Consider the following 57671-nt stretch of genomic DNA (forward strand, 5'->3'; position numbering starts at 1 on the left):
GCAACTGGTCGCTCTGGTCCGAGCCGGCGCCCGCTTCGAGAACGGCACACTCGTCGAACGACCCGACGAACACGCACCACCCACCGCAGCATAAAGATCTTCATCCACAGGTCTTGACTATTGCTCCGAACCGAGTCCGGAAAGCGCACGGTCGTGGTGGGCGTCGACGGGTCGCTGGCCGCACGCACCGCCGCTCTGTGGGCCGCCGACGAAGCGTCGAGCCGTGAGTGTGAACTGCTGCTCGTGCACGTGGTGCGGGGACCGCTGCCGGAGTTCGTCTTCACCCCGATGTCCACACCGTTGCCCGAGGCCGCGAGCGAGCAGGCGGTGCGTTCACACGCCGAGAACGAACTGACCGATCTCGCCGCCGAGTGCGGTCGATCGGCTCCAGGCCTCGGCATCACCACTCGCCTCGAGCACGGCCATCCCTCGGACGTGCTGGGAGAGATCGGCCGTGACGCCGACATACTGGTCGTCGGTTCGTCCGGCCGGTCCGGCCTGTCCCGCGCACTGCTCGGCTCCACCGCCGCCGACCTCGCCGGCAACCACGAACGCCCGGTTGTCGTTGTCCGAGAGGCGAAAGCGGCCGACGGCCGTGTCGTGGTGGGCGTCGACGGGTCCGAAACCAGCGCGGCCGCGATCGACTTCGCCTTCGAGTTCGCGCGGCGCCGTGATCGCGAACTGCTCGCCGTGCACGCTTGGGCGGACATGCCGATCGAGGCGCTCGCTCCGGTACGGCACTGGGACTACAACTGGAACCAGGTGCGCGCGGAGTCCGAAGCGGTGATCGCCCGATGCCTGGCCGGGCACCAGCAGAACCATCCGGACGTCCGCGTGGAGCGGCACGTGTCCTTCCACAGCCCGGCACAGGCGCTGCTCGACGTCGCCGACGACGCGGCGCTCCTGGTCGTCGGCAGCCACGGCCGCGGCGCTGTGCGGCGGGCACTGCTCGGGTCGGTCAGCCACGCCGTGCTCTACCACGCTCCGTGCCCGGTGGCCGTTGTGCACCGGGACAGCTGAGGTGACGAACAGAGCAGGCTCTCGGCCACGAGCGCGGCTTGTTCGTCGTTGAGCCGCGGATCGCACAACGACGTGTAATGCCGGTCAGCGCGGACTGGTCGGGAACACGCGAGCCGCCATTCGAACAACGAAGGGCCGCGACGGACCAGACCGTCCATCCGCACGCTGTCATCAGGGAAAACCGTGACCCGTGAACACGCCGTGTTCATCCGGATCCACGCCATGTATTACAAGCTCATCCACCAACACAACGAGCGATCAATCGGCACACATTCTTTCCAGCACGGACTCGCCGCTTGGGCCCATTCCAATGATACTTGCACAGCATTCATCCACAATGGATTAACTTATTTCCAGGGCCTGATACTCCGCCCACTGATGTGTGTTCGACGTGAGGTTAGGGCTCACAACATCGTGTGAACCCACCTGCGCGCACGTCCGTATAAATCCAAGTAAGCGTTTTCCGTCGCGCGAGGTGATCACCGGATGCGTGCCACGCACACGACTTATCCAACGCCCGGAGAAGAACCCGGCGTCGTCATCAGCACACACCGGGTGACACCGGGCAGGATGGCGAGTTTCTCGACGTCAGTAAAGGGATTGCTCGGTGCGGCGTCCAGATCACAGGGGTATCTCGACGGGAGAATGGAGAAAGCATCCGGCGATTCACCGAGGTCGTCGCGCACTCCGGCGGCGTCACCGTGGTCACCGCCGATGGCGCGACCTGGCCGGGAAGCCACGTCGTCGGAGCCGACGGCGCCAGGTCGACCGTGCGCAAGCGGACGGGCGCCTCGCTGGAAGGCTCTGCCGCGGAAGGGTTCCACGTGGTCGTCGACGTCGCCGACGAACCCGGCGGCACACCGAGCCTGGAGCGCGTGATGCACTACGCGCATCCCGGCGCGGACGGACGTGGTGTGCTCGTCGTGCCTTACGCGAACGGCTTCCAGGTCGACGTGCAGAGCCGGGCCGGGGACGATCCGGACGTCATCGCCTCCCGGCGGGAGGTGCGGCGGTGGTTGCCCGCGTTGATCGGGCCGACGCCGTCCGAACGCATCACGGCGATCTCGGTCTACCGCTTCCTGCAGCTGATCGCCGACGACTTCACCGATCCCCACCGCCGGGTCCTGCTCGTGGGAGAGGCCGCTCATCTGTTCCCGCCCTTCGGCGCACGCGGCATGAACAGCGGCTTCGCCGACGCACGGGCGGCGGCGGACGCCATCGCGACCGGCCGGCGCTCCCCCGCGGCGAACGCGGACGCCGTCGCCGCCTTCGCCACCGCGAGACGAGCCGCCGCCGAGGTCAACAGCGCCGCCGCCGGCGCGGCCCTGCGGCACCTGCGGCCCACCGGCGCGGTGGCCCGGTTGCGGCGCAGGACGGCGGGACTTCTCGCGCCCGTGGTGCCGCGATTCGGCGAGTGGCTGGAACACGCCCCCTACGGCCCGAGGACTGTCATGAGCGGAACGGGGAACTGAATGGCGACCGAGGACACTCCGCTGCTGGTGGCCGATTCCTGGCTGGTGCTGGACGGGTCGGTGCTGGCACTTGACCGGCACGTCAGCAGGTTCACCCGATCGTGCCTGGAAACGGGTCTCGCCGCGCCGGAGGAGCTGGACAGGTTCTGGCGCGAGGCGATCTCCGCCCTGCCCCGCACGGGCGCGTGGTTCCCGCGCGCGGAACTGGCGGGCGACCCGCCGTCGTTGCGGCTGCGGATCCGCCCGGCACCCCCGCGTGGCGAGCACGTGCGGGTGTGGGTGCCGGACGCGCCCGATCCGCGGCGCAGTCCGGCGCGCAAGGGTCCGGACCTCGAGGCGCTGGGCAGGCTTCGAGCTGAAGCGGAGCTGCACGGTGCGCAGGAAGCGCTGCTGCGGACAGCGGACGGCATCGTGGTCGAAGCGGCGAGCTCGTCGGTGCTGTGGTGGGAGGACGGCGTGCTGTGTTCGCCGCCGTCGGAGATCCCGGCGCTGCCGGGAACGACCGCCGCGCTGGTGCGGGACCTGGCCACGGCCCAGGGGATCCGGACGGCGCGGCGTCGTCGTCGTGTCGAGGAGCTGACCGGCAGGGAGGTGTGGCTGCTCAACGCGCTGCACGGCATCCGCCTGGTGACCGGCTGGGCCGGCTGCGACGCCACCCCTGGCAGCGACGGGCACTTCGCGCGGTGGCGGGAGCGGGTCGAACGGCTGCGCCTGCCGCTGAACCCGCCCTCCGCCACGCGGCCGCGTCAGTTCGAGGTCGTCCGCGGCTGAGGCGCCGGGGGAACCATGCGGGTGCTGATCGCGATGCGGTTGTAGGCGTTGATGACGGTGCTGACCCAGATGAGGGCGGCGACCCCTTCCTCGTCGTACTCGGTGGCGGCGGCCCGGTACACCTCGTCGGGTACCCGGCCGTCGTGCACGAGGGTGATCGCCTCGGCCAGCGCGAGAGCCGCCTTCTCCCGCGCGTCGAACAGCGGGGACTCCGCCCAGGTGCGCAGCGCGTCGAGGCGCCCCAGTGACTCGCCGGCGGCCCTCGCGTCCTTGGCGTGCAGGTCGATGCAGAACTCGCAGCCGTTGATCTGCGAGACGCGCAGACGAAGCAGCTCCAGCAGCAGGACGGGCAGCCCCGCCCGAGCCGCGGCGTCCGAAGCCGCGACGTGGAGCGCCCGCATCGCGGCGGACACGTCCGGGGTGGCGGCCTTCAGGTTCACCCTGGGCTCACTCGCTATGGTCGACATATCTCGACCATAGCGCAAGTTTCTCAATTTTTTCGTTACACCACAACAGGATTAGCCGCAGGGTCTACTGTGGACGTTGCGGGTCGAGGGCTGCGTTCACACCGGGCCACCGGCCCGAGCCCGGCATGCAACGGCGCCCCGCCGAACTCGACCCGAGAGGCGCTGTCGCACCTCTACCGACAATGATTACCATGTTCCTCACATTCCGCCGCGCTGAGCGGCCGAGGAGGAGGACATGTGGCCCACCTGTTGATGATCGAGAGCTGGGTCGGTGCGATGAGCTCGCTGCTGCCCAGGGCGATCAACGAGTCAGGGCACCGCTTCACCTTTCTGACCCGCGACCTGCACCACTACCTGCGCGCCGCCCCTGCCCATCCCCATCCGCTGCTGGCCGCCGACAACGTGCTCACCGCGGACACCAACGACGTGGCCACCCTGCTCGACCACGTCGAGCGGCTGCACGCGGTGCTGCGCTTCGACGGCGTGATCTCCTCCTGCGACTACTACCTCCCGACGGTCGCGAGGGTCGCCGCCCACCTCGGCCTGCCCGGTCCCGACCCGCACGCCGTCGAACGGGCCTGTCGCAAGGACCTCACCCGCACGGCGCTGCGCGACGCGGGTGTGCCCGGTCCCCGTTTCGCCCTCGCCGACGACTGGCCCGCGCTCGCCAAGGCCGCCGCGGAACTGGGCTACCCGCTGGTGGTCAAGCCGGTCGACCTGTGCGCCGGGATGCACGTGCGCAAGGTGGCCGGCGAGCCGGAACTACGTGAGGCGTTCGCCGCGCTGGAGGCGTTCCCTGTCAACGCGCGCAACCAGCCCAGGGTCCGGACCGTGCTGCTGGAGGAGCTGCTCACCGGGCCGGAGGTGAGCGTCGAGACCGTCACGACGGACGGTGCGACGCAGGTCGTCGGCGTGACCGACAAGAGCATCGCGGGCGACCCGTGGTTCGTCGAGAGCGGGCACATGTTCCCCGCAGACCTGCCCACCGACGAGGCCGCCGCGGTCGCCGTCGCCGCGATCGAGGCGCTGGGCCTGGACCACGGCGTCGCGCACACGGAGGTGAAGCTGACCCCGGACGGCCCGAAGCTCGTCGAGGTCAACCCCCGCCCGGCAGGCAACCAGATCACCGAGCTGGTGCGTCGCGTCACCGGCATCGACCTGCCGTCGGCGTACGCGCAGCTGGCCGTGGGCGGACGACCGGAACTGCGGCCGGCGGACACCGGTGTGCGCAGTGCCGCGATCTGCTTCCTGCTGCCTCCGCGCTCCGGCCTGGTGGCCGCTGTCCACGGCACCGAGACGCTCGGCACCGCGCCGGACGTGGTGGAGTGGAAGGTCAAGGGGGCCGGCCATCGTGCGGGCGATCCGACCAGCAACAACAGCTACCTCGGCCACGTCGTGGTGACGGATCCCGCCGGTCTTGGCGCGCGTGCGCGGGCCGAGCGGCTCGTCGGCGGTCTGTCCGTCGACTACGCCGAGGAGTCCGAGTGACCCTCACCGACCTCGTCGAACTCGTCCGCGGCGCGGCGCTGGGGCCCTCCCCCGCGCTGTGCTCCGTGAGCGTCGGGTTCGTCACCAGGCAAGGCGCCCGGCACGCCACGCGAGGGCAGTCCTACCGCAACACCGTGGTCAGTCTGCGCGTGGAGGAGGCGGTCGGCTCCTGCGCGGTGGAGGACATCGCCGACGACGAGGTGCACGGCTGTGTCGGCGCGACGGTGCTCGACCTGCTCGACCACCCGAACCCGGCCATCCGCACCGCCGCGCTGGACGCGTACCTGGCGCACGTCCGCCCGCATCACCTGTCCGCCACCAAATCCATCACCATCGGCCCCGGCAGCTCCCTGGCCAAGTCCATGGCTCGCGCGGAGGCCGTGGTGGACCTGCTGGATCCCGCGCCGGGCGACCGGGTGCTGGTCGTCGGTGTGGTCAACTCGCTGCTGCACCACCTGCGCGAGCGGGGCGCGACCTACGTGCCGTGCGACCTCAAGGGCGGCCGGACGGAGTGGGACGAGCCGATCACGACCGACGCCGGGAGCGCGCTCGACGAGTGCGACCTCGTCCTGGCCTCCGGGATGACCGTCGGCAACGGCACCTTCGAGCCGCTGCTCCGCCACGCCGCCGACGCGGGCAAGCCGGTCGTGCTGTTCGCGCAGACGGCGGGCGCGGTCCTGCCGTGGTTCATCGGGCACGGGGTGCGGGCCGTCTCGGCCGAGCCGTACCCGTTCTTCTGGCTCGACGGCGGTCCGACGACGATCCACCACTACACGGAGCGCCCGTCGTGCTGATCCCGCGCCAGAACCGGCACCTGCTCGGGCTCCTCGGCCAGAGCCCGGTCGCCCGCATCGACACGCCGCTTCCCCACCCGCACAACGGTTTCTGGGCCAAGCTGGAGTGCCTGAGCGCCGGCGGCATGAAAGCGCGGCCGGCCGTGTCCATGCTGCGTGCCGCCAGGGAACGCGGCGACCTCCGTCCCGGCGCGGTGGTCGTGGAGTCGACCAGCGGCACGCTGGGTCTGGGTCTCGCGTTCGCCGGTCAGGTCTTCGGCCACCCGGTCGTGCTGGTGGCCGACAGCGAGCTGGAGCCGTCGATGCGCGCACTGCTGCGCGCGCACGGTGCCCGGCTGGAGGTGGTGGACCAGCCGCACCCGGTGGGCGGCTGGCAGCAGGCCCGCCTCGACCGGCTCCAGGCGGTGCTGCGCGAGCTGCCCGGCGCCTACTGGCCCGACCAGTACAACAACCCCGACAACCCCAAGGGGTACGTGGGGCTCGCCAAGGAGATGGTCGAGCAGCTCGACCGGGTCGACGTGCTCGTGTGCAGCGTGGGCACCGGCGGGCACAGCGCGGGCATCGTGCGGGAGCTGCGCCGTTACTGGCCGGGAGTGCGGCTGGTCGGCGTGGACACCGTCGGCTCCACGATCTTCGGTCAGCCCGCGCGAGCCAGGGTCATGCGCGGGCTGGGCAGCAGCATCCACCCGCGCAACGTCGCCTACGCCGAGTTCGACGAGGTGCACTGGCTCGGCCCGGTCGAGGTGGTGGAGGCGTGCCGCAGGCTCGCGAGAGACGCCTTCGTCACCGGCGGCTGGAGCACCGGCGCCGTCGCACTCGTCGCGGCGTGGGCGGCTCGGGTCGAACCCGGCGCGGTGGTGGCGGCCATCTTCCCCGACGGCCCGCACCGGTACCTCGGCACGATCTTCGACGACGACTTCTGCCACGCCCGCGGCCTCTTCGGCCGTGCGGCCGACCGGCCGGTGGAGATCGGTGACCCGCACAGCGTCGAGGCGACGGGCTGGACGCGGTGCCGGTCGGTCGTCGCGCCTCAAGCGGCGGCGGTGTTCGCGTGAAGGTCGATTGGGAGGTCTACGGCCTCGAACTGGACACGCCACTGCAGATCTCCAGGTCGGTGATGTCGCGGCGAGATGCCGTGCGGGTCGTCGTGGAGCACGACGGGCAGCGTGGGCACGGGGAGGTGGTGACCAGCACCTACTACCGGCTCGACGTGGAGGCGATCACGTCCCTGCTGGACCGGCTGCGACCGGTTCTCGCCGCCGCGGACTCACCGGAGACCGCGCTCGACGCGCTGCACGCGGACCCGATCGCGGCGGGAGTGCGGGCGGCCGTGGACGCGGCGCTGCACGACCTGCTCGGCCTGGGCCGGCGCCTGCCGGTGCACGCCCTCGCTGGCCTGCCGGACTGGCACGACACCCCGACCGCCTACACCATCGGGATCACCACACCGGACGACGCGGCGATCAGGGCCGCGGCACTGGCCGGGCGCGGGTTCTCCGTGCTCAAGGTCAAGGCGGGCGCCGATCCGGATCAGGACGTCGCCACCGCGGCCGCTGTCCGTGCCGCCGCGCCGGACGCCCGGATCGTGCTCGACCCCAACGGTGGCTGGAGTCCCGGCGAGGCCGTGCGGGTGATCGACCGGATCACCGCCGCGGATGTCGTGCTCGCCGCGGTGGAACAGCCGATCCCGCCCGGTGATCCGGACGGGCTGGCATGGGTTCGGGAACGGTGCCCGGCGCCGCTGGTCGCCGACGAGGACGCCGCCACGGTCGACGACGTGCGCAGGCTGGCGGGCGCGGTGGACGGCGTCAACGTCAAGCTCGCCAAGTGCGGTGGGCTGAGGCCGGCGCTGGAGATCGTCTCGGCGGCGCGTGATGGCGGGCTGGACGTGATGCTCGGGTGCTTGGTGGCCAGTTCGCTCGGGATCGCTCCGGCGGTTCACCTTGCCGGGCATGCCAGGTGGGTGGATCTGGACGGGCATCTGTTGCTGGCCCACGACCCTTGGGCGGGTATCGGGGGTGAGGACGGCGTTCTGCGGCTGTCCGGCGAGCCCGGGCTCGGAGTGGTGCGCCGATGAACCGCCGCCCTCTGGAAGTGGTGCGGCCATGAACCGGTTCGCCCTGCCGGTCCGGCTGCTGCTGGTCAACCAGTTCGCCGTGAACACCGGCTTCTACCTCCTCATCCCCTACCTCGCCACGCACCTGGGCGCCCTCGGCATGTCCGCCGCGGTGATCGGTGTGGTGCTCGGCGTGCGGACCCTGAGCCAGCAGGGCCTGTTCCTGGTGGGCGGCACGGTGTCGGACCGGCTGGGCCCGCGGGCAGCCATCCTCGCGGGCTGCGGTCTGCGGGCGGTGGGGTTCGGGCTGTTCGCGATCGGCGACTCGCTCGCGGTGGTGCTGGCCGCTTCGGTGCTCAGCGGGCTGGCCGGGGCGCTGTTCAACCCGGCGGTTCGGGCGTACATCGCGTTGGAGGCGGGTGCGGCGCGCACGGAGGCGTTCGCGCGGTTCAACGTTTACGCGCAGGCGGGTGCGTTGTTCGGGCCGGTGCTAGGCAGTGTGTTGCTGTTGTGGGACTTCCGGGTCTCGGCGGTGGTGGCGGCGGGGATCTTCGCGGTGCTGACCGTCGCGCAGGCCGTGGTGCTGCCCGCGCGGCCGGCCGCTCGCCGGGGTGGGTCGGTGCTGGGTGACTGGCGCGAGTGCCTGGCGAACCGGCGGTTCGTGGCGTTCACCTGTGTGTTGAGCGGGATGTTCGTGCTGCAGAACCAGCTCTACCTGCTGCTGCCGATCCAGGCGCAGCAAGCCACCGGGTCGGCCGGCGTGGTGGCCGTGCTGTTCGTCGTCTCCACGGTTGCCACGCTGCTGTTCCAGGTGCGCATCACCCGCCTGCTCTCGAAACGGGCGCGGGGGCCGGTGATCGCGGCAGGGATGGCCGTCATGGGTGCGGGGTTCGCGGTGCCGGCGTTGTGGCCGGGGCTCGTGGCGGTGCTGGTCGCCACGCTCGCGCTCGCGGTCGGGGTGATGATCGCGCATCCGCTGGTCTACGACCTCATTCCCTCGTTCGGCCCGGACAGCTTGGCGGGCACGCACTTCGGGGTGTTCTACCTCGGTTCCGGGCTGGCCGCCGCGCTGGGCAACACCGCGATCGGCTGGGTCAGCGGGTTCGGCCACAGGCTCGCGTCGTTGCTGTGCCTCGCGATCGGGCTCGTCTGCGCCGCGGGCGTGGCCTGGCTGCACCGCCGCGGGGCACTCACACCGGCACAACCACAGGGGGTCGTCCGATGAACCTGCTCACCGACAACCCGGAGCTGTACGAGCACCAGTTCCCCGATCCGGAGCACGTCGCGGCACGGTTCGTGCACGACGTGGTGACCCGGTTCGGGGGCGGGCGGGAGCTGCTCGACGTCGGGTGCGGCACCGGCCGGGACGCGGGGTGGTTGTCGCGCAACGGTTATCGCGTCGCCGGGATCGACAGCTCGGAGAACATGCTGGCGCACGTGCGCGCGCACCACCCGGCGGTCGACGTGACGCTGGCCGACATGCGCGACTTCGGGCTGGGGCGTCGCTTCGACGTCGTCACCTGCCTGGACAGCGCGATGCTGTACTGCCACACCAACGCCGACATCGAGGCCTTCCTGAGCCGGTGCCGCACGCACCTCGAGCCCGGTGGGTTGTTCGTCGCGGAGATGCGCAACGGCGCGTTCTTCCTCGGCAACACCGAACTGCTCGACGGCGTGCGCACCCGCTCGGTGACCTGGCGGGGCACCGACTACACCTCGCACACCGAGCTGTGGATCGACCACGCCGCCCAGTTGTTGCGCCGCCGCCGGACGTGGGAGTGGGCCGGCCGCGCCGAGCCGCTCGTGCAGCGGTCGGCCTGGCGGCTGCTGTTCCCCCAGGAGCTGCGTCATCTGCTCGACCTCGCCGGGTTCGAGGTCCTGGCCCTGTTCGACTCCCCCGGCCCGCGCACCGATCAGCCGTGGTCCGCCGACGCCCCGCTGAGCGGCGCGCTGTCCGGAGACCGCCTCCACGTCGTGGCCCGCCTCCGCCGAGACGGGCAACCCCGAAAGGAACCAGCATGTCCCTGAACCGCCGCGGTTTCCTCGGCCTCACCTCCGGCCTGACGGTCGCCACCCTCGCCGGGTGCGGCAGCGGTGCCGCTCCTGCCTCCACGCCCCGCGCCGGCGGCAGGCTGCGCGCCGCCTTCGCGGGTGGCGGTGCCAAGGAGGTCCTTGACCCGCACCTCGCCAACCTTTTCGTCGAAGCCGCCCGGTCCAAGGCGATGTTCGACAAGCTCGCGGACCTCGGCGACGACGTGTCGCCGCGGCCACGCCTGGCGGAGAAGTGGGAGCCGAGCGCGGACCTGACCCGCTGGCGGATCACCCTGCGCAAGGCGGTGTTCCACGACGGCAGACCGGTGCGCGCCCAGGACGTGCTCGCCAGCTACGCGCGCATCCTCGACCCGAACCGGGCGTTCCGCGCCAAGTCGAGCCTCACGCTGATCGACCTGCCGAACAGCCGTGCCGTGGACGACCGCACCGTGGAGTTCGCGCTGAAGCGGCCGTTCGTCGAGTTCCCCAACGCCCTCGCGGCGTTCGGCGCGTACATCGTGCCCGAGGGCGCCGAGGACTTCACCAAACCCGTCGGGTCGGGGGCGTTCAGCTTCGTGTCGTTCGAGCCGGGCAGGTCCGTGCTGCTCAAGCGCAACCCCGAGTACTGGGAGGGCGCGCCGCTGCTGGACGAGCTGGAGTTCGTGATCGCCAACGAGGAGTCGGCGCGCACCAACGCCTTGCTGGGCGGCCAGGTCGAGTACGCGCACGACCTGACCCCGACCACGGCGCGCAGTCACGCGTCCGGCGACCGGATAACGATCCACCGCTCGCCCAACAGCGCCGTGCAGGCGTTCGCGATGAAGCTGGACCGGGCACCGTTCGACAACCGGGACCTGCGCGAGGCGCTGTTCCTGCTCGCCGACCGCCCGCAGCTGGTGGAGTCGGTGCTCGCGGGCAACGGCCAGGTCGGCAACGACCTGTTCGGCAAGGGCTACCAGCACTACGCCGACGAGATCGGCCAGCGGCAGCGCGACCTGGACAAGGCGAAGTTCCTCATCCGCAAGGCGGGCGCCGAGGGCATGGTGGTCAAGCTCGACACCTCCACGGCAGCGGCGGGGATGGTCGAGGCCGCCACCGTGTTCGCCGACCAGGCCAAGGGTTCCGGCCTCACCATCGAGGTCGCCGTGGGCAACAAGGACAGCTACTGGGCCGACACGCTCAAGAACGGCTCGCTGTCGAGCTTCCGCTCCGGTGCCATGCCCATCGAGACCCACATCGCGCAACGCCTGCTCACCGGCTCCGGCACCAACGTGACCAAGTGGACCCGGCCGGAGTTCGACGCGCTCTACGAGAAGGCGGTGTCCACTTCGGACGAAGCCGTGCGCACCGAGACGTACCGGGAGATGCAACGGGTGCTGCACGCCGAGGGCGGCTACCTGATGTGGGGCTTCGCCGACTGGATCGTGGGCACGACGCCGAAGGTCGGCGGGATCTCCACCGCACCCGCCAACACGCTCGACTGGGCCCGCTTCGACAAGGTGTGGATCGGGTGAACCTCGCCTCCTACACGGCCCGGCGCGCCGCGCTCGGGCTGGTGCAGGTGCTCGCCGTGGTCACCCTCGTGTTCCTCCTGGTGCAGGCTCTGCCGGGAGACGCGGCGGTGGCCCTGGCGGGCGACAACCCCGACCCCGCGCGCATCGCGCAGATCCGTGCGGCCATGGGACTCGACCGCCCGGTGCTCGAACGGTTCGTGGAGTGGCTGGCCGGGTTGCCACGGCTGGACTTCGGTGTGTCGCTGGTGTCGGGCCGGCCGGTCTCCGAGTTCCTGTTCGGCGCGATCGGCCCGACCGCGGTGCTGGCGACCCTGACCCTGGTGCTGCTGCTGCCGATCTCGGTCATGGCCGGCGTGCTGGCCGCACTGCGCGAGGGCAGCCTGCTGGACCGGGCGCTGACCTCGGTCAGCGTGGCGCTGCACTCGATTCCCGAGTTCGCGCTGGCCGTCGTGCTGATCGCGGTGTTCGGCGTGCAGCTGGCGTGGCTGCCGCCGACAGCGGTCGGCGCGGACCTGCTCTCGCAGCCCGCCGTGCTGGTGCTGCCGCTGGTGGTGCTGCTGGCCAGGCCGATCTGCTCGATCAGCCGCCTGGTGCGCGCGGGCATGGTGGACGCGCTCGCGTCGGACTACGTGCGCCACGCCCGCCGCCTCGGCCTCGGCGAGACGCGGATCCGGTTCGCCCACGCGCTGCCGAACGCGCTCGCGCCGGCCGTGCAGCAGGTCGCGCGCACCACGGACTGGTTGCTGGGCGGCGTGATCGTCGTCGAGGCGGTGTTCGTGATCCCCGGCCTGGGGACCGTGCTGGTGGATGCCGTGGCCGGCCGAGATCTGCCGGTGGTCCAGGGCCTGGCGGTGGTGTTCGCGGTGAGCACGGTGGCCGTGAACCTGGTGGCGGACCTGGTGGCGTTCCGCCTGGCGCCGCGCACGGAGGTGGTCGCGTGAAACGGGCGGGCATCGGCGGGCTGCTGATCGTGGTGCCGCTGGCACTGGCGTTGCTGGGCCCGCTGTTCGTACCGGAGCAGCAGACCCGCAGCGCGCCGTTCATGCCGCAGGGGTTGCTGGGCACCGACTTCGTGGGCCGCGACGCCTGGCACCAGGTGCTCGCGGGCGGCCAGACGGTCGTGCTGGTGGCGTTGCTCGCCACCGCCTTGCCCTACGTGGCCGGTGTGCCCTACGGCGTCGTCGCCGCGACCACCCGGCTGCGGCTCGTGGACGAGGTGCTGATGAGGCCGCTCGACGTGCTGCTGGCGGTGCCGTCGTTGCTGGTGCTGATCCTCGTGGCCGCCATCTCAGGGCCGGGGCTCCTGGTGCTCGTCGGCGTGGTCACGCTCGTCAACTTCCCCGACGTCGCACGCCTTTCGCGTGCGGCGGCTCTCGAGATCGCCGGAAGGCCCGCGTTGGAAGCGATGCGCATGCAGGGCGAGTCGTGGTGGCAGACCTCGATCGTCTACACGGGACGGTCGATGCTCCGCACGCTCGCAGCCGACCTCGGTGTCCGGCTCACCGCCGCGCTCTACCTGGTCGCGTCCGCCAGCTTCCTCGGTGTCGGTGTCCCGCCCGACGCCGCGGACTGGGCCGTGATGGTGGACCGCAACCGGGGCGGGCTGTTCCTGCAGCCGTTGACCGTGGTCGTGCCCGCACTGCTGATCGTCGCGCTGTCCGTCGGTGTGAACCTCGTGTTCGACCGCGCCCTGCGGCAGGTGCGCACGTGACCCCCGTCGTGCACGTCGAGGACCTGCGTGCCGAGGCGGGCGGCCGGGTGCTGCTCGACGGCGTCAGCTTCGCCCTGTCCGCGGGCAGAGTCCTCGCGCTGGTCGGTGCCTCCGGCAGCGGCAAGACCACCACCGGTCTCGCCCTGCTCGGCGAACACGCTCCCGGAGTGACCGTCAGTGGGCGCCTGGAGGTGCACGGGCGCGTCGGGTTCGTGCCCCAGCAGCCGGCGTCCGCGCTCAACCCCGTGCGCAGGCTGGGTGCGGTGTTCCGCGAGATCGCGGCACTGCACGACGGTGATCCCGACGAGCTGGTGCGGGTGGCTCTGCAGCGGGCGCGGGTGCCGGCCGACCTGCTGCGCCGCTTTCCGCACCAGCTCTCCGGAGGCCAGCAGCAGCGGGTCGTGCTCGCCCAGGCGCTGGTCGGCGCCCCGGCGGTGCTCGTGGCCGACGAACCCACGACGGGGCAGGACGCCCTCACCCGTGCCGAGGTCGTGGACGAGCTCGCCGCCGTCGTCGCGCAGGGTGTCGCACTCGTGCTGCTGACGCACGACGTGGAGGTGGTGCGTGCGCTCGCCGACGAGATCGTGGTGCTGCGCGCAGGACGCGTCGTCGAAGCCGGACCCGCGGACGAGCTGCTGACCAATCCTCGCGAGAGCTACACGCGCGCGCTGCTCGACGCCGTGCCGCCGATGTCCATCGACGTACCAGAACGGGCGCCACGGCTGCGGGTCCGCGGCCTGACCGCCCGGTACCGCAACGCCACCGTGCTGCACGACGTGGACCTGGAGATCGGTGAACGCGTGGCGGTCGTCGGCCGCTCCGGCAGCGGCAAGACCACTCTCGGCCGGTGCCTGGCCGGCCTGCACCAGCAGGTCACCGGCGAGGTGCTGCTCCACGACCGACCGCTGGCCCGGTCGCTGCGCCGGCGGTCGCGCACCGCCCTCGCCGCGGTGCAGTACGTGTTCCAGGACGCGCGCGGATCGTTCGACGAGCACCGCGCCGTGCTGGACCAGGTCGCCAGGACGGCCGTGCGGCTGCGGGGCGTGCGCCCCGCCGACGCTCGTGCGGCAGCGCTCGCGGCTTTGGCCCGTGTCGGTCTGGACGAGGACATGGTGCGACGCCTGCCGCGCGGCCTGTCCGGCGGTGAGCTCCAACGAGCGGCACTCGTGCGCGCTCTGCTCGCCGAACCCGAGGTGCTCGTGTGCGACGAGATCACCTCGGGCCTGGACGCGGTGACCCGCGCCGGGTTGCTCGACCTGCTCGCGAGCGTGCCGTGCGCGCTCGTGCTGATCAGCCACGACCTCGACGTCGTGGCGCGGCTGGCCGACCGGGTAGTCGTACTCCACGAGGGACGCGTCGTCCTGCACGGTCCGGTCGAGACGACCTTGGACGGCGCGAAGGAAAGGATGAAGTGAACACGCACCACCAGGCAGCGGGACGCCACGAGGTCCGGTTGGCGACGCACGCCGACCTGCCGGGAGCCCGCAGCGTCATGCTGGACACCTTCTACCACGAGTTCGGCCACGGCTACCGCCCCCAGTGGCACGGCGACGTGATCGACCTGGCCGCCACGTACCTGGACACTCCCAGGCACGCGCTGTTCGTCGCGGTCGACGGCGACGAGGTCGTCGGCACCACGGCCGTGCGGGCGCAGGGTCCCGCCAGCCCGCCCCACCCGGCGTGGCTCGCCGAGCGCTACTCCGGTGACCGGACCGCACAGCTGTTCCGCGTGTACGTCCGGCCGGAGCACAGGCGCAGGGGGCTGGCCAGGGCACTGGTCGACGCCGCGGTCCGGTTCGTCGCGGAAACCCCCGGCTACGAACAGATCTACCTGCACACCGACACCCGCACGCCCGGCGCCGAGGCGTTCTGGCGCTCGGTCGCGGTCGAGGTGTGCGACGCCAGGGACGGCGACCCCGACCGCCACCAGACGGTGCATTTCGAGATCCCCCTCCCGGTCCTCGCGGGCTCAGGTGACGTGACGCGGTGAGCCACCGGGCCGGCGGGTGCTCGAACCGCCGGCCCCGGCCCGCCGCGGAGCACTGATGGTGATCACCCGTTGAGAGGGTGACGGAACGACTCCGCCGGGGTGGAATGAACCGGCGTGAAAGGCCGACGGAGGTGTGGCATGCGAACACGGCTCGTGGTGTCGTTGCTGGGGCTCGTGCTCTTCGCCGGTGGTGCGCCGGCACTGGCCGCCACTCCGGGTGTCCCCGGTGACCAGCCGTTGCCCGGCTACACCGTCCACAACCCGCCGCTGAAGCCGGAGATCGTCGACGGACAGCCGACGAGGGTGTTGCAGGGCATCCACCGGCACTCCGCGTACATCGTCGAGGTGCCCGCGAAGTGGAACGGCCGTCTGGCCATGTGGGCACACGGCTACCGCGGCACCGGCACAGTGCTCACCGTGGACCCGCCTGCCTACGGCCTGCGTGCCCGGATGCTCGGCCAGGGCTATGCGTGGGCCGCGTCCTCCTACTACAGCAACGGTTACGACGTTCGCGCCGGCGTCCTGGCCACACACGATCTGGCGAAGCACTTCGGCACGCTGGTCGCCAAGCCGAAGCAGGTCCTCATCGCGGGAGTGTCCATGGGCGGCCACGTCATCGGCCGCTCGCTGGAGCAGTACCCCGGCTTCTACGACGGCGCGCTGCCGATGTGCGGCGTGCTCGGTGATCACGAGCTGTTCGACTTCTTCCTCGACTACCAGTTGACGGCGCAGGCACTCGCCGGGATTCGCGCCTACCCGGTGCCCGCCGACTACCTCACCACCGTGGTACCGCAGATCCAGGAGAAGCTGGGGCTGACCACGCTCGTTCCCGGCGGCCCCGACACCGTGACGGACCGGGGCGCCCAGTTCCGCTCGGTGGTCGTCGAACGCAGCGGCGGACCGCGTCCCGGTGCGGCGCCCGCTTTCGCGTTCTGGAAGGACTTCCTGTTCAGCCTCGCCACGCCGCCGGACGAGGACGCCCCGCTCTCGCGTGATCCCGGCCGGTTGGCGACCAACCTCGGCACCCGTTACCAGCCGAACTCGCCGGTCGACCTCAACCGCGAGGTGCAGCGGGTGGCGCCGCGCGACTGGCGGTCGCGGCTCTCCCCCACGCTCACCGAGGTGCCGAGGATCGCGGGCAAGCCGAGAACCCCGGTGCTTTCCCTGCACGGTCTCGGCGACCTGTTCGTGCCGTTCTCGATGGAACAGGACTACCGGGCCGACGTCGTCCGCAACGGCCAGTCGAAGTGGTTGGTGCAGCGAGCGATCCGCACGGTGGACCACTGCGAGTTCTCGGCGGCGGAGGTGGGCACCGCGTGGAACGACCTCGTGACGTGGACCAGCCGCGGCACGAAGCCGGCCGGTGACGTGATCGGTGACCGCGACACGGTGGCCGCGCCCGCGTTCGGCTGCCGGTTCTCCGATCGCGCCGCCTACGACGGTCCCGGCACCCGCAAACTCTTCTCGCCCTGTCCCTGACAGGACGAGAAGAGTCCGCTGCCGCTGATCAGCGTTGCAGTGTCAGCAGACCCGGCCGGTACGGCAGGAGTCCGTAGTCGCCGCCCGAGTTGGGATCACGTCCCTGGTACAGCAGTTGCAGGTTGCAGGGGTCGATGGTCTTGGTCTGGTCGGGGTTGCTGCGGATCAGGTCGCCGTGGCTGATGTCGTTGGTCCAGGTGGCGCCGCTGTTGGCCTTGCCGGCGAACGGGTTGCTCTCGGTGGCGGCCTGCGGGGTCCACGAACCGCTCAGGCTGCTGGACGTGAACGAGCGGAAGAAGCGCCCGTTGCGGCCCATCGCCTCGACGATCATGAGGTACTGGTTCTGGCCCTGGACCTTGTAGACCTCGACGCCTTCGAACAGGTTGGCCTGCGTGTCGCTCATGATCTCGGTCCAGGCCGAGCCGAAGCTGCCGGGGAAGTTCCCGATCGGCATGGTGGACCGGTAGATCTTGCCGTTGTCACCGGCGAAGAACAGGTACATGTTCTGGTCGTCACCGATGAGCGTCTGGTCGATGGGGCCCGTTCCGGAGTTCGGGATGCGCCCGGTGAAGAGCGTCTGTGCCGCCGACCAGCCGTTGGCGTTGGTGGGGTCGTTCGACGTCCGGTAGCTGAACGAGGTCGGGCCCCACTGGTAGGCGAGCACCCAGATGTTCTTCGGTGCGAAGTAGAACAGCGTGGACGCGACCGCGCCGGGGTTCATCGCGTTCTGGCCGGCCGTGGCCATGTCGGACCAGTTCGTGAAGGGCGTGAAGTTCATCGAGCCCCAGGTCGTGCCCCTGTCGTGCGTCGTCGCGTAGACCACGTGCTTGCCGTTGTGCATGACGTGGGTGAAGTCCTTGAGCGAGACCCAGCCCTGCTTCGGTTGCGCCAGCGGGCCCGTCGACGACCAGCGGTACGTCGAGGGCAGCGAACACGTGCCGGGCGGGGTGGTCGTCGTCGTGGTGGGGCCCGTCCCGCCGACGCGGACGAGCTGCCACTGCTGGTTGGCGCCGCCCCAGTCGCTGTACTGGACGACGTTGCCGCCGTCGGCGGTGGAGGCGCCCTGGACCTCGACGGCCTTGTTGCTGTTGCGGTTGATCAGGCGCACGTGGCCGCCGTCGGAGTCCGCGAGGCGGAACTGCTGGTTGGTGCCGTTGGCGTCAGACCACTGGACGATGCTCGCGCCATTTGCGGTGGAGAAGTTGTAGACGTCGAGGACCTTGCCCGACAGCCGTGACTTCAGCCGGTAGTAGCCGCCACCGGAGTCGACGAACTGCCACTGCTGCTGGTTGCCGTCGTTGCGGGTCCACTGGGTGATGCGCGCACCGTCGTTCGTGGCGAGGTTGTAGACGTCCAGGGCTTTGCCGCTGTTGCGGTTGACCAACACGTACCAGGCGTTGGTGTCGACGGTCGCCGCCGACACCGGGGCCGCGCTGAACGCTGTCACCAGCCCGCCGAGCAGCACGGCGACGGCAGCGGCGATACCGGCCGTACGACGTCTACGGGTTCGTTGGACGGCGGTAGGCGGATGATGGCCCGATCCGGCCATGGGTGTGCTCCTCTTCGTTGAGGTGGGAAATCGGAGCGACCTATTGCGCACCCTTTTGAACAATGAGGGGAACCGAAGACGGGCGCGCGCAGTCAGATGCCACCGTCGCGGGTGCCGGTCGCATCCATCAAAACTTTGAAGGACGATCTCCCTGCGGTCAAGATGCCGCGAAAATGTTTGGACTGCTAAAAGGGAAGAGAATTCTTTAGCACCGGCGAGTGTCGCGACGAGCATGGTCAGACGGCCGTCCACCGTTTCTTCACGTCACCGAACGAATCAACTATGACGCAGATGCCGGCAACGCGCTTCGGGTTTCACGAGTTCCTTCCGAGCGCGGCTTCGCGGAACTCCCTCGGCGAGACGCCGGACTCGGCGCGGAACAGCTTGCCGAAGTGGCTCGCCTCCGCGAATCCCCACTGAGCCGCGACGCTCGGCACCGGGCGGTGGGCCACGCCGGGATCCGCCAGTGCCCGGCGGATGCGGTCCAGACGCCGCCGGCGGATGTACCCGCACACCGTCTCGCCGTGGCGCTGGAACAGCTTGTGCAGGTACCGGACAGAAATGTGGTGCGCCGCGGCGATCGCTTCCGGTCTGAGGTCGCCGGCGAGGTGGCTCTCGATGTGGTCGTGCACCCGCGTGTGCAGGCCATCCGGCTTCGCGTCGCACGGCGCCGCCGTGCGGAGCACGGTCCGCAGCAGCCCGCTCACGTGCTCGCCCAGTTCCCGGCCTGTCGCCGGGTCCAGGCGCGGTGCCTGGCGGGCGAACTCCGCGAGCGTCGCGGCCAGGATTCGCGTCGCAGGCGCACAGGTGACCTGCCGGTCGAAGGCGGCGAGCCTCGCCGGCAGGCCGGGGATGCCCAACACGACGTACCGGTACGGCCGCCGACCGCCAGCCGGAAGGGCCGGGAACCGGTGTACAGCAGGCACTCCCCCGGTCCGGCACTGGTGCCGCGGCCGTCCTGCTCCAGCCGGGCCTCGCCGCCGAGCAGGACGGCGACCACGAGGCTGTCGGCTGCCGCCAGCCGCCACGGACGCACCTGCACGTCCTGGTCGCCGACGATCTCGCACGCGCTCAGCGCGCCGAACCGGTACCGGTCAGACACCTGATCCGCACGAGCCGCGGGCGATGAGCGTGGGCTGGAAGACGATCCTGGCCGGGACCGCCGGCTCCTCGACGACGAGCTCCGCAGCCCTGCGCCCCATCTCGTACGCGGGCTGGGCGACCACGCTGATGCCGAGCGTGCTCGCCCACGGGAAGTCGTCCATGGTGAGGAACCCGATGTCGTCGGGCATTTTCAGGCCCCGAGCGGTCAGTGCCGTGTGGACGGACACGGTCAGACGGCCTGTCGTGCACACGACGGTGTCGTTGCGGTGCAGCAGTGAGCCGACGGCGGCATCGACCTCGTCCTCGTTCTCCACGAGGACTTCCTCGGGTTCCGGCAGGCCACGCTCGACGAGTCCGTGCCGCAGTCCTGTCACGCGCTTGACCTGCGTCGGCCGATTTCGTCCGCTCACGACTCCCACTCGTGACCGGCCGCAGTCCGCCAGATGCGCGGCCATCAACTCACCAGCCGCGACGTCGTCAAGACTGACCGAGTGCAGGCCTGGCGGGTTGCGCGCGACGATCACGCACGGCGTGCCGTTCTCCGCCATTCGCCGTGCCTGGCTGTCCGCGGTCTCGTCGGCGGTGATGATCAGGCCGCGCACCCGTTGCTGGTCCATCGCCCGCACCTGGGCGGCTTCCCGGTCGGCGCGGCGGTAGGTGTTGGCCAGCATGACCGGGCTGTCGCTGGCTGCGGCGACCTCGTCGATGCCCCGGATGAGGTCCAGGTAGAACGGGCTGCTCAGGTCCCGGATGATCACGCCGATGGTGCTCGACCGCCCGGCGAAGATGCTCCTGGTCAACGCGTTCGGGCTGTAGCCGAGACTCTCGGCGGCCTCCCACACCCTGGCGGCCGTCGACTCGGCGACGAGACCGCCGTTCAGCACGCGGGAGACCGTTGCCGTCGACACTCCCGCGTGTGCGGCGACGTCACCGATCGTGACTCGCTTCATCCGCGACCAGCCTGCCTTCCCGCACGACGATCCTGCCGCCGATCATGACGGTCCCGACATTCTCCAGCGCCGCCGGGTCGGTCACCACCAGGTCGGCGATCGCGCCCGGCACGATCCGGCCACGCCGGGGCGCCAGCCCGGGGAACGTGTCGGCGACGGTGGACGTGGCCATCGCGATCGCGGCGGGCAGGCCGACCACGCCCGCCCTGGTGGCCCGGTCGATCGCCAGCAGGATCGGGTCGTGGTGGCCTGCCGCGTAGTCGGTTGAGATGGTGTCCACCAGCCCGGCCTCGAACATGGCGTAGAGCAGCGGGATCATGTCCGGCCGCCGACCACGGAAACTGTCCAAAATGGACACGTCGATCACCGCTCCGCGCTCCTTCAGCCGCTCCGCGTGGCCCACGGCCTCCCGCGTGGTGAAGCTGGGGTGGTTGGAGTGCCCGGCGATCAGCCGCACGTCCGTCCTGGCGATGGCGGCAACCTGCGTCATCGATGCGGCCGCGTTGTGCACGAGCACCGGAACGTCCAGCTGCCGGGCCTGGTCAGCCGCTTCCGCCAAGCCGCGCAGCGCGACGTCGAACGCAGGCAGCACCACGCCCGACACGATCTCGCGCGCCTCGTCGACCGACAGCAGCCCGGTCAGGCCGGCGCCCGCCAACGCCTCCTCGACGGCGGCACGGTCGAACGCCGACGTCCTGATGTGCCTGCCCAGCACCGCGACCTTCAGCTCGTTCGCCTGCAACGCCGTCACCGTCACGCCGGTGCGCCGCGCGATCTGCTCGGGGATGTACAGATAGCTCGCCCCGCCACCGCCGAGCATGTGCCCCGCGCCGATCTCGCCCAGCGCGACCGCGCCTTCGGCCACCGCCTGACGCGCGGTGAACGCCCGGTGCACGTCGGTCAGCCCGCCGCCGTCGGCGATGGTCGCTGCCTCCAGGCACGCGGGTGTGTTGCAGGAGGCCGCCTTCACGTTGACCGGATGCGCTTCGTCGGTCGCGGCAACGGCTTCCGCGGTGATGAACCCGTCGACGCAGAGCACCGTGGTCGTGCCCTCCAGCAGATGCCGGTCGAGGTTCGCGTTCACCTGCTCGCGAGGCAGCGGTTCGTGGCCACTGGGGAACAGCGGGCCGTACGCGGTGCCGTGCGTGTGGTTGTTGATCAGCCCGGGGATCACCAGCATCCCTTTTGCGTCAACGACTTCCGCCGACGGGTACGCTCTGTTCCCCGGCTCGACGATCTCCCGGACCGTGTCGCCCTCGACGACGACGTCGACCCCGCGCCGCGGTTCGGTACCCCGGCCGTCGACCAGGTCGCAGCCACGCACGACGATCGTCATCGCGACTCCTCGAACCGCTCGAAGCGGAACGGCGCCAGCGCGTCCTCGCGATCCTCACCGACCACCTCGTCGGCGACGAGCTCGCCCGCGTGCAGACACAACGTCACCCCGCTGTGCGACACGGCGAAGAAGTAGTTGCGCACGTCCGCGACCCGTCCGAGCACGGGCAGCCCGTCGCCGGGAATCGGCCGCTCCCCCGTGCGCACGCTCTCGACGGTCGCGGCCCGAATTCCCGGGTAGAGCGAGGCGGCGTCGCGCACCAGCTTGTCCACCGCCTCCTGCCCACCCCGGTCGACCTCGCTGGAGTGCAGGAGGATCCGGCCGCCGCCCTCCGGTCGCAAGTGGACGTCCGGGGCGTGCACGACCCGCGACAGCGGTACCGCGACAGGCGAGGTGTACACGAGCACGCAGGGCAGGTTGCGCATCGGCAGCGCGAGTCCTGCCATCGCCGCCGCCCCGGCCGCCTGGGGGCCCGCAGAGTTCACGACCGCGTCCGCGGCGAGCACCCGCCCGGACTCCAGCCGCACGGCTCGAACCACGTCACCGCTGATGTCGAGCCCTGCCACGGCGTCGCCGGCCACCACATCGATGCTTCTCGACAGCAGATGTGCGATCAACCGCCGCGGCTCCACCCACGCCTCGCCGGGAAAGTACGCGGTCCCGCCGGGAGGAAGCCGGTCCGGATCGATGCCCGGTTCCAGGTCCAGCGTCTCGGCCGGGGTCAGCCACTTGGCCTCGTAGCCGAGCGCGAGGAGAGCGTCGACCTTCGCCCGCAACGCCGCCTCGTCACCGCCCCATTCGATGCCACCTCCAGCGAAGTACCAGTCGCCGAGCGGGAACTCGGCCGCGAGCCGCTGGTGCGCCGCCATTCCCGCGACGTTGAGCTGGTGGTAGACGAGCGGTTGCTTGTTGCGCGAGTTGACCCACGAGAACGTCGCTCCGGACGTCCCCGAACCCGGCGCACCGGCGTCGACGACCGTGACCGTCGCGCCACGACGAACCAGTGCCGCCCCCACCGCGGCGCCGTAGACACCAGCACCCACCACGACGACTCGCATCTCGGCCTCCCGTGCTGTAACTAGTTTCATGTAACTAGTTACACGGTAGCCTCGGCAGTTGGCGAGGGTCAATGCGGCCGAGCGAGATGCCTGGTCGGGCGGGGCTGCGTCAAATCACCCGATTGGGCTCAAACATCGTAGTTCTGCGAACCGCAACCACATTGGCATGGACCATTCGTATGCCAAGTGCGCAGGCCACGAGGATGCGCCGCGCAACGAGGACGTGAAGTACCGAAATTCATTGCTCCATTCGACAAACCCCCGCAGGACAGGAAGGGGTTGCGCACACGGCTAGGCTTGGCAACCTCAATTGATCCTGGATTCACCACCCTTTCCGGGTTGCATGACAAAGAACATCGGAGTCTCCGGGGACCTCCGTATTTCGGTACATCAAGAATGTGCACAGGAAGCGTGCAGACAAGATGACTGAGACCGGTGGCAGACCGTTGCACGACAATTACGGCCCGGAGGCCCGCAACGCCGTTGAACGCGAGGCCCAGCTGCCGACGACCGGCTGGGAACGCGAGGTCGCACGCGGCCTGGAGCTCGGACTCCCCGGCGCGGACTCCATTGTGGACAGGCGCATCCCGACGTTCTCACGCGGAGAGCTGCCGCACTTCGCGGGCATCAACACCTTTCTGAAGGCGCCGTTCGTGGAGGACGTCCGCACCTGCGGCGAGTACGACGTGGTCGTGCTCGGCGCGCCGTTCGACGGCGGTACCACCTACCGGCCGGGCACCCGGTTCGGACCACAGGGCATCCGGAAGATCTCCGCGCTGTACGGCCCGTACAACTTCGAGCTCGGCGTGGATCTCCGCGAGTCCATCACCATCGCGGACGTCGGCGACGTGTTCACCATTCCCGGCAACATCGAGAAGACCTTCGACCAGATCAGCAAGGCCGTCGGTCACGTGTACGCGTCGGGCGCCTTTCCGGTCGTGCTCGGGGGCGACCACTCGATCGGTTACCCCACCGTGCGCGGTGTTTCGGAGCATCTCCGGGGAAATCTCGGCATCATCCACTTCGACCGGCACGTCGACACCCAGGAAACCGACCTCGACGAGCGGATGCACACCACGCCGTGGTTCCACGCGACGGACATCCCGAACGTGCCGCCACGCAATCTCGTCCAGATCGGTATCGGCGGCTGGCAGGCACCTCGGCCAGGGGTGAAGGTCGGTCGCGAGCGCGGCACCACGATCATGACCGTGACCGACTGCGTGGAGATGGGCATCGAGGCCGCCGCGCAACGAGCGCTGGACGTGGCGTGGGACGGCGCCGAGGCGGTCTGGCTCAGCTTCGACGTCGACTGCCTCGACGCGGCGTTCGTGCCGGGCACGGGCTGGCCGGAGCCCGGCGGGTTTCTCCCGCGCGAGGTGCTCAAGTTCATCCAGCTGGTGGCCGCTCAGCCGCTCGCCGGCATCGAGGTCGTCGAGTGCTCTCCCCCGTACGACCACGCGGAGATCACGTCGTTGATCGCCACCAGGGTCATTTGCGACACCCTCGGCTGTCTCGTCCGCGCGGGCCATCTACCCCGATCCGCAGGCGACTAGGCCTCCCCCACAACAGAATCTCACAGGAGTTCGGTTTGATTTCCCGCCGTATCAGCCGTTTCTTGGTCGCACTCGTGTTGCTGTGCGCCACCGCGTGCACCTCGACACCGACGTCCGCGGGCAAGGTGACGCTGGGGTTCAGCGCGTGGCCCGGCTGGTTTCCCTGGCAGGTCGCGCAGGAACAGGATCTCTTCCGCCGCAACGGCCTCGACGTCGAGCTGAAGTACTTCGACAGCTACACCGACAGCCTCAACGCCTTGTCGAGCGGTGCGATCGACGCCAACAGCCAGACGCTCAACGACACGCTCGCGTCCGTCAGCGGTGGCGCGCAACAGACGATCATCCTCGTCAACGACAACTCCACGGGCAACGACCAGGTGATCGCCCGCGAGGGCATCTCGGGCATCGCCGACCTGAAAGGCAAGAAGGTCGCCGTCGAGCAGGGCACCGTCGACCACTACCTGCTGCTGCTCGCGTTGACAGAGGCCGGCCTCTCGCAGAAGGACATCGAGCTGGTGCCACTCGCGACCGACGCCGCAGCCGCCGCGTTCGTCGCGGGCAAGGTCGACGCAGTCGGAGCCTTCGCGCCGTTCACGACCACCGCGCTGCAGCGCGCCGGCAGCCGTGCGATCGCGACCTCCGCCGAGTTCCCCGGTGCCATCCCCGATCACCTCGTCGTGTCCCGCGCGCTCGCGAAGGACCGCCCGGAGGCGGCGCAGGCATTGGTGAACACGTGGTTCGACACTCTCGACTGGATCAAGGAGAACAACGGCCAGGCCATCGAGATCATGGCCAAGCGCGGTGGCGTGAGCGTCGGCGACTACCGGAGCTACGACGCGGGCACCACGATCTTCACCTTGCGGCAGAACATCGACGCGTTCACGCCGGGGGTCACGCCGACGCACCTCAACCACCAGGCGGGCCTGATCGCGGACTTCATGGTGAGCACCGGTCTCACGCCGAACCGGCCCTCGCTGGACGGGCTGTTCGACGATCGGTTCGTCAAGGCGGTGCAGAAATGAGGACCGCGTTGGACGCACTGCTCGACCATCCACACGCCCAAGGTGGCGCACAGGTGAATACCCCGCTGGACGTACTCGCCAAGGCGGTGCCCGCACCGCTCCACCACCCGCTCCCCAGGGTGGTGCACACATGAAGACCGCCCTGGCCGACCGCACGTCCGACGTCCGAGCCACGTGGCCACCGCTCCCCCGCCGGACCCGCCCCCGCCCCACCCTCCTCACCATCCGCACCCCGATCTCCCGCCGCGCCGCGACCACGCTCACCGTCCTCTCCCTGGCCGTCCCGTTCACCGCCTGGGTGGTGCTCAGCGCGAGCGGTGCCGTGCCCGCCACCTTCCTGCCGTCACCGGGCGCCGTGCTGTCCGCCGGCTGGGAGATGGCGCGTTCGGGCGAGCTGGCCGTCGACGTGTGGACGACCACCCGGCGCGTGCTGGAGGGCTTCGGGCTCGCCGTGCTGGTGTCGGTGCCGCTCGGCATCCTGATGGGCACGTTCCACGCCGGGCAGGCGGCGTTCGAGCCGTTGATCGGGCTGCTGCGGTATCTGCCCGCGAGCGCGTTCATCCCGTTGCTCATCATCTGGCTCGGTCTGGGCGAACCCTCCAAGATCGCGATCCTGTTCATCGGCACGGTCTTCTTCAACACGCTGATGACCGCCGACGTCGTCCGTGGTGTGCCGCGTTCTCTCATCGACGTCTCCTACACGCTCGGCGCACGCCGCGGCGAGGTGCTGCGCAAGGTCGTGGTGCCGCACTCGTTGCCGGGCATCATCGACGCGGTTCGCGTCAACGCGGCGGCGGCGTGGAACTTCGTGGTGGTGGCGGAGCTGGTCAACTCCACGGCCGGGCTCGGCTACCGGGTCGTTCGCGCGCAACGCTTCCTGCAGACGGACAAGATCTTCGCGGTGCTCGTCGTGATCGGCGTCATCGGCGTGATGATCGACGTGGCTCTGCGCCTCGTGCGCGCACGGGTGGGGCGGTGGGCCGGATGACGCTGGAACTCGTCGACGTCTCCATGGACTACCGCCTGCACGGCCAGCAGAAGCGCGCGCTCGACGGCGTCAACCTCACGGTGTCTCCGGGTGAGTTCCTCTGCGTCGTCGGCGCGAGCGGCTCGGGGAAGTCGACGCTGCTGTCGCTGGTCGCCGGGCTCACGACGCCGACCGGAGGCGAGATAACCCTCGACGGTCACCCGATCACCGGGCCTGGACCCGATCGCGGACTGGTCTTCCAGACCGGATCGCTCTACCCGTGGCGCACGGTGGAACGGAATGTCGCTTTTGGACTCGAGCTGCTCGCGCTGGACACCGCCGAACGCGGCCGCAGGGTCGACTGGTACCTCGCCGAGACCGGGCTCGCGGGTGTGCGGCGGTCGCTGCCGCGCCAGCTGTCGGGCGGCCAGCAGCAGCGCGTCGCGATCGCGAGGGCGCTGGTCTGCGAACCCGACGTGCTGCTGCTCGACGAACCGTTCGGCGCTCTCGACGTGCAGACCAAGGAGGACATGCAGCTGTTGATCAGGCAGATCTGGCGGGACACGGGCACCACCGTGCTCATGGTCACCCACGACGTCGAGGAGGCCGTGTTCCTCGGCACCAGGGTCGTCGTGCTCGCGAGCGACCCCGGCCGTGTCGCCGCCGAGACCTCGATCCCGCAACCGGACGACAGGGGCCTCGCCACCAAGCGCACGCTCGCGTTTCTCAACCTGCGCGCGTCCATTGAGGACATGGTCCGCGCATCGCACCGCAGCGGGGTGGCCAGGTGAGGCGAAGTCTGCTCCACAGGCACTCCATCGGCCGGAAGCTGAACCTGCTGATCGTGCCGCCGCTGGTCGCGGCGGTGCTCGTGGCGGTGCCGTTCCTCCTCGGTCAGGCCGGGACCGCCGGATCGGCCGCGGGGACGGCGGAGTCCGCACGGCAGGTGCGCGAGCTGGGGAACCTGATCTGGGAACTGCAACAGGAACGCGTGCTCACGGCCGCGCACCTCGCGTCTCCCGGCAACGACGCCGAGAGCCTGAAGCGCCAGCACGGCGAGGTGGACCGGGCGGCGGAGGGTGTGCGGGCCGCGCTCGAGTCCGCCATGTCCGACGAGCTCACGAACGCGTTGGTGCGACTGGGTTCGCTGACCGGACTGCGGCAGAACGCCCTGCGCGGCGGCGCGTCGTCCGACGGCGTCGCGCGGACGTACCACGCCGTCATCACCGCGGTCATCGACTCGCTGCGTCTCGTCCCTCAACAGACCGGCGACGCGGAGGGCACGCGACAGCTCACCGCGCTCGAAGCCCTGCTGCGCGCCACCGAGCAGCACTCGCTGGGCGACACCGCCCTGATCATCGCCGCGACGAGACGGCAGACCGGACAGGATCTGCTGAACGACGCCGTCATGCAGGCCCGCGCGTTCACCGAGCGGTTCGTGCAGCAGGCCGACGCGGAACACGCGGCACTGGTCGTGACGGTGGAGGAGGGAACGGAGGCTCGCCGGGTCGACGAGCTCGCCACCCGGCTGCCGAAGGAACCGAGCCCGTCGTTCGCGGCGGAGGCCCTCGGCGCGGTGGCCGCGCAGGGCGAGCTGCGCAAGGTCGCGCAGGACGAGGTCACCGACGAGATCGCCGCCGCGGCGGCAGCACGGGCGAGCCGCGCCAACGCCGTCGCGTGGATCGTGGGCGCCGGCGGTGCCGCCCTGTTCGTCCTGGTCGTGTGGCTCGTGATCGCCGTCCGCCGCTCGATCGCCAACCCGTTGCGCAACCTCACCGCCGCGGCGGGCGCTGTGGCCGATCTCGCCGGCCGGGAGCTGGTGCGCGTCACCGACACCGAGCGACCCGACGAGCAGGTGCCGCGGCTCAGCGCGATCGACGCGTCGTCCGGCAACGAGCTGGGCAGGCTCGCCGAAGCGTTCAACCGTGTGCAGGGCGTCGCGGCGCAGCTCGTGGAACGGCAGGCGATCACGCGGAACAACGTGAGCCTGATGTTCGCCAACGTCGCCAAGCGCACGCGCAGTCTCGTCGGCAGGCAGCTCGCCCTCGTCGACGAGCTGGAGCGCGACGAGCAGAACGAGCGGCTGCTCGCCAGCCTCTACCAGCTCGACCACCTCTCCACCCGGTTGCGGCGCACCGCCGACAACCTGCTCGTGATCGCGGGCACCCGCGAGGACAGCGGGCTGCGCGGCCCGATGGCGCTCGGCACCGCCCTGCGCTCGGCGCTGGCGGAGATCGAGGACTACCAACGCGTCCGGCTCGGCTCCGTCGGCAAGAGCACGGTGACGTCCACGCTGGGGACGGACCTGATCCTGTTGTTCGCCGAACTGCTGGACAACGCGACCTCGTTCTCACCGCCGGAGTCCACTGTGGAGGTGGACGCCACCCGCACGGCCGACGGGTCCTGCGTCGTGCGGATCGTCGACCACGGCATCGGGATGACCGAGGCCGCGCTGGCCGAGGAGAACCTGCGCCTGGTGGAGCGCGAGCGCCTGGACATCGCGCCGACCAGCGTCCTCGGCCTGTTCGTGGTGGGCCGGTTGGCGCGCAGGCACTCGCTCACCGTCGAGCTGCTCCCGACCGAGGGCGGCGGCGTCACCGCCCTGGTGACGGTGCCACCCGGCCTGCTGGCACTGGAGGACCCGCCTTCACGGCCCCTGGCCATGCCACCGGCACCGTTGCGCACCAGGGACTTCGGCTGGTTCATGGCCGAGACCACGACGACCTTGCCGGCCGTGAGCGACCAGCCCGACCACCTGTCGGGCGAGCTGTCCACGGAGATCACGCTGGTGTCGACGGCCATCGCGCGCGTGGCGGTCGTGCCGCAACCCGTTCCACCGCCCGCGACCGCACCGGAGGGTGAAGGACGCGCGGGGCTGACCCGGCGGGTGCCGGGCGCCAGCCTCGCACCGAGCCTGCGCACCGCCGAGCCGCCGGCCGCACCCGCTCCAGAGAACACCGCCTCCTGGCAACAGCGCGACCCCGCCGCCGAACGAGCCGCGCTCGACGCGTTCGCGAACGGCCTGGCACAGGGCGCCGCCGCCGGAGCAGGCACGCACACTACGAGAGAAGGCAGTGAATGACCGCGCTCCCCGCCGCACGGACCAGCGTCGAAGCACAGAACTTCAACTGGCTCGTGACCCGCTTCGCGCAAAGCACCCCCGGCGCCCTGGCCGCGATCGCCGTGTCCTCCGACGGTCTGCTCATCGCGACGTCGCCGGAGCTGGTGCGGGAGAACGCCGACCGGCTGGCGGCGATCACGTCGGCGATGCTGAGCCTCGCGGGCGGTGTCTCCGACTGCCACCCGCTCGGCCCGCCGGACAAGGTCATCGTCGAGCTGGGCCACGGATACCTCATGGTCTGCACCATCAGCATCGGCTGCGCCCTGGGCGTGCTCGCGTCCAAACAGGCCAGTCTCGGCACGATCGGCTACGAGATGGCGATGTTCGCCAACCGCGCCAGCTCCGTCCTCACCCCGCAGGTGATCGAGGAGCTCAAGTTCACGGCCGGGCGGTAGACCGTGCCCGACCCAGACGTCTCGCTGCTGCGGCCGTACCTGCTCACGTCCGGACGGACCGAGCCGATCGACCGCGATCTGGAGATCGAAACCCAGGTGCTGACCAGTGAGCTCGGCGCGGCGTCCCACGCGAGCCTGTCGTTCGAGCGCCGCGACATCGTGGCGCTGTGCACGAAGACCATGTCGGTGGCGGAGGTCGCCGCGATCCTCGGGCTGCACATCGGTGTGGCCCGAGTCCTCGTGGCGGACCTGGCGGCGCTCCGGTACGTGGTCGTCCGCCGTCCCGCCGCCGGCCTCGCCAGCGATCCCGCCATGATCGAGAGGATCATCCGCCGCCTTGAAGCCATCAGCTGAGCCCCGCACCCCGACGCCGGTCAAGATCATCATCGCGGGCGGTTTCGGAGTCGGCAAGACGACAGCGGTCGCGTCCATCTCCGAAATAACGCCGCTGCGCACCGAAGCGGCCATCACCACGGCATCCGAGGACGTGGACCGCACCGCTCACGTCCCGGACAAGACCACCACCACCGTGGCGCTGGACTTCGGCTGCATCACGGTCGACGACGACATCAAGCTGTACCTGTTCGGCACACCGGGCCAGGACCGCTTCGGCTTCATGTGGCGAGACCTGGTGCTGGGCGCGCTGGGCGCGCTCGTCATCGTCGACACCCGGCGCATGGACGACTGCTATCCGGCCGTCGACTACTTCGAGAAGACGGGTCTGCCGTTCGTCGTCGCCGTCAACCTCTTCGAGGGCAGGCTCAGCCACGCGGTCGAGGACATCCGCTGGGCGCTGGCGATCGGCGACCACGTCCCGCTGGTCACTTTCGACGCGCGCGTCAAAGTGTCGGTTCGCGATGCGCTGCTCACCGTGTTGCGAACAACGCTGGAACGCGTGACTGCCCGGTGAAGGCTGTGGGTGCGCAGGCTAGCCGGCGTCAGTGACGAGCAGGTCCATGACAGCCGGAAGCTCGTCACGCAGCCGCGCGACGGCCTCCGCGTCGCCGGCGAGGTGGTGCAGCAGCGCTCGCTGGAAGACGCCGTCGAGCGTCACGTAGGCGACCGCGGGCGAGCCCGCCGGCTCACCACCGCGCAGCTCCGCGTAGCGGCTGATCACCCGCCACACCATGGCTTCCCGATGACCGTCGATCTCCAGCACATCGGCGCGGAAGGACTCGTCGAACAGGCTCTGGTTGCGCAGGTCGTACCAGAGCCGGTGCAGCGTCGCGTCCTCGGCGAGGGTGTCGAAGAACATCGCGACGAACCCATCGCGCAGTTGCTCCGACGAGGTCGCGCCGGCCACCACCTCGTCGTAACGGGTCACGCAGACAACCTCGTACTGACGGACCGCCTCGGTGATCAGGTCGCGCTTGTCCGCGAAGTAGTAGTGCAGGACTCCGGCCGTTGATGCTCGGTGTGCCGCAGATCGTCACCGCCGCTCTCCAGCAGATGGAAGGCAAGTCGGACGAGGAGAAGTACCGGATCGTCGACGAGTTCTCCGCGCAGGTGCGCAGCGAGATGCCGCCCCGCGAGAACCCCAGGATCAACATCTCGCTGGACTCCGTGCACGCTTCCGGCCCGCTCGGCCGCGCGCACTGCGTCATCCACGGCAACTGCAACTACAAGCAGACCGCGTTGCTCAACGTGCACGCCGCAGCACACCTGTTGCAGGACGCGCCTCGCCGCGTCGGGTTCGCCTCCGGCTGCCAGGCGTTCGGCCACCGGGAGCTGCTCGGCGCGCTGCGGTCGTTCGGCCTGGTGCTCGACCCGATCGTCGAAGTGCACCGCTGATGCGGCTCTGCGACTACCTGGACAAGGGCGCGTCACTCGGCGGTGATGCGCCGTGCCTGACCATCGGCGGCGTCTCCACCAGCTACGCCGAGGTCCAGCAACGCTCCCGCGCCATCGCGGGAGCGTTGCAGGGCAGCGGAATCAGCCCCGGCGACCGCGTCGCCGTCCTCTCCGCGAACGATCCGCTCGCCCTCACGTGCGTGTTCGGCATCTCCCGCGCGGGTGCCGTGTGGTGCCCGGTCAACCCCCGCAACGAAGCCGCGGAGAACCGGGAGCTGCTCGAGCTGTTCGGCTGCCGGTGCCTGTTCTTCCAGTCGCGGTTCGCGCCGCTCGTCCAGCGCATCCGCGGTGACCTGCCCGCGCTGACCACGCTGGTGTGCCTGGACGGCGAGGCCGAGGGCGCCGTCACGTTCACCGCGTGGCTGGAACGGCACGGCAGGGAGCCGGACCCGGTGACCGTCGCCGACGACGATCTCTGCGTGCTGGCCGGCACCGGCGGCACGACCGGGCGGCCCAAGGGCGTGCGGCTGACGGGGCACAACCTGGAGACCGCGACCGCGCTGACCCTGATGAGCTACCCGTTCGGCGACCGCCCGCGCTACCTGGCACTGGCCCCGCTCACGCACTCGGCGGGCGTCCTCACGTTCCCGATCATGACCAAGGGCGGTGAGACGGTGATCATGCCGGCGCCCGACCTCGGCGAGTTCCTCCGGCTGATCGAGCACCACCGCATCACCCACGCGTTCCTGCCGCCCACCGTGATCTACGGCCTGCTCGACCACCCCGCCCTGGACTCGGCCGACCTCAGCTCGCTGCGCTGTCTCTGGTACAGCGCCGCGCCGATGTCCCCGGTGCGGCTCACCGAGGCACTGCACCGGATCGGGCCGGTGATGGGCCAGCTGTTCGGCCAGACCGAAGCGCCGAACATGATCGCCACCCTCGCCCCGGCCGACCACTTCCTGCCCGACGGCTCGATCGCCACCGCCCGGCTGTGCTCCGCGGGCAGGCCGACCCCGCTGACCCAGGTCGCGATCATGGCTCCGGACGGCGCCCTGCTGCCTCCCGGCTCGCGCGGGGAGATCGTCGTCCGGGGGCCACTCGTGATGGCCGGCTACCACGAGAACCCCGCCGCGACGGCCGAGGTGAGCGCACACGGCTGGCACCACACCGGCGACATCGGCTACCTGGACGAGGACAACTACCTCCACATCGTCGACCGCGCCAAGGACATGATCATCACCGGCGGGTTCAACGTGTACTCGGCCGAGGTCGAGCAGGCGCTGCAGGCCCATCCCGCGGTCCAGGACAGCGCCGTCGTCGGCCTCCCCGACGACAAGTGGGGCGAGCGGGTCACGGCGGTCGTGCAGCTGCGCGCCGCCGGGCACGCCGACGCCGACGAGCTCGCCGTGTTCGTGAAGGAACGGCTGGGTGGCGTGAAGACGCCCAAGCAGGTGGAGATCTGGCCGGACCTGCCGCGGTCCAAGGTGGGCAAGGTCCTCAAGGCGGAGATCAGAGAACGGCTCACCAGGAGCTGAAACTCGCGGTTTCGCGCGGCCGGCAACCTCCGCCTCGGCACTTCGAGGCGGAGGTTGCCGTGTTCGTCAGCTCGTCGTGCTGACGATCCGATCGTCACCGGGCCGGGTGCTGCCGCGCCCGTCGCGGTTCGACGTCGAGAACCACAGCGTGCCGTCCGGGGAGGACGCGACCCCGCGCAGGCGGCCGTAGGTGCCGGAGAACAGCGCCTGCGGCTGGCCGACGCCACCGTTGGCGGTGACCGGGATCTTCCACAGCCGCTGTCCACGCAGCGCCGCCATGTAGAGGTTTCCGTTGTGGAAAACCAAACCGCTGGGCGAGGCCGTCGCGGTGGACCACGTCAGCAGCGGGTTCACGAACCTGGGGTCGTTGCAGGAACCTTCGCAGGTGGGCCAGCCGTAGTTGCCGCCGGCCTGGATGCGGTTCAGCTCGTCGAGCCGGTTCTGCCCCAGTTCGGCGGCGTACATCCGGCCGGCGGTGTCCCAGGCCAGGCCCTGCACGTTGCGGTGGCCGAGGCTGTAGACCAGTGACGAGGTCGGGTTGCCCGGCGCGGGCCTGCCGTCCGTCGTCATGCGCAGGATCTTGCCCGCCAACGAGCTCGGGTTCTGCGCGTTGGCGGTGTTGCCGGCATCGCCGGTACCCGCGTAGAGCAGTCCGTCCGGACCGAACGACAGACCGCCGCCGTTGTGGATCGTCCGGCCGCGCGGGATGCCGGTCACGATCGGCTGCGGTGTCTCGCCGATGCGGAACCTGGCGATTCGATTGTCCGAAGTGGACGTGTAGTAGACGAACACGTACCGGTCGGTGGCGTAGTTCGGCGACACGGCGATGCCCAGCAGGCCGCCTTCACCCTCCGCCGCGACGCCGGGGATGCGGGCCACCTCGCGGGTCGTCCCGTTGCTGACGGACAGCACGCGGGCCGAGTTGCGTTCGGTCACCAACGCCGAGCGATCCGGCAGGAACGCGATGTCCCACGGTACGACCAGGTTCGTCGCCACGTCGCGCTCGACGGCGGCAGCGGTCCCCGATGTCAGCGACAGCCCCATGGCCACTGCCGCTCCGACCAGCAGACCTTCACGAAATCCCATGCATGCCTCCTTGTAGACGCAATGTCGGCGGCGGCGGCAGCGCGAGAACTCAGTCGTATGTAAGCACCGTGAGAGCGCGCCCAACACCCTCGGCCGTAGGGTCGCATGCACGTTCGATCGATTTCGATGCTGCGTTCGCGGCGTCGGCGTTTTCGAAACTTTGCCAAGTAACGCCGTCGCACCTCCCTCTTGAAACCGTTGTCATCCCAGCGGGTTTCCCCTGCGAACCAGGCGATTCACCTGCACTTTCACCAAAGCGACAAGATCGGCCTCACCGACTCCCCGATGGACGTCGACCTGAACACCATTGCGGGAGCAGCACAGAAGTGGTCCTTGATCGGCCGAACTTCTTCGGTCAATACTGCTCAGCGCTTCGCCTCGGACGGCATGTGGACAAGGCGCGATCCCGGCCGCCGCACGGAGCAGAACTCAACTGTTTCTCCCAAAACCATTCCCACCCGCGGTCTTGCGGGTGCTTCTCAGAAAGCGCCGAACATGACACTGACACCGAAGTCAGTCGCGCGTGCCGCGCTCGTGTCATCCCTGGTCGCCGCCGCTGCCGGCACCGCGATCCTCGTGGCGTCGCCCGCCAGTGGCGCCGCCTCCACCCTCGCCGCGGCGGCCCAGCAGAGCGGCCGCTACTTCGGCACCGCGGTCGCTGCGAACAAGCTGAGCGACTCGACCTACGTCGGGATCCTGAACCGCGAGTTCGACATGGTCACGGCCGAGAACGAGATGAAGATGGACGCGACCGAGCCGAACCAGGGTCAGTTCAGCTACGGCAACGCGGACCGGATCGTCAACCACGCGCGCAACCAGGGCAAGCGGGTGCGCGGGCACGCGCTGGCGTGGCACTCCCAGCAGCCCGGCTGGATGCAGAACATGTCCGGTGCCGCGCTGCGCAACGCGATGCTCAACCACGTCACACAGGTCGCGAGCTACTACCGCGGCAAGATCTACGCCTGGGACGTGGTGAACGAGGCCTTTGCCGATGGCAGCAGCGGCGGGCGTCGTGACTCGAACCTGCAGCGCACCGGCAACGACTGGATCGAGGCCGCCTTCCGCGCGGCCCGTGCGGCCGATCCGGGGGCGAAGCTCTGCTACAACGACTACAACACCGACAACTGGTCCCACGCCAAGACGCAGGGCGTGTACCGGATGGTGCAGGACTTCAAGTCCCGCGGTGTCCCCATCGACTGCGTCGGCTTCCAGGCGCACTTCAACAGCGGCAACCCGGTGCCGTCCAACTACCACACCACCCTGCAGAACTTCGCCAACCTCGGCGTCGACGTCCAGATCACCGAGCTCGACATCGAAGGCTCCGGGAGCTCTCAGGCCCAGCAGTACCAAGGCGTCACCCAGGCCTGTCTCGCCGTCTCGCGGTGCACCGGCATCACCGTGTGGGGCATCCGCGACAGCGACTCCTGGCGTGCGTCCGGCACCCCGCTGCTGTTCGACGGCAACGGCAACAAGAAGGCCGCCTACACCTCCGTCCTCAACGTGCTGAACGGTGGTTCGAGCACCACCCCGCCGACGACCACGACCACCACGCCGAACCCCGGCGGCTGCACCGCCACGTACGCCGAGGGCGAGAAGTGGAGTGACCGCTTCAACGGCCAGGTCACCGTCTCCGGCACGGACAACTGGGTCGTGACGGTCACCGTCAGCTCGCCCCAGCGGATCATCGCCACCTGGAACACCAACCCGACGTGGGAAACCGCCGACGTGATGACGGCACGCCCCAACGGAAACGGCAACGCGTTCGGCTTCACCATCATGCACGGCGGCAACTGGAGCTGGCCCAGCATCTCCTGCCGGGTCGGCTGATCACGCCGGCAGGGCCCCGGTGGCGGCCGGGGCCCTGCCTCCGCAAGCGTCCAAAGCTGTTGGCAGGCCTTGAGATCCCGGCTACGGGCGGTGGAGCCACTCGGCGAGCTCGGGTGGGGCCAGTTCGGCGACACGGCGGTGGTAGCGGTCGAGCGCGGCGGAGTCGAGCAGGCCGCGCCACTGGCCGCTGGTGCCGGAGCGGAAGAAGTTCTCGTTGCTGCGCCACAGTTTGTGGTCGACGCCGGGAGCCAGCTCGTCGGCGCGGCCTCGCATGTGGTCGAAGGTCGCCGCGGCCGCCAGTTCGGTGATGCGCTCGTCGCTGATCTCGATCGACAGCACGCGCGCCAGGCGCCGCAGTTCGCCCGGCAGGTCGGCTTTGAGGTCCGCGTAGTGGAAGAGCGCCACCTGGGGCTCGTCGCGGCGCTCCCAGAACGTGCGCACGTGGTTGACCAGGTTGGCCAGGGTCACGCCGAACGAGGTCGTGTCGTTGACAAGGTCCGAGTCGGCCCACAGCCAGAACCGGTCGATCGGGTCCGGCGCCGGGGGCTGGGCCACCTCCGGGTCGAGCCCACCCGCGGGGATGGCGTCCGGATGGATGTTGGCCGTGGCGTTCTCCAAGGACAGCATGACGTCCCTGGGGTCGCGCCCCACGCAGATGTAGGTCACGTCCTCGTGGAACGGCAGGCCGTCGAGCGGTGTGTGCGTCTTGATGAACCGCCGGTGCTGCTGGCTCTCCAGCGTTGCCAGCGTCGCGGCCGTGTCGTAGGTGGTCGCGTCGAACCACGGGGAGATCTCCGTGAGCGGCCGGCCGAACTCGGTGTCGTCGAAGATCAGCAACGCGCACAGCATCTGCATCCAGGTCGTGCCGCACTTCGCAGGCGGGCTCAGCACCACGTCCCCTGACCGGAACGGGAAGCCCTCCCACAGGGCGCTGTCGGAAACCACGGTCTGATACCGCCGCAATGCAGCCATGTCCAGCTCCCCCACCGTCGACAGATGCGCGCGACTCAAGGGTGCCACGCTCCACCGCGGTGTCGAGCCCCAGACGCCGCAACTCCGGGGGCTCGGTTCACCAGGGGTCCTCCTGAGCCAACTCTCCGGTGGCCCTTCTTCCTGACGGTCACCAGCCCGCCTCGACGGCGCATTGCCGCGCACGAGCAGTGCCAGCGTCGCCGCGCCGGTTTCGGGTGCGGGCAACAAGAACGGCGGCAGAGCGCGGATCACTCCCTCGTTCTGCAGCCGCACGTACACGTCGCGCACCTGGTTGCGCGCGTCGGCCGTCGCCTGACGCACGACAGCGGTGATCGCGTGCGCCAGATCGTCCTGCTTGGCCTGCTTGGTGATCGGCGACAGTTCGAGCTGCAGCAGCAGGCCGGAGTGGTCGATCCGCTTGTTGCCTCGTCCGCGGCGATGTAGCGGTCCGCGACCTCGATGAGGGCCTCCTGCGCCAGTCCGAGGTTCTCCTCGTTCCTGGCGAACACCCCGAGAAGCATCGAACGCGCGCCGTACCACTCGCCGTGAACCTCATAGACCTCGACGTCACCGGCGAACGCCTGACCGTCGAGCTGCTCGGTCTGGACGATCTTGCCCCTGGCGGTGTGCGTGTGGTCGATGAGGCTGCCGATGTCGTGCTTCGCCGTGTGCCTCAAGCCTTCCGGCTCGGCGTGGAACCCCGTTCCCACCATTTCTCCTTGCGTCACCACTGCTGTGCGGGCGCCAGGCTATGGCACCCGTTCGGGTGAAGATCACGCTTTGCGTGTGATCAGTTCGACTGTTGACACCCCAGCACTCTGGGAGCGCTCCCATACCCTGTGAGAGGAGTCTTCATGCGAAGGATCGTCCGTGCCATCGCTGCCGCGGGCTTGCTGGTCACGAGCACTTTCGTCGCGACAGCCGGGCCGGCCGGGGCCGACACGACCATCTGCGAGCAGTACGGGTCCACCACCATCCAGGGCCGCTACGTGGTCCAGAACAACCGGTGGGGCACGTCGGCGCAGCAGTGCATCAACGTCACGTCGACCGGCTTCCAGATCACCAGGCAGGACGGCTCGAGCCCCACCAACGGCGCCCCTGTGTCGTACCCGTCGGCGTTCCTCGGCTGCCATTACACCAACTGCTCCCCCGGCTCCACCCTGCCGATGCAGGTGAGCCGGATCCGCAGCGCCACGTCCTCGATCAACTACCGCTACGCCGGTGGCACCTACAACGCCTCGTACGACATCTGGCTCGATCCGACCCCGAAGACCAACGGCGTGAACCAGATGGAGATCATGATCTGGTTCCACCGCCAGGGCTCGATCCAGCCCATCGGCAGCGCCGTCGGCACGACGAACATCGGCGGCCGCACCTGGCAGGTGTGGCGCGGCAGCAACGGGTCCAACAACGTCATCTCGTACCTCGCGCCGTCGCAGATCACGTCGTGGTCGTTCAACGTCATGGACTTCATCAACGACGTGAAGAACCGCGGCGCGATCACCAACTCCTGGTACCTGACCAGCATCCAGGCCGGGTTCGAGCCGTGGAACGGCGGCACCGGCCTGGCGGTCAACAACTTCTCGGCGTCCGTCAGCGGTTGAGTCGCACACCGGAAGTCACTTGCACGTCCTGTTACGGTTACCGCGATGATCACCTACTCGAGCAGATCGGGGGTCCCGTTCACAAAAGGTGCGTGCTGATGCACCACTGGACCGTGAATGGACGCTCTCGCCTCACTTTCTGGTCGGACGTGCGCAAGTTCGCCGTGCCGACATCGATGATCGAGTCCGCGACCGCCCGCCGTGTGGCAGGCGACTGGGCTGGAGCCGCTGCCGCCGCGCGGGTCGAGGTGGATCTGAACCTGCGTGCCGTGGGTCGCACCCACGGCACGCGGTTCGCGGAACTGGTCCGCGCCGATCTCCGCAACCTGGCTCCCGACCTGCTTCGCTGGCACTTTCCGCGAATCAGTCCGGACGGCCTGGTGCGGCCGGGCCTCACCGTTTCCCTGGCTCGCTACCCTCCCCCGGACGGCAACGGCCGCGCGGTGCACCTCGTGGCGCGCACGCCGCCCGCCTGGGCCGCCGCCGGTCAGCGGATCAGCCTCGCGCTGTGGGAACCGTCCGGGCCGCTCGCCGAGGCCGGCCACCATCCCCACCCCCGGCCGGACCGCCGTTTTCGCCTCGACCTGCACCGCCACCTGTGGGACGCGCGCAGGACCGGTGAGCTGCGGGAGCGGTCGGGGGCAGCGCAGTGGCCCACGGGCGACGATCACGACGGCCGCGCCACACACCGGTGGATGGCGGAGGCAGCGCTGCTGCTTCGTGCCGACGGACGTGCGGACGGCGCCGTCACCGTGCGGCTCAGTTCCCGGCGTCGGCTGGTGCTGAACCTGGACGCGCCAAAGGTCCCTCCGCACAAGGACTTGCCGGTCATGCCCGACGCGGCGACCTGGGTGCTGCCCGACCTGGAGCTGCTGCACGCCGGCTTGATCGACGCCGACCGGCTGCACCCGCTGGTCAGGTCGGCGCTCCTGCCGGACCAGCCGGCCGTCGCGGCACGAAGTCCGGACAGCACAGCGAGTTCACGCCTCGTCGACTGTCGTGGTGCCACGCACCGGATCGGTGTCGTGAACGGCGTGCTCGTCGCGCTGGACCACGACCCCGACGAGATCCGCCGCGAGGAGCTGCTGGTCGCGTTGGGCGGCACCGGGTTGCCGTGCCTGCGAGCGATCGACACCGCACACCGGAATCCGGAAGATCTCCTGGACGTCCGTGCCCGGCTGGACCACGGTGACCTCGCTGGTGCGCTCGCCGTCGTGGAAGGCCTGCTCGGACCGGACGCGCTCCTGCTTGACGGGGCGTTGCGCGATGAGCTGGAGACGGCGGTGCGGCGCCAGGTGAGGCACGGGCTGTACCGCGCCGGGCTCGCCCGCGGCGGCCCTGCTCCGTCCACTCGGGACTCCCGCTGCCGCGCTCGTCCGCGCGCCGCGACCTTCCACTGACCCTTCACTCTCACCGCCTGGCCGGCGTACGGCCCCGACTCATGGTGACCAAGAACATGCCTGCTGCGAACGTCCAATGTGGAGCAGTCCCCGCCCGGCCGCTGGACGTGGCCACCGAACTGCTCGCCCTGCTCAACGACACGACCACCGAGCCGCGTGCCGATTCCCAGCTGGAAGCGCTGACGCTGGCCGTGTCCGCCGACCTGCCCGTGCTGCTGTGGGGTGAGCCGGGGATCGGGAAGACCGCGGCCCTCACCCAGCTCGCCGAATCCCTCGAACTGCCGTTGACCACGGTGATCGCCAGCGTGCACGAGCCGTCGGACTTCGCCGGTCTGCCGGTGGTCGGCGATGACCCCGCGACACAAGGGGTTCCGATGGCCCCGCCCGACTGGGCCGTGCGTCTCGTCCGGGACGGCCGCGGCCTGCTGTTCCTGGACGAGCTGTCCACCGCGCCGCCGGCCGTCCAGGCGGCGCTGCTGCGTGTCGTGCTGGAACGCCGGGTCGGCGCCCTGAAGCTTCCTCCGGGTGTCCGCATCGTGGCGGCCGCCAACCCGCGCTCCTCTGCCGCCGACGGCTGGGAGCTGAGCCCGCCGCTCGCCAACCGGTTCGTCCACCTGCAGTGGACCCACGACCACGACGTCGTGGTGCGCGGACTGGGCGGCACCTGGCCGAAGGCGACGCTGCCGCATCGAGATCCCGCGCCGGACGGACCGGGCCCGGCAGCTGTTCACGGTGCCGCTGCAGCGCCGCATCTCCGACGCGAACGCGGAGCTGGTGGAGGACACCGCGGAGACGGCTTTCGGCGCCGTGCCGGTGCGCAAGGCCCGTTTCCGCGACGACAGGTACCCGTACCGGGTGCTTCAGCTCATCTGCACGCAGTACGACCAGGCGCACGAGGTGGTGCGTGGCTGGCTGTTCGGGCTCGGCGTCATTCCCGGCGATCAGGTGCGGATCCGCGCGGGCATGGCGGCCGGACTGCTGAGCCTGCAGGACTTCCCGAGCATCTACCAGACGCTCATCGAACCCTGGGCGGCCATCGGGGACGAGAACGCGCGCTGGGCCGCCGTCGCCGCGCTCACCATTCCCGGGCAGCATCCGGCGCTGTCCCGCGTGGTGTGCGAGGTGCTGAAGAAGTGGAGCCGCAGCAGCGACATGGAGCTGCGCACGACCGCCGCACAGGCGCTGGGCAGCACGTCGGCGATGAGCACCAGGGCGTGCCTGCGCCTGCTGCGGCAGCTCGCCAGGTACGCGGACTGGGGCATCGCCTACGCGGTCGGTGAGAGCGTCACCGACCTGCTGGCGCGCGTGGACGACCGCGGGGCCGTGCTCGGCGCACTCGTGCGGTGGTCGCGGGACGACGAGCACCCCAAGCGCCGCGAGACCGCGCTGCTGGCGGTGCTGATCGCGTCCTCGTACCTCGTCGTGACCGTCGACGGCGGCTCGGAGAAGTGGCCGGCGCTGGTCTGGGAGGCGGAGAACGACGAGGAGCGGCGCGCGCAGATCGTGCGGCTCTACGCCCGGATGCTGCTCACGGCCGAGTTCAACCGGCGCGGCTACCTCGCGCTGCGCGACTGGACGAAGGTCGCGCAGAAGGACCAGTCCATGCGGGAACCGTTGGCACGCCTGCTGTTCGACGTCGGCACGGAGTCCGGCGAACTCGACAGCATCCGCTACTACGTCGAGTACTGGCGCGACGAACACGACGGCCCAGCCGACGCCGCGCGGGCGATCCTGCGGCATTTCAAGCAGAGAGGGGCATGACGTGAACGTTGTGCAGCAGCAGCAAGTCGACCGCGCGAGCCTGCGCAAGCTCAACCCCGTCAGCTCCGGCCACACCTCGATCGTCTACGTCACGAAACGCGGCGAGTACGTGCGGGGCGCCGGCCGGCTCACCATGGGCGAGATCTGGCTGAGCACGCCGAAGGAGCTCTACACCGTCGACGTCGCGCCGCACCAGGACACCTTCACTCTCCACCTGCCCTCGAAGGAGCAGGCGTTCTCGTTCACCGCGGACGTGCGCGTCACGTGGCGCATCGTCGACCCGGTCGCCGCCGTCCGCGCCAAGCTGGACAACCCGGTGCCCGCGGTCGGGCACCACGTGGAGGAACGGCTGCGCGAACACGCCCGCGGCTTCGACGTGGAGAACGCCGTCGACGCCGAGCGTCAGATCAACCTCGACTTCGGCGACCGGGTCATGGCCGTGAACGACGCCGTCCAGGTGCAGCGCTGCACCGTCGTGCTGAAGCTCGACGAGGAGGCCCGCAAGCACATCGCCAGCCGCACCGAGCACCTGCGGGCGATGGAAGCCGCCGAGCGTGAACGGGAGCTCGCCCGCGAGCGGCGCGTGCTGGCGCAGGACGAGGAAGAGCACGACCTGAAGATGAAGAAGAAGCGCATGGACGTCTACGCCAACGCGTTGCGCGAGGACGACCAGAACGTGCTGGCGCTGATGCTCGCCGGTCACGGTGAGGACGCCGCGGCCGTGATCAACCTGATGATGCAGCAGAAGCAGCTCCAGTTCGACGCCGCCCGGGACATGCTCGACAAGCTGCTCAGCGCGAACCTGGTGAACCGCAGGGACGTCGCGTCGATCATGAACAACGCCGGCACCGCGATCGTCAGCGGCGTGCAGGGCGCGAAACCGCTGCTGCCGGCCCCCGAGCCCCGCGACGACGAGGACGACGAATGACCCCGTTCGCCGGACTGCCGCTGGTCGGCGGCCTCGTCGGGCTGCTCGACACCGCGATCGCCCAGCTCGCGTTCCCGTTGTGGCTGCGCAGCACCCTGGAGTTCGTGCTGCTCGCCGTGCTCGGCTACGTCCTGCTCAGGTTCCTCACCAGGCAAGTCCTGCCGTGGGTCGGCTCGCTGCTCGTCACGCCCGTCGTGTGGCTCGTCGACGCGGTGCGGGTCGTCCTGCTGCTGCCGGACCTCGCGGTGGCGCGGCTGGCACGCCGGACGTTCGACCGCATGCCGCCGGAGATCGTGTACGCCTACGGCTCCGTGGTCATGGCCGCGACCGATGGCGTGCAGGAGCTGGCGCGCAAGGCTTTGCCCGCACTGGCGATCACCCGGCGCGCTCACGGGCTGCTGCTCGTGGGGCTGCTCGTCGTGGGGTTCCTGGTGTGGAACAACGCGGAGTGCGGAGCCGGTCCTGAGTGCGTGCCGCCCGTGACGCAGTGGACGACCTCCTTCACCACCTCGCAGCCCTGACCGCCCGGCGCTTTCATCGTCACGAAAGTCCGCTGAAAGCGCCGTGGAAATGCTGGGTCATGTCACCGGCCGGGGAGCCGGAGGACACCGAACAACCCGGAGGCGGTCCAAGAATGATCAAGAAGGCAGCACTCACCCTCGGCGCGTCGCTCGCACTCGCCGCAGGCGGTGCGATGCTGGCCATGCCGGCGGCGCACGCGGACAGCAGCGCCAGCATCCCCGGCGCCAGGGCGACCTTCACCTCGGATGGTGAAATCTTCCGCCTGTACGACACCAGCTGTGACGACAACCCCGTGTACCTCAGGTACAAGGTCAACGGCGGCTCCGAGGAGCGGTTCAACTTCAGTGGTGGCTGCGGTAAGAGCGCCACGTACAACCTGGACCTCGCCGAAGGAGCCAAGGTCGAGTACAAGGCCTGCGTGGACATCCGGCCCGGCATCGACCGGTGCTCGGGCTGGACGACCGACAGGGCCTGACGTACCGGCTCGGCGAAGCGGTTTCGGGAGGACCGCTTCGCCGAGCCGTGGCTCACCGCATTTCGCATTGGTGCAGAGAGATGTCGCTTGCGGCACACCCCGAGGCTCTCCACACTGAGCGGCCGACTCCAGGCCGCGGAAATGCGGATCTCGAACGGGTGGTTCATGTTCGACGTGGTGATTGCCGGATGCGGGCCGACCGGCGCGATGCTGGCGGCCGAGCTCCGGTTGCACGATGTACGCGTACTCGTTCTGGAGAAGGAACCAGAGCCGATGTCGTCGTACGTGCGCATCGTGAGTCTCCACATTCGCAGCATGGAGCTGTTGGCGATGCGCGGACTGCTGGACCGTTTTCTCGAACACGGAAGGCGGCGTCCGGTCGGCGGTGTCTTCGCCGCCATTCCCACACCCGCGCCGGAGAGCCTGGCTTCCGCGTATCTGCTGGGCATTCCGCAGCCGGTCGTCGTCCGTCTGCTCGAAGAACACGCGATCGAACTGGGCGCGCAGGTCCGGCGCGGCTGTGCGATGAGCGGCGGCGAGCAGGACGACGAGGGGGTGACCGTCGTCCTGGCCGGCGGAGAGCGGCTGCGGTCGCGTCACCTCGTCGGCTGTGACGGCGCGCGCAGCACCGTGCGCAAGCTGCTCGGCGTCGGCTTCCCCGGCGAGCCCTCGCGGAACGACACGCTGATGGGCGAGCTGGAAGCCGGTGCGCCGCGGGAGGAGATCGCCGCCGCCGTGAGCCGGATCCGCCAGACCAGCAAGGTGTTCATCTTCGAGCCCTTCGGCGACAAGATCTATCGCGTCGTGCTGCCGTGCGAGGGTGTCAGCGAGGATCGCGCTGAACCTCCCACCCTCGAGGACTTCCAGCAGCAGCTGCGTGCCATCGCCGGAACCGATTTCGGCGTGCACTCCCCTCGCTGGTTGTCCCGCTTCGGCGACGCCACCCGGCTCGCCGAGCGGTATCGGATCGGCCGGGTGCTGCTCGCCGGCGACGCCGCGCACATCCACCCGCCCGCCGGCGGACAGGGCCTGAACCTGGGCGTCCAGGACGCGGTCAACCTCGGCTGGAAGCTGGCCGCGCAGATCCGCGGCTGGGCGCCGGACACCTTGCTGGACACCTACGAGACCGAACGTCACCCGGTCGCGGAAGACGTCCTGAACAACACCCGCGCCCAGGTCGCGCTGCACTCCGCCGAACCGGGTGCGCGGGCCGTGCGCAGGCTGCTCACCGAGCTGATGGACCTCGACGAGGTGAACCGCCACCTGATCGAGAAGATCACCGCGATCGGCATCCGCTACGACTTCGGCGCGGGCCCCGACCTGCTCGGCCGCCGCCTGCACGACGTCGGCCTGACGCGGGGGCGCCTCTACGACCAGCTGCGTCAGGGGCGCGGCCTGGTGCTCGACCGCACCGGACGGCTGACCGCCGAGGGCTGGTCGGACCGGGTCGACCTCATCACGGATCCCGCCGCGGCACTGGACGTTCCGGCCGTCCTGCTGCGCCCCGACGGACACGTGGCGTGGATCGGCGAGCGCCAGCAGGACCTCGACGACCACCTCGCCCGCTGGTTCGGCGAGCCGGCGGCCGCCTGAACCCCCTGACCTGTGCGCAGGTGCCAAGAGGCGGAGGATCGGAGAGGGAGGCCCTTCGACCGAGTGGAGGTGGCACGCGGTGGGCGACGACTGGGTGTTCGGCTTCGGGCCCAACTCGTTCGAGGACTTGGTCGGAAAGCTGTTCGGAGGGCTGGGCCAGCCCCAGTCCGCGACGCGGCGCACGGACCACTTCGGCCGCGACCTCACCGCCGCGGCACGGGACGGCCTGCTCGATCCGGTGATCGGCCGGGAGGACGTCATCGACGAGGTGCTGGAGGTGTTGTCGCGGCGCACCAAGAACAACCCCGTCCTGATCGGCGATCCGGGAGTGGGCAAGACCGCCATCGTCGAGGGCATCGCGGCACGGATCGCGAGCGGCGACGTGCCCGCCACGCTGAGCGGCAGGCGGCTGATCTCGCTGGACCTCGCGGGCATGGTCGCCGGCGCGAAGTACCGGGGCGAGTTCGAGGAACGGCTGCAGAGCGTCGTCGAGGAGGTGGCCGCGACCAACCGGATGGTGGTCCTGTTCATCGACGAGCTGCACACCGTGGTGGGCGCGGGCAGTGCCGAGGGCGCGCCGATGGACGCCGCGAACATGCTCAAACCCGTGCTCACGACCGGACGGCTGCAGGTCATCGGCGCCACCACGGCCGAGGACTACCGGCGGCACGTCGCGAAGGACGCCGCGCTGGAGCGGCGGTTCCAGCCGATCCTGGTCGCCGAACCGTCGGCGGACGAGGCCATCGCCATCCTCCGCGGCCTGCGTCACCGTTACGAGATGCACCACGGCGTGCGCATCACGGACGAGGCGATCGTGTCCGCCGTGGAGCTGTCGGCCCGCTACGTCACCGACCGGTTCCTGCCGGACAAGGCCGTCGACCTGGTGGACCGGGCGGGTGCGCGGGTCCGTTTGCGGGAGAAGTCGGCCATGCCACCGGATCCGGTGCGGCTGGAGCAGCGGGTGAGACGGCTGGAACGCGAAAGGGCCGCCGCGGAGGGTGAGGACGCGTCGTTCCTCGACGCCGAGCTCGACCGCGCGGTCGCCGACCTGGAGGCCGCTCGCGCCGCACTGGCCGACGCGCCGGAGGTCGGGGCGAACGACGTCGCCGAGGTCGTGTCCCGCAGCACGGGCATCCCGGTCGCCCAGCTCACCGAGGCGGAACGGCACCGGTTGCTGCACCTGGAAGAGCACCTGCACCAGCGGATCGTCGGGCAGGACGAGGCGGTGGAGGCGGTCTGCGACGCCGTCCGCCAGGGCCGCGCGGGCCTCAAGCACCCGCACCGGCCCGTCGGCTCGTTCCTGTTCCTGGGTCCGACCGGGGTGGGCAAGACGGAGGTCGCCCGAGCGCTGGCCGAGGCGCTCTTCGGTTCGCAGGACCGGCTGATCCGGTTCGACATGAGCGAGTTCTCCCAGCAGCACACGGTCACGCGGCTGATCGGCGCGCCACCGGGATACGTCGGCTACGAGGACGCCGGTCAGCTCACCGGCGCGGTCCGGCGCGTGCCGTACTCGGTGCTGCTGCTGGACGAGATCGAGAAGGCACACTCCGACGTCTTCAACACCCTGCTGCAGGTGCTCGACGCGGGCAGGCTGACCGACGCGCAGGGACGAACCGCCGACTTCGCCAACGCCGTGATCATCATGACCAGCAACATCGGCGCCGACCAGCTGCTCGCCGCGGCCACCTCGGGTGTCCCGGTCGAGCAGCTGCGAGGGCCGTTGATGGCCACGGTCCGCCGCTACTTCCGCCCGGAGTTCCTCAACCGCCTGGACGAGATCATCCTGTTCCGCGGGCTGGACGCCGGGCAGCTGCGGCAGATCACCGCGCTGCTGCTCGAACGCACCCGCCAGCGGCTGCGCGACCAGAACATCACGCTGGAAGTGGACGAAGAAGCCATCGACTGGCTCGCGTCACGCGGCTACGTCCCCGAGTACGGCGCCCGTCCGTTGCGCCGCACGATCGGCAGGGAGCTCGACCGGCGCCTGTCCCGCGCGCTGCTCGCGGGCGAGTTGCGCGGCGGGCAGCACGTCGCCGTCACGGTCACCGAGTCGGACCTGACCCTGACCATCACCGATGGTTGACCCTCACACGGTGAGAGGGACGAGGATGTCGGCCGTGATGATCGAGAACGTCTCGTTCCCCGCCGGCGTGCACTGCGAGACCACCGCGCTCGGCGCCCTGCTGCGCCACGAGGGCCTGGAGGTCTCCGAACCGATGCTGTTCGGCCTCGGCGAAGGTCTGGGCTTCGTCTACTGGGACGCCAGGAACATGGACTTCCCGTTCCTCGGCGGCCGCGTCAAACCAGCCGCCCTCACCCGGACCGCGGCCGACCGGCTGGGCCTGACGCTGCACGTCCAGGAGACCGCCTCGCCGCGCAAGGCCTGGCAGAACGTTGCCACCTCCCTCGCGGCGGGACGCCCGGTCGGTCTGCAGCTGGACTCGTACCACCTGGACTACTTCACCACGAAGGTTCATTTCGGCGGTCACTTCGTCGCGATGTACGGCTATGACGACACCCACGCCCATCTCGTCGACACCGCTCAGCAGGGCGGCTCCGTGACGACCACGCTCACGAGCCTGGAACGGGCCCGCGGCGAGCGCGGACCGATGACCGCGCGCAACCTCTCGTACACCGTCGTTCCTACTCGTCGGCCTGATCTGGGCAACGCCATCCGGCAGGCGATCTCCAACAACGCGCACGCGTTCCTCAACCCGCCCATCTCCAACCTCGGCCACCGCGGCATCAGCAAGGCGGCCCGGCAGGTGACGCGGTGGCTCGACCGTTCCACCGACCCGTCCCGCGACCTCCCGCTGGCCGCGATGCTGATGGAACGCGGCGGCACCGGCGGTTCGCTGTTCCGCGCCATGTACCGCGACTTCCTCGCCGAAGCGACCGCGATCGTCGACGACGACAACCTCCGCCGCGGCCACGAGCTGTACGCCGGGATCGCCCCGCGGTGGACCGAGGTCGCGGACCGCGTCACGGCCGCGGGAGAAACCGGCGACACCGATCACCTGGCCCGTGCCTCGGCGATCCTCACCGAGCTCGCGGAGTCCGAACGTCACGCCATGCAGGTCCTGAGCGGCATGGCGCCGCAGCGCCGAGCGGGGTCGTGATCGAGAATCACCGGTGTGCCGAACCTCGACCACACCCGGCTGCTGGCGTCCGGGAGCGCCGGCTGCCCGGTCACCGAACTGGTGATCCCTGCACTGTTGCTGCGCGCGCCTGAAGCGGAGTGGTCAGAGCTCGTCCACATCTACGTGCCCCACGGCCCCACCGTCGCCTTCAGCGGCCGTGACCTCCGCTCGCCCGGCATCGCCGAGGCCACCGAGGTGGCTCACGCGGCGGGGTTCGAGACGGTGGTCCGTTCACCGGGCGGGCGCATGGTCGCCTACGACAGCGGCGCCGTCGTGATCGACCACCTCGACCGCACCACCGGCATCCGCCACGCGGGCAGCTCGACCTTCGCCGCGAACGCCGGGAGCCACGTCCAGGTGCTGCGCGGACTCGCCGACATCGACGCCCGCGTCGGCGAGGTCGACGGCGAGTACTGCCCCGGCGAGTTCAGCATCAACGTCGGCGGCGTCGCGAAGGTCGTGGGCTCGGCGCAACGCGTCACCGCCACCGGTTCCCTGTTCAGCACGGTGGTGCAGGTCGCCGTCTCGGACCGGGTGCGCGCCGTGATCACGGACGTGTCCGAGGCGCTCGGCTACGACCTGCGGGCTGGTTCCATCGCGGGCCTGGCCGACTACGCGCCCTCGCTGACCGCCGGTGAGGTCGCCTTGGCGTTCGCGGCGGACTACCGCGACCGGCTCGGCCTGACCGACGGACCGCTGCCGGCTGAGGTGGTCGCGCACGCGTCGACCGTCACGCCTGGCGCCTCGCCCTTCCACGTGGACGACTGGACGCGGGCGAACCCGGTCGGCGCGGGTCAGGGGTAGTAGCCCTCGACCGGCACCTTCGCCTCGTCGTAGAGGTGCGGTCCGTCGGTGGGCACCGCAGCGAACCCACCGGACGTCTTCAGCCCGTTCAGCTGGCTGCCCGACAGCGCGAACACCACCTGCCCGATGCCTGACCGCGCCAACGCGCCCGCGCACATCCCGCACGGTTCGCAGCTCGTGTACATCGTGGTCCCGGCGGCGGTCTCCGGATCCAGCGACCGGGCCGCCCAGCGGGCCAGCTTCAGCTCGGGGTGGGCGGTGATGTCGTTGTCGGTCAGGCTGGAGTTGCGCTCCTCGGCGAGCACGGCGCCGTCCGGTCCGACGAGCAGCGACCCGAACGGCGGGTTGCCGCCTGCCCGCGCCTCCGCCGCCAGCGCGATGGCCCGTCGCAGATGTTCTTCGTTCACCGGAACTCCTTCCGCACCGCGGCCAGCGCGTGCCAGGCGACGTCCGGGTGCCGCGTCTCCTCCGGATCGCCGACGAACGGGTCGAGGACCACGGCGTGCACTCCGTCGGCGCGCAGTCCTTCGAGGTCCGCCGTGATCTGCTCCACCGTGCCCTCGCCGAGTCGCCGGTCGTCGAGCGGGCGGTCGGTCAGCCTCAGCACGATGCGCGGCGCCAGGGCGGGCACCGGGCATTCCTCAGCGGCAGCGAGATTCTTGAGTCGTGCCAACGATTCTCGCCATCCGGCCGGCGTCTGCCGCAGCGGGTGCCAGGCATCGCCGAGCCGGACCGCGCGACGCAGGCCGCCGTCGCTGTGACCGCCCACCCAGATCGGGATGTGTCCCGCGCGGTAGCCCTCGTCCCGCCACGCCTCGCGCACCGTCGTGATCAGGTCGTCGGTCAGCTTTCCCCTGCGGTGGAACGGAACCCCGAGCGCCGCGAACTCCGCACGCGCCCAGCCGACCCCGACGCCGAGCACGAACCGGTCGCCGCTCAGCTCGGCCAGGTTGGCCGCCATCCGCGCGACCAGCAGCGGATGCCGGTAGGGCGCGATCAGCACGGTCGTGCCGAGGGTGATCCGCTCGGTGACGCCGGCCAGCCACGACAGCGCGGTGAACGGCTCGTAGAACGGTGCCGGGTACTGCTCGGCCACGTCGGGGGTCACCACCACGTGGTCGGACATCATGAGCAGGTCGAAGCCGAGGCCTTCCACGGTCCGCGCCCAGTCGCGCAGCACGGCGGGGCTGGTGCCGGGGCCGAAGTTCGGGACGTTCACGCCGATCAACACGTGATCAAGACTATGAGCCGAACACCTGCCGCAGAAGGGACTGTTCCCGGCATCTGGTGCGGTTCGCCGTGGATTCCACGGTAACTTCGCGGAATGGCCGAGACACTCGACCCGACCGACTGGGCGATCCTCGCCGAGCTGCAGCAGGACGGCCGGATCCCGCTCACGGAGCTCGGCCGCCGGGTGAACCTCAGCGCCTCGGCCGCGACCGAACGCGTCAAGCGGCTGGAGAGTGCCGGTGTCGTCACCGGATATCGCGCCACAGTGGATCTCGGCAAGGTGGGCTACGGCGTCCTGGCCGTGGTGCGGCTGAAGTACCCCGGCAACCAGCACCAGCCGCTGCACCGGCTGCTGGCCGAGCGCACCGAGATCCTGGAGTGCCTGCGCACCACGGGTGAGGACTGCTACACCCTCAAGGTCGCTGCCACGTCGATGCCGCACCTGGAGAAGGTGGTGGACGAACTGATGGCGTTCGGCAGCACCACGACCAGCATCGTCTACAGCCAGAGCCTGGCCTACCGCGGCGTGAGCGCACCGCCTCCAGCGTGATGATCAGTGCTGCTCGTCGCGCAGCGCCTGGGACGCCTCGACGATGATCTCGCGCATCGCCTGTTCCGCCGCGACCGGATCACCGGACTGCACCGCCTGGGCGACGTCGGCGTGCAGGCGGATCGCGACCGGGTTGGGCTTGGCCGGCATGAGGCCGTGGTGCGTGCGGCCGATGAGCACCTCGGACACGACCTCGGTGAGGGCGCCGAACATCTCGTTGCCGGACGCGGCGAGCAGCGTGTGGTGGAACAGCAGGTCGGCCTGCAGGTAGGACTCCAGATCGCCTGACTTGCCGTGCACGGCCATCTCCATGACGGCCTTGGTCAGGTCGCCGCACTGGGCGGGGGTGGCGCGCCGGGCGGCGAGAGCGGCCGCGACCGGTTCGACGCCGCCGCGCAGTTCGCTCAGGGACTCCAGCTGGGCAGCGCGGCCTTCGCCGTCCAGGCGCCAGCGGATGATGCGCGGGTCGAAGACGTTCCACGCCTGTTTCTCGGCCACGGTCACGCCCACGCGGCGGCGGGTGATGAGCACGCCCATGGACTGCAGCACCCGCACGACCTCGCGGATGACCGGACGGGACACGCCGTGCGACTCGGCCAGCTCGTCGATGCGCAGCACCTCGCCGGGCCGCAGCGTGCCGGACGCGATCCGGCGGCCGAGGTCGTCCAGGACGGTTTGGTGCAGCCCCGGTTTGGCCTGCTCAGCGGTTCCCACGAGGCCGAATCCTCTCACGATTGCGTTCGCAAGACCCACCTGAACGATTAAGAACAGGTTATTCAGCTCCAAGGATTGTAAAAGTCAGGTTATTGAGCGACGCTGTGCCGCATCGTCGAAGGGAGCCGGGCAGTGCCGCAGCTGATCGTGGTCATGGGTGTGTCGGGATCGGGCAAGACGACCACGGGCGCCGAGCTCGCCCGCCGGTTGCGGGTGCCGTTCGCCGACGCGGACGAGTTCCACCCGGCTTCGAACATCGCCAAGATGTCGGCCGGCGTGCCGCTGGACGACGCCGACCGCGAGCCCTGGCTGGCCGCGATCGCCCGCTGGCTCGCCGAGCACGCCGACGGTGGCGTGGTCACCTGCTCGGCGTTGAAGCGCGCGTTCCGCGACCGGCTGCGCACCGCCGCGCCTGGCGCGTACTTCGTCCACCTGGCCGGCGACGCCGAGGTGGTGACCGGACGCGTGGCCGCCAGGGCAGATCACTTCATGCCGGTCGCCCTCGTCGCCTCCCAGTTCGCCGCGCTCGAACCGCTCGAACCGGACGAGCGCGGCCTCGTGCTCGATCTCGACCAGCCTGTCGACGTCCTCGTCGACACCTGCCTCACCGCCGCGGAAGGACGCTGACAATGCCCCTCGCTTTGGACACCCTCGCCGCCGGACGGCTCATACCGGCCGCCGTCGTCGGCATCGCGCTGCTGGTGCTGCTGATCACCAAGGTCAGGCTGCACCCGTTCCTCGGCCTGACGGTCGCCTCGCTGGTGGTCGCCGCCATCGCGGGCCTGGGCATGGACAAGGCGCTGGCCGGTTTCGCCAAGGGGTTCGGTGACACCGCCGCGGGCGTCGGCACGCTGATCGCGCTCGGCGCGATGATCGGCAAGCTGCTGGCGGACACCGGCGGTGCGGACGCGATCGTCGACGCCATTATCAGCAGGTCGAGCCGCCGCTCGCTGCCGTGGGCGATGGCCGGGGTGGGCGCGTTGATCGGCTTGCCCATGTTCTTCGAGATCGGCCTGGTGCTGATCATGCCCGTGGTGCTGCTGATCTCCCGCCGGTCCGGTGTGTCGCTCATCCAGCTGGGCATCCCGGCGCTGGCCGGCCTGTCGGCGATGCACGGTCTCGTGCCGCCGCACCCCGGCCCGCTGGTGGCGGTCAACGCGCTGAACGCCGACCTCGGCATCACCCTCGGTCTCGGCGTGCTCATCGCCGTCCCGACCATCGCCATCGCCGGCCCGCTCTTCGCCCGCTACGCCGCCCGGTGGGTCGACGTGCCGGCACCGGAACTGTTCGACAGCACCGAACGCGACGAGGACAGGCCGCGCCCGTCGTTCCGGGTCACGCTGGCAACCGTACTGCTGCCGGTGGTGCTGATGATGGGCAAGGCGCTGGCCGACATCACCGCCGCCAAGGGCAACCCGGTCCGCTCGGTGCTGGACTTCCTCGGCACACCGGTGATCGCGCTGCTGATCGCGGTCGTCGTCTCCATGGTCACGCTCGGCCGCGGCGCGCGGATGTCCGCGAAGGACATCGCCTCCAGCGTCGAGGCGGGACTGCCGCCCATCGCCGGAATCCTGCTCATCGTCGCGGCTGGCGGCGGGTTCAAGCAGACGCTCATCGACACGGGCATCGGCAAGCTCATCGCGGACTGGGTCGCGGGCAGCGGGTTGTCGGTGCTGCTGCTGGCCTGGCTGGTGGCCGTGCTGATCCGGCTCGCGACCGGGTCGGCGACCGTGGCGACGGTGACCGCCTCCGGCATCCTCGCTCCCCTGGTGTCCACGCTGAGCCCGGGAGAGACGTCGCTGCTGGTGCTGGCGATCGGGGCGGGATCGCTGTTCTTCTCCCACGTCAACGACGCCGGGTTCTGGCTCGTGAAGGGCTACTTCGGGCTCAGCGTCAGCCAGAACGTCAAGACCTGGTCGGTCATGGAGACCCTGCTGTCCGTCGTCGGCCTCGTCCTCGTGCTGCTCGTCGACCTGGTGATCTGAGCACCTGCGGCCGGGCCTGGCCTTCAGCGGCCACGCCCGGCCGTCCGGTTCAGGCCGCCGATCTCTCGGCCGTGGTCGGGTCGATGATGGTGGCGACGGGGCGCGCGCTGTCGCACGGGAACCCGCCTGCCGCGGCGTGCTCGGCGACGGTCTCCGCGTCGTCGGCGATGTAGACGCAGTACAGCTTCTCGTCGGTGACGTAGGTGTGCAGCCACTGCGCGCGGCCGGCCATCGCGTCGAGCACGTCGACGGACTTGCGGGAGATCGCCCGCAGTTCTTCCGCGGTGAGCTTGCCGGCGCCGGGCAGCGTGCGCTCGATGACGAACTTGGGCATAATTCTCGTCTCCTCGGGGGATGAGTCGGACGGAACAATGCTCATGCCCGAACCGCAGACAGGCCATGATCGCGGCACCGCCGATCCTGACCGAAACACCGCACTCGCCGCGGCGCTGGACCGGCTGAGCCTCGAAGGCGCGATCTTCTTCCGCTCCGAGTTCACCGAGTGCTGGGCGTACCGCTCCCTCACGCCGGAGGGGATGGCGGAGACTCTGCATCCCGGAGCGCGGCGCCTGATCATCTTTCACATCGTCGCCGCCGGCCGTTGCTGGGTCTCCCCGCACGGTGGTGAGCGGCGCTGGGCGGACCGCGGCGACGTGATCGTGCTGCCGTACGGCGACCAGCACGAGATGGGTGGCCTGCAGGAGGCCGAGGTGGTGCCGATCGAGACGCTGTTCGAGCCGCCGCCGTGGGACTCGTTGCCGATCGTGCGGCACGGGGAGGGCGGGGATCGCACGGACATCGTCTGCGGTTACCTGCACTCCGGCGATCCGTTGTTCGATCCCGGCCTGCGGGCGTTCCCGCCGGTGTTCGTGGTGCGGCCGCCGGAGGGGCCGATGGCGCAGTGGGTGCGGTCGAGCATCGACTACGCGGTGGCGGTCAGCGAGAACTCCCTGCCCACCGGGTCGATCCCGACCCAGCTGCCGGAGCTGCTGCTCGTCGAGGCGGTGCGCCTGCACCTGGCGTCGGCGCCCGCGGCGGACAACGGCTGGATCGCCGCCATCCGCGATCCGGTGCTGGCGCCCGCGCTGGCCCAGCTTCACGCGCACCCCGGGCACAAGTGGACGGTGGCGGAGCTCGCGTCCAGCGCCGCGGTGTCGAGATCCCTTCTGGACGAACGGTTCCGCAAAGTGCTCGGCCGATCGCCGATCCGGTATCTCACCGACTGGCGGATGCACCTCGCGACCGGGCTGCTCGCGACGGCAGACCACGGTGTCGCGGTGATCGCGCGGCGCGTCGGTTACGACGCGGAGGAGGCGTTCAGCCGGGCGTTCAAGCGCGCCACCGGCTCCTCACCGGGCACCTGGCGGGCGGCGAAAACCGCGGTAGCGCGCGAATTGTGAACACCACCAGATCGGCCGCCACCGGTCCCGACCGGCGCAGCACCACAACGGCCTGAACCAACCACCGGTGGCTCTCGCGCTGGGCCACCCGCACGAAATGCGTCGGCACCGGAGTGAATTGTCGTCGACATTTTCAATTACATGTCAAGTGGCATCAGACAATGCCGGTAACGCCGATGTCGGTTTGCCGACTCCATTCGGTCTGGACGATCACTCATCCGAATTGGAGCCGCCATGAGTCATTTACGGCACCGTGTCAGACCGATACTCGCGACCGCCACGTCGCTGGTCCTGCTCGGAGGGCTGGCCGCACCGGCCTCGGCCGCGCCGACGCCGGGCACCGACGTCCTCTACACGCTCGACGCGGATTTCGACCGCGGCACCTTGCAGGACGTCAACCACGACGCGCCGAACAACGACCAGCTCCAGCTCAACCGTTCGACGGTGTTCTTCCCGTACGTCAACGTCGCGGCCTCTGCCCGCGGCACGATGGTGCGCATCGACGTCAACACCGGCCAGATCGTCGGCGAATGGGTGTCCGCGCCGAACGGGCGTGGCCGCAACCCGTCCCGCACCACCGTGGACAAGTTCGGCAGCACGTGGCTGTCCAACCGGGACGAGGGCGTGGGCGGACGCGGCTCGGTCACCCGGATCGCCGTGATCCAGGGCGGCACCCGCGTCAACGCCGACGGCACGCCGAACCCCGCCGGTGACTTCCTCAAGGGTCCCTTCGCCTACAACAAGTGCGAGGACCGCAACCAGGACGGGCTGATCGCCACGAGCCGCGGTCTCGGCGACATCCGCCCGTGGACGAACGCGGGCGGCGCCGACGACAACGGCGGCGTCACGACCGCCGCGGACGAGTGCGTGATCAACTACGCGAGAGTGACCGGCAGCAACACCCGCACGGTCGCCGTCGACGCCCAGAACCGGCTGTGGACCGGTGGCCAGGACCTCGACCACGAGCTGCTCGACGCAGCCGGCCAGCCCACCGGCACGCAGTTCAACGTCGGCTGCGGCGGCTACGGCGGCCTGATCGACAAGGCCGGCACGCTGTGGTCCGCCCGCAACTTCGGCCTGCTGCGCTACGACCCGGCCACCTCCACCCACGCGTGCCTCAACGCGACGCACGGCGACTACGGCCTCGGGATGGACCCGGTCACCGGCGAGATCTGGCACACCAACTTCTCCGGCAACCGGGTCGCCAAGCTCGCACCCGACGGCACCCTGCTCGGCGCGTTCGCCCACGGCAGCCAGAACGCGCAGGGTGTCGCGGTCGACGGCGACGGCAACGTCTGGGTCGCCCACTCGCTGAGCGGCGCGACGACCGTCGGCCACCTGCGAACCGACGGCACGTACGTCGGCAACGTGCCGCTGCCCGGCGGCGTCGGCCCGACGGGCGTCGCCATCGACAGCAACGGCAAGGTGTGGGTGACCAACATCAGCACCAACAACGCCCAGCGCATCGACCCCGACGCCGGTCCGGTCGGCGGTGGCGGCCACCGCGTCGGCGAGGTCGACCTCACCGTCGACCTGGGTGCGGGTGCCGGTCCGTACAACTACAGCGACATGACCGGGTCGGTGCTGGGTGAGATCACCGCACCGCAGGGCACCTGGACGGTCGTGCAGGACGGCGGCCACGCCAACCAGACGTGGGGCACCGTCACCTGGAACACCGAGGCACAGGGCAGCGTGCCGCCGGGCACCTCCATCACCGTGGAGGCGCGCACGTCGAACACCGAGGCCGGACTCGCCGGCCAGCCGTTCACCGCGGTGGCGAACGGGGTGACCTTCGCGCAGACCGGTCGCTACATCGAAGTGAGAGCCACCCTCACCGCCAACGCGACGGGCGACAGCCCGGTGCTGTCCGACCTGAGGATCCGGACCGCGGAACGCACCGGCGTGTTCTCCTGCCAGGCCACCGCGCTCAACCTCGCGGGCATCATCTCGACGAGAGCGAACCCGCAGGACGTGCCGTGCGTGGACGACCACGAGACGCTCGCGAACGTCCAGCTGAACGCCGGCATTCTGACCGTGCGGGCGAACACCCTCGACGCACGGACCGACCAGACGCCGGACGACCTGACCGGCACCCCGCCCGCGACGACCGACCTCGCCACCGCACGGGCGCGCATCGAACAGACCCGCGTGACCAGCGGCCTGCTGACGATCGAGCTCGGCGTGATCGAGTCGAACGCCTCGGTCACCTGTGTGCCGGGCCCCGGCGGCCTGGTGCCGCAGTTCGCGGGCTCGTCGACCATCGCCAGCCTGAAGATCAACGGGTTGACGGTGACCGTGGGCAGCGCTCCCCTGACCATCCCGCTGCTGATCGGCTCGCTGCGGCTGAACAGCACCACGACCACGGCGACCAGCGTCGTGCAGCAGGCGGTCGTGGTGGACACTCCGCTGACCGACGTCGTGATCGGTGAGGCCAAGGCCAACGTGGAGGCCAAGCCCGGCCACCCCGGCGGCTCGCCCTGCCAGGTCTGAGCTGAAGGGCGCGGGT

At 70.1% G+C, this 57671-nt stretch carries 55 protein-coding genes and 2 pseudogenes; 42 read left to right on the plus strand and 15 right to left on the minus strand.

Annotated features, from left to right (window positions below; genetic code table 11):
- The first annotated feature begins 120 nt into the window (after positions 1-120).
- From ABFX45_RS41200 to ABFX45_RS41210, 3 genes are all read left to right on the plus strand, one after another.
- The gene (locus ABFX45_RS41200) at positions 121-1020 is read left to right on the plus strand and encodes a universal stress protein (protein WP_346136340.1); all 900 of its coding nucleotides are present in this window, start codon (positions 121-123) and stop codon (positions 1018-1020) included.
- A gap of 620 nt (positions 1021-1640) precedes the next feature.
- Positions 1641-2492, plus strand: coding sequence for an FAD-dependent monooxygenase (locus ABFX45_RS41205; protein ID WP_346136421.1), 852 nt, complete (start codon positions 1641-1643; stop codon positions 2490-2492).
- Entirely contained in the window at positions 2493-3263 is a 771-nt protein-coding gene (locus ABFX45_RS41210) for an aminotransferase class IV (protein WP_346136342.1), read from the plus strand.
- Here the strand turns inward: ABFX45_RS41210 and ABFX45_RS41215 are convergent.
- Positions 3239-3730, minus strand: a complete 492-nt coding sequence (locus ABFX45_RS41215; protein WP_346136344.1) for a carboxymuconolactone decarboxylase family protein — start codon at positions 3728-3730, stop codon at positions 3239-3241. The genes ABFX45_RS41210 and ABFX45_RS41215 overlap by 25 nt on opposite strands.
- 237 nt (positions 3731-3967) lie before the next feature.
- On the opposite strand from ABFX45_RS41215, the gene ABFX45_RS41220 reads away from it, so the two are divergent.
- From ABFX45_RS41220 to ABFX45_RS41275, 12 genes are all read left to right on the plus strand, one after another.
- Positions 3968-5218, plus strand: a complete 1251-nt coding sequence (locus ABFX45_RS41220; protein ID WP_346136346.1) for an ATP-grasp domain-containing protein — start codon at positions 3968-3970, stop codon at positions 5216-5218.
- Positions 5215-6012, plus strand: a complete 798-nt coding sequence (locus ABFX45_RS41225; RefSeq protein WP_346136348.1) for a Rossmann-like domain-containing protein — start codon at positions 5215-5217, stop codon at positions 6010-6012. Before ABFX45_RS41220 ends, ABFX45_RS41225 begins: the two co-directional genes overlap by 4 nt.
- A complete protein-coding gene (locus ABFX45_RS41230; RefSeq protein WP_346136350.1) occupies positions 6006-7067 on the plus strand; it encodes a PLP-dependent cysteine synthase family protein in 1062 nt (353 codons plus the stop codon). Before ABFX45_RS41225 ends, ABFX45_RS41230 begins: the two co-directional genes overlap by 7 nt.
- On the plus strand, positions 7064-8089 hold the full coding sequence (locus ABFX45_RS41235; protein WP_346136352.1) for a dipeptide epimerase: 1026 nt from the start codon (positions 7064-7066) through the stop codon (positions 8087-8089). The genes ABFX45_RS41230 and ABFX45_RS41235 overlap by 4 nt, the downstream gene beginning before the upstream one ends.
- A 28-nt stretch (positions 8090-8117) precedes the next feature.
- Complete coding sequence (locus ABFX45_RS41240) at positions 8118-9293, plus strand: MFS transporter (RefSeq protein ID WP_346136354.1); 1176 nt, start codon at positions 8118-8120, stop codon at positions 9291-9293.
- Entirely contained in the window at positions 9290-10096 is an 807-nt protein-coding gene (locus ABFX45_RS41245; RefSeq protein WP_112227431.1) for a class I SAM-dependent methyltransferase, read from the plus strand. Before ABFX45_RS41240 ends, ABFX45_RS41245 begins: the two co-directional genes overlap by 4 nt.
- Positions 10087-11613 (plus strand): ABC transporter substrate-binding protein, encoded by a 1527-nt coding sequence (locus tag ABFX45_RS41250; RefSeq protein ID WP_346136357.1) that lies wholly within the window; start codon positions 10087-10089, stop codon positions 11611-11613. Before ABFX45_RS41245 ends, ABFX45_RS41250 begins: the two co-directional genes overlap by 10 nt.
- Complete coding sequence (locus ABFX45_RS41255) at positions 11610-12554, plus strand: ABC transporter permease (protein ID WP_109641484.1); 945 nt, start codon at positions 11610-11612, stop codon at positions 12552-12554. Before ABFX45_RS41250 ends, ABFX45_RS41255 begins: the two co-directional genes overlap by 4 nt.
- Positions 12551-13324 carry an ABC transporter permease gene (locus ABFX45_RS41260; protein WP_346136359.1) on the plus strand — a complete coding sequence of 258 codons (774 nt, stop codon included), beginning with the start codon at positions 12551-12553 and terminating at the stop codon, positions 13322-13324. The genes ABFX45_RS41255 and ABFX45_RS41260 overlap by 4 nt, the downstream gene beginning before the upstream one ends.
- Positions 13321-14739 (plus strand): ABC transporter ATP-binding protein, encoded by a 1419-nt coding sequence (locus ABFX45_RS41265; RefSeq protein ID WP_346136361.1) that lies wholly within the window; start codon positions 13321-13323, stop codon positions 14737-14739. Before ABFX45_RS41260 ends, ABFX45_RS41265 begins: the two co-directional genes overlap by 4 nt.
- Entirely contained in the window at positions 14736-15314 is a 579-nt protein-coding gene (locus tag ABFX45_RS41270; protein WP_233440194.1) for a GNAT family N-acetyltransferase, read from the plus strand. Before ABFX45_RS41265 ends, ABFX45_RS41270 begins: the two co-directional genes overlap by 4 nt.
- Positions 15315-15452: 138 nt before the next feature.
- Positions 15453-16793 (plus strand): alpha/beta hydrolase family protein, encoded by a 1341-nt coding sequence (locus tag ABFX45_RS41275; protein ID WP_346136364.1) that lies wholly within the window; start codon positions 15453-15455, stop codon positions 16791-16793.
- A 28-nt stretch (positions 16794-16821) separates the two neighbouring features.
- On the opposite strand, the gene ABFX45_RS41280 is transcribed toward ABFX45_RS41275, so the two are convergent.
- The 6 genes and pseudogenes from ABFX45_RS41280 to ABFX45_RS41300 all read right to left on the minus strand — a co-directional run bounded on the left by ABFX45_RS41280 (position 16822) and on the right by ABFX45_RS41300 (position 22790).
- Complete coding sequence (locus tag ABFX45_RS41280; RefSeq protein ID WP_109641481.1) at positions 16822-18342, minus strand: non-reducing end alpha-L-arabinofuranosidase family hydrolase; 1521 nt, start codon at positions 18340-18342, stop codon at positions 16822-16824.
- Between the two features lie 314 nt (positions 18343-18656).
- A complete protein-coding gene (locus ABFX45_RS41285) occupies positions 18657-19205 on the minus strand; it encodes a helix-turn-helix domain-containing protein (protein WP_346136366.1) in 549 nt (182 codons plus the stop codon).
- Positions 19206-19279: 74 nt separating this feature from the next.
- Positions 19280-19444: pseudogene (locus ABFX45_RS46680) on the minus strand (hypothetical protein); the annotation flags it as partial.
- Positions 19437-20396, minus strand: coding sequence for a LacI family DNA-binding transcriptional regulator (locus ABFX45_RS41290; protein WP_346136368.1), 960 nt, complete (start codon positions 20394-20396; stop codon positions 19437-19439). The pseudogene ABFX45_RS46680 and the gene ABFX45_RS41290, both read right to left, overlap by 8 nt.
- On the minus strand, positions 20374-21732 hold the full coding sequence (locus ABFX45_RS41295) for an amidohydrolase family protein (RefSeq protein ID WP_346136370.1): 1359 nt from the start codon (positions 21730-21732) through the stop codon (positions 20374-20376). Before ABFX45_RS41295 ends, ABFX45_RS41290 begins: the two co-directional genes overlap by 23 nt.
- Entirely contained in the window at positions 21729-22790 is a 1062-nt protein-coding gene (locus tag ABFX45_RS41300) for an NAD(P)/FAD-dependent oxidoreductase (RefSeq protein WP_346136372.1), read from the minus strand. Before ABFX45_RS41300 ends, ABFX45_RS41295 begins: the two co-directional genes overlap by 4 nt.
- 422 nt (positions 22791-23212) lie before the next feature.
- Here ABFX45_RS41300 and ABFX45_RS41305 point away from each other — a divergent pair, with 422 nt between their 5' ends.
- From ABFX45_RS41305 to ABFX45_RS41340, 8 genes are all read left to right on the plus strand, one after another.
- On the plus strand, positions 23213-24343 hold the full coding sequence (locus tag ABFX45_RS41305; RefSeq protein ID WP_346136374.1) for an agmatinase family protein: 1131 nt from the start codon (positions 23213-23215) through the stop codon (positions 24341-24343).
- 62 nt (positions 24344-24405) lie between these two features.
- On the plus strand, positions 24406-25365 hold the full coding sequence (locus tag ABFX45_RS41310; RefSeq protein ID WP_346136376.1) for an ABC transporter substrate-binding protein: 960 nt from the start codon (positions 24406-24408) through the stop codon (positions 25363-25365).
- 130 nt (positions 25366-25495) lie between these two features.
- A complete protein-coding gene (locus ABFX45_RS41315; protein ID WP_346136378.1) occupies positions 25496-26353 on the plus strand; it encodes an ABC transporter permease in 858 nt (285 codons plus the stop codon).
- Complete coding sequence (locus ABFX45_RS41320; protein WP_346136380.1) at positions 26350-27123, plus strand: ABC transporter ATP-binding protein; 774 nt, start codon at positions 26350-26352, stop codon at positions 27121-27123. Before ABFX45_RS41315 ends, ABFX45_RS41320 begins: the two co-directional genes overlap by 4 nt.
- On the plus strand, positions 27120-29414 hold the full coding sequence (locus ABFX45_RS41325) for a sensor histidine kinase (RefSeq protein WP_346136382.1): 2295 nt from the start codon (positions 27120-27122) through the stop codon (positions 29412-29414). The genes ABFX45_RS41320 and ABFX45_RS41325 overlap by 4 nt, the downstream gene beginning before the upstream one ends.
- Complete coding sequence (locus tag ABFX45_RS41330) at positions 29411-29848, plus strand: roadblock/LC7 domain-containing protein (protein WP_112227420.1); 438 nt, start codon at positions 29411-29413, stop codon at positions 29846-29848. The genes ABFX45_RS41325 and ABFX45_RS41330 overlap by 4 nt, the downstream gene beginning before the upstream one ends.
- Before the next feature lie 3 nt (positions 29849-29851).
- Positions 29852-30202: a DUF742 domain-containing protein gene (locus ABFX45_RS41335; protein ID WP_109641472.1), complete on the plus strand. Its 351-nt coding sequence runs from the start codon at positions 29852-29854 to the stop codon at positions 30200-30202.
- On the plus strand, positions 30186-30758 hold the full coding sequence (locus ABFX45_RS41340) for a GTP-binding protein (RefSeq protein ID WP_346136385.1): 573 nt from the start codon (positions 30186-30188) through the stop codon (positions 30756-30758). The genes ABFX45_RS41335 and ABFX45_RS41340 overlap by 17 nt, the downstream gene beginning before the upstream one ends.
- Before the next feature lie 18 nt (positions 30759-30776).
- On the opposite strand, the gene ABFX45_RS41345 is transcribed toward ABFX45_RS41340, so the two are convergent.
- Positions 30777-31172, minus strand: coding sequence for a hypothetical protein (locus tag ABFX45_RS41345; protein WP_346136387.1), 396 nt, complete (start codon positions 31170-31172; stop codon positions 30777-30779).
- 83 nt (positions 31173-31255) lie between these two features.
- Here ABFX45_RS41345 and ABFX45_RS41350 point away from each other — a divergent pair, with 83 nt between their 5' ends.
- Both ABFX45_RS41350 and ABFX45_RS41355 read left to right on the plus strand, forming a co-directional pair.
- Positions 31256-31639 carry a DUF5938 domain-containing protein gene (locus ABFX45_RS41350; protein ID WP_346136389.1) on the plus strand — a complete coding sequence of 128 codons (384 nt, stop codon included), beginning with the start codon at positions 31256-31258 and terminating at the stop codon, positions 31637-31639.
- Positions 31639-33174, plus strand: coding sequence for an acyl-CoA synthetase (locus tag ABFX45_RS41355; protein WP_346136391.1), 1536 nt, complete (start codon positions 31639-31641; stop codon positions 33172-33174). Before ABFX45_RS41350 ends, ABFX45_RS41355 begins: the two co-directional genes overlap by 1 nt.
- A 66-nt stretch (positions 33175-33240) precedes the next feature.
- Here ABFX45_RS41355 and ABFX45_RS41360 read toward each other — a convergent pair whose 3' ends face one another.
- Complete coding sequence (locus ABFX45_RS41360; protein ID WP_346136393.1) at positions 33241-34260, minus strand: PQQ-dependent sugar dehydrogenase; 1020 nt, start codon at positions 34258-34260, stop codon at positions 33241-33243.
- Positions 34261-34755: 495 nt separating this feature from the next.
- Here ABFX45_RS41360 and ABFX45_RS41365 point away from each other — a divergent pair, with 495 nt between their 5' ends.
- Positions 34756-36087 carry a glycoside hydrolase family 10 protein gene (locus ABFX45_RS41365; RefSeq protein ID WP_109641466.1) on the plus strand — a complete coding sequence of 444 codons (1332 nt, stop codon included), beginning with the start codon at positions 34756-34758 and terminating at the stop codon, positions 36085-36087.
- 81 nt (positions 36088-36168) lie between these two features.
- Here ABFX45_RS41365 and ABFX45_RS41370 read toward each other — a convergent pair whose 3' ends face one another.
- On the minus strand, positions 36169-37059 hold the full coding sequence (locus ABFX45_RS41370; RefSeq protein WP_346136395.1) for a sulfotransferase domain-containing protein: 891 nt from the start codon (positions 37057-37059) through the stop codon (positions 36169-36171).
- 248 nt (positions 37060-37307) lie between these two features.
- A complete protein-coding gene (locus ABFX45_RS41375; RefSeq protein ID WP_346136397.1) occupies positions 37308-37772 on the minus strand; it encodes a hypothetical protein in 465 nt (154 codons plus the stop codon).
- 141 nt (positions 37773-37913) lie between these two features.
- Between ABFX45_RS41375 and ABFX45_RS41380 the strand changes: the two genes are divergently transcribed.
- From ABFX45_RS41380 to ABFX45_RS41430, 11 genes and pseudogenes are all read left to right on the plus strand, one after another.
- Complete coding sequence (locus tag ABFX45_RS41380) at positions 37914-38663, plus strand: GH12 family glycosyl hydrolase domain-containing protein (RefSeq protein ID WP_109641463.1); 750 nt, start codon at positions 37914-37916, stop codon at positions 38661-38663.
- A 98-nt stretch (positions 38664-38761) separates the two neighbouring features.
- The gene (locus tag ABFX45_RS41385; RefSeq protein ID WP_346136400.1) at positions 38762-40063 is read left to right on the plus strand and encodes a hypothetical protein; all 1302 of its coding nucleotides are present in this window, start codon (positions 38762-38764) and stop codon (positions 40061-40063) included.
- A 56-nt stretch (positions 40064-40119) separates the two neighbouring features.
- Positions 40120-40659 (plus strand): annotated as a pseudogene (locus ABFX45_RS41390) (AAA family ATPase); the annotation flags it as partial.
- Between the two features lie 136 nt (positions 40660-40795).
- On the plus strand, positions 40796-41824 hold the full coding sequence (locus ABFX45_RS41395) for a hypothetical protein (RefSeq protein ID WP_346136425.1): 1029 nt from the start codon (positions 40796-40798) through the stop codon (positions 41822-41824).
- A gap of 1 nt (position 41825) precedes the next feature.
- Positions 41826-42752: an SPFH domain-containing protein gene (locus ABFX45_RS41400; protein ID WP_346136402.1), complete on the plus strand. Its 927-nt coding sequence runs from the start codon at positions 41826-41828 to the stop codon at positions 42750-42752.
- A complete protein-coding gene (locus ABFX45_RS41405; RefSeq protein WP_346136404.1) occupies positions 42749-43273 on the plus strand; it encodes a hypothetical protein in 525 nt (174 codons plus the stop codon). The genes ABFX45_RS41400 and ABFX45_RS41405 overlap by 4 nt, the downstream gene beginning before the upstream one ends.
- A 113-nt stretch (positions 43274-43386) precedes the next feature.
- Positions 43387-43749, plus strand: a complete 363-nt coding sequence (locus ABFX45_RS41410) for a hypothetical protein (protein WP_109641457.1) — start codon at positions 43387-43389, stop codon at positions 43747-43749.
- A 165-nt stretch (positions 43750-43914) separates the two neighbouring features.
- Complete coding sequence (locus tag ABFX45_RS41415) at positions 43915-45342, plus strand: FAD-dependent monooxygenase (protein WP_346136423.1); 1428 nt, start codon at positions 43915-43917, stop codon at positions 45340-45342.
- A 79-nt stretch (positions 45343-45421) separates the two neighbouring features.
- Complete coding sequence (locus tag ABFX45_RS41420) at positions 45422-47425, plus strand: ATP-dependent Clp protease ATP-binding subunit (protein ID WP_233440191.1); 2004 nt, start codon at positions 45422-45424, stop codon at positions 47423-47425.
- Between the two features lie 10 nt (positions 47426-47435).
- Positions 47436-48461 (plus strand): BtrH N-terminal domain-containing protein, encoded by a 1026-nt coding sequence (locus ABFX45_RS41425; protein ID WP_233440190.1) that lies wholly within the window; start codon positions 47436-47438, stop codon positions 48459-48461.
- A gap of 15 nt (positions 48462-48476) precedes the next feature.
- The gene (locus tag ABFX45_RS41430) at positions 48477-49286 is read left to right on the plus strand and encodes a hypothetical protein (RefSeq protein ID WP_346136407.1); all 810 of its coding nucleotides are present in this window, start codon (positions 48477-48479) and stop codon (positions 49284-49286) included.
- On the opposite strand, the gene ABFX45_RS41435 is transcribed toward ABFX45_RS41430, so the two are convergent.
- Both ABFX45_RS41435 and ABFX45_RS41440 read right to left on the minus strand, forming a co-directional pair.
- Positions 49277-49693 carry a nucleoside deaminase gene (locus tag ABFX45_RS41435; protein WP_233440189.1) on the minus strand — a complete coding sequence of 139 codons (417 nt, stop codon included), beginning with the start codon at positions 49691-49693 and terminating at the stop codon, positions 49277-49279. The genes ABFX45_RS41430 and ABFX45_RS41435 overlap by 10 nt on opposite strands.
- A complete protein-coding gene (locus ABFX45_RS41440) occupies positions 49690-50517 on the minus strand; it encodes an LLM class flavin-dependent oxidoreductase (RefSeq protein WP_112227409.1) in 828 nt (275 codons plus the stop codon). Before ABFX45_RS41440 ends, ABFX45_RS41435 begins: the two co-directional genes overlap by 4 nt.
- A gap of 93 nt (positions 50518-50610) precedes the next feature.
- On the opposite strand from ABFX45_RS41440, the gene ABFX45_RS41445 reads away from it, so the two are divergent.
- Positions 50611-51066 carry an Lrp/AsnC family transcriptional regulator gene (locus ABFX45_RS41445; RefSeq protein ID WP_346136410.1) on the plus strand — a complete coding sequence of 152 codons (456 nt, stop codon included), beginning with the start codon at positions 50611-50613 and terminating at the stop codon, positions 51064-51066.
- Positions 51067-51069: 3 nt separating this feature from the next.
- On the opposite strand, the gene ABFX45_RS41450 is transcribed toward ABFX45_RS41445, so the two are convergent.
- Positions 51070-51780 (minus strand): FadR/GntR family transcriptional regulator, encoded by a 711-nt coding sequence (locus ABFX45_RS41450; RefSeq protein ID WP_233440188.1) that lies wholly within the window; start codon positions 51778-51780, stop codon positions 51070-51072.
- Positions 51781-51933: 153 nt separating this feature from the next.
- On the opposite strand from ABFX45_RS41450, the gene ABFX45_RS41455 reads away from it, so the two are divergent.
- The gene (locus ABFX45_RS41455; RefSeq protein ID WP_428834287.1) at positions 51934-52407 is read left to right on the plus strand and encodes a gluconokinase; all 474 of its coding nucleotides are present in this window, start codon (positions 51934-51936) and stop codon (positions 52405-52407) included.
- Between the two features lie 2 nt (positions 52408-52409).
- A complete protein-coding gene (locus ABFX45_RS41460) occupies positions 52410-53765 on the plus strand; it encodes a GntP family permease (RefSeq protein ID WP_109641450.1) in 1356 nt (451 codons plus the stop codon).
- Positions 53766-53814: 49 nt separating this feature from the next.
- On the opposite strand, the gene ABFX45_RS41465 is transcribed toward ABFX45_RS41460, so the two are convergent.
- Positions 53815-54099 carry a DUF4242 domain-containing protein gene (locus ABFX45_RS41465; RefSeq protein ID WP_112227405.1) on the minus strand — a complete coding sequence of 95 codons (285 nt, stop codon included), beginning with the start codon at positions 54097-54099 and terminating at the stop codon, positions 53815-53817.
- 43 nt (positions 54100-54142) lie between these two features.
- Here ABFX45_RS41465 and ABFX45_RS41470 point away from each other — a divergent pair, with 43 nt between their 5' ends.
- On the plus strand, positions 54143-55165 hold the full coding sequence (locus ABFX45_RS41470) for an AraC family transcriptional regulator (RefSeq protein WP_346136415.1): 1023 nt from the start codon (positions 54143-54145) through the stop codon (positions 55163-55165).
- Between the two features lie 234 nt (positions 55166-55399).
- Positions 55400-57655 (plus strand): hypothetical protein, encoded by a 2256-nt coding sequence (locus ABFX45_RS41475; protein ID WP_211337715.1) that lies wholly within the window; start codon positions 55400-55402, stop codon positions 57653-57655.
- Positions 57656-57671: the final 16 nt, after the last annotated feature.

The sequence above is a fragment of the Lentzea roselyniae genome, from assembly GCF_039537795.1.
Taxonomy (GTDB): Bacteria; Actinomycetota; Actinomycetes; order Mycobacteriales; family Pseudonocardiaceae; genus Lentzea; species Lentzea atacamensis.

Coding starts and splice junctions, on each gene's coding strand:
- ABFX45_RS41415 (WP_346136423.1), top strand. CDS start 43,915: ATGTTCGACGTGGTGATTGCCGGATGCGGGCCGACCGGCGCGATGCTG.
- ABFX45_RS41275 (WP_346136364.1), top strand. CDS start 15,453: ATGCGAACACGGCTCGTGGTGTCGTTGCTGGGGCTCGTGCTCTTCGCC.
- ABFX45_RS41410 (WP_109641457.1), top strand. CDS start 43,387: ATGATCAAGAAGGCAGCACTCACCCTCGGCGCGTCGCTCGCACTCGCC.
- ABFX45_RS41245 (WP_112227431.1), top strand. CDS start 9,290: ATGAACCTGCTCACCGACAACCCGGAGCTGTACGAGCACCAGTTCCCC.
- ABFX45_RS41295 (WP_346136370.1), bottom strand. CDS start 21,732: ATGACGATCGTCGTGCGTGGCTGCGACCTGGTCGACGGCCGGGGTACC.
- ABFX45_RS41360 (WP_346136393.1), bottom strand. CDS start 34,260: ATGGGATTTCGTGAAGGTCTGCTGGTCGGAGCGGCAGTGGCCATGGGG.
- ABFX45_RS41215 (WP_346136344.1), bottom strand. CDS start 3,730: ATGTCGACCATAGCGAGTGAGCCCAGGGTGAACCTGAAGGCCGCCACC.
- ABFX45_RS41370 (WP_346136395.1), bottom strand. CDS start 37,059: ATGGCTGCATTGCGGCGGTATCAGACCGTGGTTTCCGACAGCGCCCTG.
- ABFX45_RS41350 (WP_346136389.1), top strand. CDS start 31,256: ATGCTCGGTGTGCCGCAGATCGTCACCGCCGCTCTCCAGCAGATGGAA.
- ABFX45_RS41380 (WP_109641463.1), top strand. CDS start 37,914: ATGCGAAGGATCGTCCGTGCCATCGCTGCCGCGGGCTTGCTGGTCACG.
- ABFX45_RS41320 (WP_346136380.1), top strand. CDS start 26,350: ATGACGCTGGAACTCGTCGACGTCTCCATGGACTACCGCCTGCACGGC.
- ABFX45_RS41455 (WP_428834287.1), top strand. CDS start 51,934: ATGGGTGTGTCGGGATCGGGCAAGACGACCACGGGCGCCGAGCTCGCC.
- ABFX45_RS41365 (WP_109641466.1), top strand. CDS start 34,756: ATGACACTGACACCGAAGTCAGTCGCGCGTGCCGCGCTCGTGTCATCC.
- ABFX45_RS41210 (WP_346136342.1), top strand. CDS start 2,493: ATGGCGACCGAGGACACTCCGCTGCTGGTGGCCGATTCCTGGCTGGTG.
- ABFX45_RS41290 (WP_346136368.1), bottom strand. CDS start 20,396: ATGAAGCGAGTCACGATCGGTGACGTCGCCGCACACGCGGGAGTGTCG.
- ABFX45_RS41305 (WP_346136374.1), top strand. CDS start 23,213: ATGACTGAGACCGGTGGCAGACCGTTGCACGACAATTACGGCCCGGAG.
- ABFX45_RS41385 (WP_346136400.1), top strand. CDS start 38,762: ATGCACCACTGGACCGTGAATGGACGCTCTCGCCTCACTTTCTGGTCG.
- ABFX45_RS41445 (WP_346136410.1), top strand. CDS start 50,611: ATGGCCGAGACACTCGACCCGACCGACTGGGCGATCCTCGCCGAGCTG.
- ABFX45_RS41330 (WP_112227420.1), top strand. CDS start 29,411: ATGACCGCGCTCCCCGCCGCACGGACCAGCGTCGAAGCACAGAACTTC.
- ABFX45_RS41460 (WP_109641450.1), top strand. CDS start 52,410: ATGCCCCTCGCTTTGGACACCCTCGCCGCCGGACGGCTCATACCGGCC.
- ABFX45_RS41475 (WP_211337715.1), top strand. CDS start 55,400: ATGAGTCATTTACGGCACCGTGTCAGACCGATACTCGCGACCGCCACG.
- ABFX45_RS41250 (WP_346136357.1), top strand. CDS start 10,087: ATGTCCCTGAACCGCCGCGGTTTCCTCGGCCTCACCTCCGGCCTGACG.
- ABFX45_RS41315 (WP_346136378.1), top strand. CDS start 25,496: ATGAAGACCGCCCTGGCCGACCGCACGTCCGACGTCCGAGCCACGTGG.
- ABFX45_RS41465 (WP_112227405.1), bottom strand. CDS start 54,099: ATGCCCAAGTTCGTCATCGAGCGCACGCTGCCCGGCGCCGGCAAGCTC.
- ABFX45_RS41240 (WP_346136354.1), top strand. CDS start 8,118: ATGAACCGGTTCGCCCTGCCGGTCCGGCTGCTGCTGGTCAACCAGTTC.
- ABFX45_RS41300 (WP_346136372.1), bottom strand. CDS start 22,790: ATGCGAGTCGTCGTGGTGGGTGCTGGTGTCTACGGCGCCGCGGTGGGG.
- ABFX45_RS41355 (WP_346136391.1), top strand. CDS start 31,639: ATGCGGCTCTGCGACTACCTGGACAAGGGCGCGTCACTCGGCGGTGAT.
- ABFX45_RS41280 (WP_109641481.1), bottom strand. CDS start 18,342: ATGGCCGGATCGGGCCATCATCCGCCTACCGCCGTCCAACGAACCCGT.
- ABFX45_RS41470 (WP_346136415.1), top strand. CDS start 54,143: ATGCCCGAACCGCAGACAGGCCATGATCGCGGCACCGCCGATCCTGAC.
- ABFX45_RS41405 (WP_346136404.1), top strand. CDS start 42,749: ATGACCCCGTTCGCCGGACTGCCGCTGGTCGGCGGCCTCGTCGGGCTG.
- ABFX45_RS41375 (WP_346136397.1), bottom strand. CDS start 37,772: ATGGTGGGAACGGGGTTCCACGCCGAGCCGGAAGGCTTGAGGCACACG.